Annotated in this window: 48 protein-coding genes, 1 tRNA gene and 1 pseudogene (2 of these 50 cut by a window edge); 22 read left to right on the plus strand and 28 right to left on the minus strand. The window is 36.1% G+C overall.

The genetic code is table 11. The features are described 5' to 3' along the window. From JHT90_RS14335 to tssI, 3 genes and pseudogenes are all read right to left on the minus strand, one after another. On the minus strand, positions 1 to 3,823 hold the 5' portion of the coding sequence (locus JHT90_RS14335) for a DUF1308 domain-containing protein (protein ID WP_201092257.1). Its footprint begins 1,034 nt before the window's first position; only the first 3,823 of its 4,857 coding nucleotides appear in the window; it begins with the start codon at positions 3,821 to 3,823; its stop codon lies off the left edge, out of view. Between the two features lies 1 nt (position 3,824). After that, positions 3,825 to 4,550: a DUF4123 domain-containing protein gene (locus tag JHT90_RS14340; protein WP_201092259.1), complete on the minus strand. Its 726-nt coding sequence runs from the start codon at positions 4,548 to 4,550 to the stop codon at positions 3,825 to 3,827. Next, positions 4,547 to 7,440, minus strand: a pseudogene (tssI, locus tag JHT90_RS14345) (type VI secretion system tip protein TssI/VgrG). Before tssI ends, JHT90_RS14340 begins: the two are co-directional and overlap by 4 nt. A gap of 667 nt (positions 7,441 to 8,107) precedes the next feature. Here tssI and JHT90_RS14355 point away from each other — a divergent pair. Next, the gene (locus JHT90_RS14355) at positions 8,108 to 8,404 is read left to right on the plus strand and encodes a hypothetical protein (RefSeq protein WP_201092263.1); all 297 of its coding nucleotides are present in this window, start codon (positions 8,108 to 8,110) and stop codon (positions 8,402 to 8,404) included. 373 nt (positions 8,405 to 8,777) lie between these two features. On the opposite strand, the gene JHT90_RS14360 is transcribed toward JHT90_RS14355, so the two are convergent. The 7 genes from JHT90_RS14360 to JHT90_RS14390 form a co-directional block, all read right to left on the minus strand. Beyond that, entirely contained in the window at positions 8,778 to 12,434 is a 3,657-nt protein-coding gene (locus tag JHT90_RS14360) for a type I restriction endonuclease subunit R (RefSeq protein ID WP_201092265.1), read from the minus strand. 13 nt (positions 12,435 to 12,447) lie between these two features. Then, the gene (locus JHT90_RS14365; RefSeq protein ID WP_201092267.1) at positions 12,448 to 13,626 is read right to left on the minus strand and encodes a restriction endonuclease subunit S; all 1,179 of its coding nucleotides are present in this window, start codon (positions 13,624 to 13,626) and stop codon (positions 12,448 to 12,450) included. Further along, complete coding sequence (locus tag JHT90_RS14370; RefSeq protein WP_201092269.1) at positions 13,626 to 15,218, minus strand: type I restriction-modification system subunit M; 1,593 nt, start codon at positions 15,216 to 15,218, stop codon at positions 13,626 to 13,628. The genes JHT90_RS14365 and JHT90_RS14370 overlap by 1 nt, the downstream gene beginning before the upstream one ends. An 845-nt stretch (positions 15,219 to 16,063) precedes the next feature. Continuing rightward, positions 16,064 to 16,495 carry a hypothetical protein gene (locus JHT90_RS14375; RefSeq protein ID WP_201092271.1) on the minus strand — a complete coding sequence of 144 codons (432 nt, stop codon included), beginning with the start codon at positions 16,493 to 16,495 and terminating at the stop codon, positions 16,064 to 16,066. 17 nt (positions 16,496 to 16,512) lie between these two features. Continuing rightward, entirely contained in the window at positions 16,513 to 16,725 is a 213-nt protein-coding gene (locus JHT90_RS14380; protein WP_201092273.1) for a helix-turn-helix transcriptional regulator, read from the minus strand. A gap of 124 nt (positions 16,726 to 16,849) precedes the next feature. Further along, the gene (locus JHT90_RS14385; RefSeq protein WP_201092277.1) at positions 16,850 to 17,833 is read right to left on the minus strand and encodes a hypothetical protein; all 984 of its coding nucleotides are present in this window, start codon (positions 17,831 to 17,833) and stop codon (positions 16,850 to 16,852) included. A gap of 238 nt (positions 17,834 to 18,071) precedes the next feature. Further along, positions 18,072 to 18,148, minus strand: a tRNA-Pro gene (locus JHT90_RS14390). Positions 18,149 to 18,422: 274 nt separating this feature from the next. Here JHT90_RS14390 and JHT90_RS14395 point away from each other — a divergent pair. Both JHT90_RS14395 and pyk read left to right on the plus strand, forming a co-directional pair. Then, a complete protein-coding gene (locus tag JHT90_RS14395) occupies positions 18,423 to 19,355 on the plus strand; it encodes a universal stress protein (RefSeq protein ID WP_201092280.1) in 933 nt (310 codons plus the stop codon). 97 nt (positions 19,356 to 19,452) lie between these two features. After that, positions 19,453 to 20,904 carry a pyruvate kinase gene (pyk, locus tag JHT90_RS14400; protein WP_201092281.1) on the plus strand — a complete coding sequence of 484 codons (1,452 nt, stop codon included), beginning with the start codon at positions 19,453 to 19,455 and terminating at the stop codon, positions 20,902 to 20,904. A gap of 89 nt (positions 20,905 to 20,993) precedes the next feature. Here the strand turns inward: pyk and JHT90_RS14405 are convergent, their stop codons facing one another. Then, positions 20,994 to 21,287 carry a hypothetical protein gene (locus tag JHT90_RS14405; RefSeq protein WP_201092283.1) on the minus strand — a complete coding sequence of 98 codons (294 nt, stop codon included), beginning with the start codon at positions 21,285 to 21,287 and terminating at the stop codon, positions 20,994 to 20,996. 70 nt (positions 21,288 to 21,357) lie between these two features. Continuing rightward, positions 21,358 to 22,356 (minus strand): sulfate ABC transporter substrate-binding protein, encoded by a 999-nt coding sequence (locus JHT90_RS14410; protein ID WP_201092285.1) that lies wholly within the window; start codon positions 22,354 to 22,356, stop codon positions 21,358 to 21,360. 197 nt (positions 22,357 to 22,553) lie between these two features. Between JHT90_RS14410 and JHT90_RS14415 the strand changes: the two genes are divergently transcribed. The 10 genes from JHT90_RS14415 to JHT90_RS14460 all read left to right on the plus strand — a co-directional run bounded on the left by JHT90_RS14415 (position 22,554) and on the right by JHT90_RS14460 (position 32,040). Next, positions 22,554 to 23,345, plus strand: a complete 792-nt coding sequence (locus JHT90_RS14415; protein ID WP_201092287.1) for a hypothetical protein — start codon at positions 22,554 to 22,556, stop codon at positions 23,343 to 23,345. A gap of 230 nt (positions 23,346 to 23,575) precedes the next feature. Beyond that, a complete protein-coding gene (locus JHT90_RS14420) occupies positions 23,576 to 25,768 on the plus strand; it encodes a TonB-dependent receptor (RefSeq protein WP_201092294.1) in 2,193 nt (730 codons plus the stop codon). Then, entirely contained in the window at positions 25,768 to 26,544 is a 777-nt protein-coding gene (locus JHT90_RS14425; RefSeq protein WP_201092295.1) for a tetratricopeptide repeat protein, read from the plus strand. The genes JHT90_RS14420 and JHT90_RS14425 overlap by 1 nt, the downstream gene beginning before the upstream one ends. A 10-nt stretch (positions 26,545 to 26,554) precedes the next feature. Continuing rightward, positions 26,555 to 27,235 (plus strand): Fe2+-dependent dioxygenase, encoded by a 681-nt coding sequence (locus JHT90_RS14430; protein WP_201092297.1) that lies wholly within the window; start codon positions 26,555 to 26,557, stop codon positions 27,233 to 27,235. Between the two features lie 117 nt (positions 27,236 to 27,352). Then, complete coding sequence (locus JHT90_RS14435) at positions 27,353 to 27,826, plus strand: peroxiredoxin (RefSeq protein WP_201092299.1); 474 nt, start codon at positions 27,353 to 27,355, stop codon at positions 27,824 to 27,826. 269 nt (positions 27,827 to 28,095) lie between these two features. After that, complete coding sequence (gene ribA, locus JHT90_RS14440) at positions 28,096 to 28,722, plus strand: GTP cyclohydrolase II (protein WP_201092301.1); 627 nt, start codon at positions 28,096 to 28,098, stop codon at positions 28,720 to 28,722. A 17-nt stretch (positions 28,723 to 28,739) separates the two neighbouring features. After that, entirely contained in the window at positions 28,740 to 29,561 is an 822-nt protein-coding gene (locus tag JHT90_RS14445; RefSeq protein WP_201092303.1) for a cobalamin-binding protein, read from the plus strand. A 162-nt stretch (positions 29,562 to 29,723) separates the two neighbouring features. After that, positions 29,724 to 30,629 (plus strand): DUF2388 domain-containing protein, encoded by a 906-nt coding sequence (locus tag JHT90_RS14450; RefSeq protein WP_201092304.1) that lies wholly within the window; start codon positions 29,724 to 29,726, stop codon positions 30,627 to 30,629. A 438-nt stretch (positions 30,630 to 31,067) separates the two neighbouring features. After that, complete coding sequence (locus JHT90_RS14455) at positions 31,068 to 31,475, plus strand: DUF2388 domain-containing protein (protein ID WP_201092305.1); 408 nt, start codon at positions 31,068 to 31,070, stop codon at positions 31,473 to 31,475. 106 nt (positions 31,476 to 31,581) lie between these two features. Then, positions 31,582 to 32,040, plus strand: a complete 459-nt coding sequence (locus JHT90_RS14460; RefSeq protein WP_201092306.1) for an anti-virulence regulator CigR family protein — start codon at positions 31,582 to 31,584, stop codon at positions 32,038 to 32,040. An 18-nt stretch (positions 32,041 to 32,058) separates the two neighbouring features. Here JHT90_RS14460 and JHT90_RS14465 read toward each other — a convergent pair whose 3' ends face one another. From JHT90_RS14465 to mrcB, 4 genes are all read right to left on the minus strand, one after another. Then, positions 32,059 to 32,463, minus strand: a complete 405-nt coding sequence (locus JHT90_RS14465; protein ID WP_201092308.1) for an NUDIX hydrolase — start codon at positions 32,461 to 32,463, stop codon at positions 32,059 to 32,061. Between the two features lie 2 nt (positions 32,464 to 32,465). Continuing rightward, the gene (rep, locus tag JHT90_RS14470; protein ID WP_201092310.1) at positions 32,466 to 34,475 is read right to left on the minus strand and encodes a DNA helicase Rep; all 2,010 of its coding nucleotides are present in this window, start codon (positions 34,473 to 34,475) and stop codon (positions 32,466 to 32,468) included. Positions 34,476 to 34,549: 74 nt separating this feature from the next. Then, positions 34,550 to 35,173 carry a hypothetical protein gene (locus JHT90_RS14475; RefSeq protein WP_236253981.1) on the minus strand — a complete coding sequence of 208 codons (624 nt, stop codon included), beginning with the start codon at positions 35,171 to 35,173 and terminating at the stop codon, positions 34,550 to 34,552. A 32-nt stretch (positions 35,174 to 35,205) separates the two neighbouring features. After that, positions 35,206 to 37,509 carry a penicillin-binding protein 1B gene (mrcB, locus tag JHT90_RS14480; RefSeq protein WP_201092312.1) on the minus strand — a complete coding sequence of 768 codons (2,304 nt, stop codon included), beginning with the start codon at positions 37,507 to 37,509 and terminating at the stop codon, positions 35,206 to 35,208. A gap of 439 nt (positions 37,510 to 37,948) precedes the next feature. On the opposite strand from mrcB, the gene JHT90_RS14485 reads away from it, so the two are divergent. Then, entirely contained in the window at positions 37,949 to 38,887 is a 939-nt protein-coding gene (locus JHT90_RS14485; RefSeq protein WP_201092319.1) for an AlgP family protein, read from the plus strand. 24 nt (positions 38,888 to 38,911) lie between these two features. Then, complete coding sequence (locus JHT90_RS14490) at positions 38,912 to 39,889, plus strand: NADPH:quinone reductase (protein WP_201092320.1); 978 nt, start codon at positions 38,912 to 38,914, stop codon at positions 39,887 to 39,889. A 93-nt stretch (positions 39,890 to 39,982) separates the two neighbouring features. Here JHT90_RS14490 and JHT90_RS14495 read toward each other — a convergent pair whose 3' ends face one another. From JHT90_RS14495 to grpE, 6 genes are all read right to left on the minus strand, one after another. Further along, positions 39,983 to 40,534: an L-threonylcarbamoyladenylate synthase gene (locus tag JHT90_RS14495; protein ID WP_201092324.1), complete on the minus strand. Its 552-nt coding sequence runs from the start codon at positions 40,532 to 40,534 to the stop codon at positions 39,983 to 39,985. Next, positions 40,534 to 41,598: a uroporphyrinogen decarboxylase gene (hemE, locus tag JHT90_RS14500; RefSeq protein WP_201092326.1), complete on the minus strand. Its 1,065-nt coding sequence runs from the start codon at positions 41,596 to 41,598 to the stop codon at positions 40,534 to 40,536. The genes JHT90_RS14495 and hemE overlap by 1 nt, the downstream gene beginning before the upstream one ends. A gap of 30 nt (positions 41,599 to 41,628) precedes the next feature. After that, the gene (gene dapB, locus JHT90_RS14505; protein ID WP_201092327.1) at positions 41,629 to 42,432 is read right to left on the minus strand and encodes a 4-hydroxy-tetrahydrodipicolinate reductase; all 804 of its coding nucleotides are present in this window, start codon (positions 42,430 to 42,432) and stop codon (positions 41,629 to 41,631) included. Between the two features lie 9 nt (positions 42,433 to 42,441). After that, entirely contained in the window at positions 42,442 to 43,566 is a 1,125-nt protein-coding gene (gene dnaJ, locus JHT90_RS14510) for a molecular chaperone DnaJ (RefSeq protein WP_201092329.1), read from the minus strand. Between the two features lie 184 nt (positions 43,567 to 43,750). Continuing rightward, a complete protein-coding gene (gene dnaK / locus JHT90_RS14515) occupies positions 43,751 to 45,676 on the minus strand; it encodes a molecular chaperone DnaK (protein ID WP_201092331.1) in 1,926 nt (641 codons plus the stop codon). Positions 45,677 to 45,798: 122 nt separating this feature from the next. Further along, positions 45,799 to 46,341, minus strand: coding sequence for a nucleotide exchange factor GrpE (gene grpE / locus JHT90_RS14520; protein ID WP_201092334.1), 543 nt, complete (start codon positions 46,339 to 46,341; stop codon positions 45,799 to 45,801). 335 nt (positions 46,342 to 46,676) lie between these two features. On the opposite strand from grpE, the gene JHT90_RS14525 reads away from it, so the two are divergent. The 3 genes from JHT90_RS14525 to eno are packed head-to-tail and all read left to right on the plus strand — an operon-like array spanning position 46,677 to position 50,481. Beyond that, a complete protein-coding gene (locus JHT90_RS14525) occupies positions 46,677 to 48,308 on the plus strand; it encodes a CTP synthase (protein WP_201092336.1) in 1,632 nt (543 codons plus the stop codon). Position 48,309: 1 nt separating this feature from the next. Beyond that, positions 48,310 to 49,155, plus strand: a complete 846-nt coding sequence (kdsA, locus tag JHT90_RS14530) for a 3-deoxy-8-phosphooctulonate synthase (protein ID WP_201092338.1) — start codon at positions 48,310 to 48,312, stop codon at positions 49,153 to 49,155. 36 nt (positions 49,156 to 49,191) lie between these two features. Then, on the plus strand, positions 49,192 to 50,481 hold the full coding sequence (eno, locus tag JHT90_RS14535) for a phosphopyruvate hydratase (RefSeq protein WP_201092340.1): 1,290 nt from the start codon (positions 49,192 to 49,194) through the stop codon (positions 50,479 to 50,481). 45 nt (positions 50,482 to 50,526) lie between these two features. Here the strand turns inward: eno and JHT90_RS14540 are convergent, their stop codons facing one another. Continuing rightward, on the minus strand, positions 50,527 to 51,417 hold the full coding sequence (locus tag JHT90_RS14540; protein WP_201092341.1) for a TraB/GumN family protein: 891 nt from the start codon (positions 51,415 to 51,417) through the stop codon (positions 50,527 to 50,529). 16 nt (positions 51,418 to 51,433) lie between these two features. Then, positions 51,434 to 52,375 carry an ADP-ribosylglycohydrolase family protein gene (locus tag JHT90_RS14545; RefSeq protein ID WP_201092343.1) on the minus strand — a complete coding sequence of 314 codons (942 nt, stop codon included), beginning with the start codon at positions 52,373 to 52,375 and terminating at the stop codon, positions 51,434 to 51,436. 152 nt (positions 52,376 to 52,527) lie between these two features. Here JHT90_RS14545 and JHT90_RS14550 point away from each other — a divergent pair, with 152 nt between their 5' ends. Beyond that, positions 52,528 to 52,974 carry a phosphate-starvation-inducible protein PsiE gene (locus JHT90_RS14550; RefSeq protein ID WP_201092345.1) on the plus strand — a complete coding sequence of 149 codons (447 nt, stop codon included), beginning with the start codon at positions 52,528 to 52,530 and terminating at the stop codon, positions 52,972 to 52,974. Between the two features lie 72 nt (positions 52,975 to 53,046). After that, positions 53,047 to 53,646: a GNAT family N-acetyltransferase gene (locus JHT90_RS14555; protein WP_201092346.1), complete on the plus strand. Its 600-nt coding sequence runs from the start codon at positions 53,047 to 53,049 to the stop codon at positions 53,644 to 53,646. A gap of 54 nt (positions 53,647 to 53,700) precedes the next feature. Here JHT90_RS14555 and JHT90_RS14560 read toward each other — a convergent pair whose 3' ends face one another. Further along, positions 53,701 to 54,561 carry a GRP family sugar transporter gene (locus JHT90_RS14560; RefSeq protein WP_201092347.1) on the minus strand — a complete coding sequence of 287 codons (861 nt, stop codon included), beginning with the start codon at positions 54,559 to 54,561 and terminating at the stop codon, positions 53,701 to 53,703. A 499-nt stretch (positions 54,562 to 55,060) separates the two neighbouring features. Here JHT90_RS14560 and JHT90_RS14565 point away from each other — a divergent pair, with 499 nt between their 5' ends. Beyond that, the gene (locus tag JHT90_RS14565) at positions 55,061 to 55,753 is read left to right on the plus strand and encodes an aspartate/glutamate racemase family protein (RefSeq protein WP_201092348.1); all 693 of its coding nucleotides are present in this window, start codon (positions 55,061 to 55,063) and stop codon (positions 55,751 to 55,753) included. Between the two features lie 94 nt (positions 55,754 to 55,847). Further along, positions 55,848 to 56,399, plus strand: a complete 552-nt coding sequence (locus JHT90_RS14570; RefSeq protein ID WP_201092350.1) for a GDSL-type esterase/lipase family protein — start codon at positions 55,848 to 55,850, stop codon at positions 56,397 to 56,399. Between the two features lie 65 nt (positions 56,400 to 56,464). Here JHT90_RS14570 and JHT90_RS14575 read toward each other — a convergent pair whose 3' ends face one another. The 3 genes in view from JHT90_RS14575 to JHT90_RS14585 are tightly spaced (each overlapping or abutting the next) and all read right to left on the minus strand, a layout consistent with a single transcriptional unit that may run on beyond the window. Further along, positions 56,465 to 57,196: a hypothetical protein gene (locus JHT90_RS14575; RefSeq protein ID WP_201092351.1), complete on the minus strand. Its 732-nt coding sequence runs from the start codon at positions 57,194 to 57,196 to the stop codon at positions 56,465 to 56,467. Beyond that, positions 57,193 to 57,651 carry a DUF1249 domain-containing protein gene (locus JHT90_RS14580; protein ID WP_201092352.1) on the minus strand — a complete coding sequence of 153 codons (459 nt, stop codon included), beginning with the start codon at positions 57,649 to 57,651 and terminating at the stop codon, positions 57,193 to 57,195. The genes JHT90_RS14575 and JHT90_RS14580 overlap by 4 nt, the downstream gene beginning before the upstream one ends. Then, positions 57,642 to 57,671: the 3' end of an NUDIX domain-containing protein gene (locus tag JHT90_RS14585; RefSeq protein WP_201092353.1), read on the minus strand. The gene runs 621 nt beyond the window's last position; 30 of the gene's 651 nt are visible here — the last part of the coding sequence; the start codon falls outside the window, past its right edge; the stop codon is at positions 57,642 to 57,644. The genes JHT90_RS14580 and JHT90_RS14585 overlap by 10 nt, the downstream gene beginning before the upstream one ends.

The following is a 57,671-nucleotide window of genomic DNA, read 5'->3' on the forward strand; positions in this document are numbered from 1 at the left end:
GGTGTTGGCAGTCATATTCGTAGTTAGTGATTAGTTTTTGAGCTTGCCCTCTACGCTCTTGAATTAAATTACCAAAGGCATCATAGGTAAAATGTTTATCGCCTTGCATTAATAAGCGATTACCTTTGATATTAGCTTGTTGTATTTGTCGCTCTTGAGCTAATAGGTTACCTGCTGGATCATGGATTAGGTCTTCGCTAATATCGCCACGTACTTGAATTAGTCTATCTAGTGGGTCGTAGTAGTATTGGCGAATACCTTTGCGACTATCTTCTATAGCGGATAGATTACCATTGACATTATATTGGTATTTACGTTGGTAGAGTGCTTTTGTCTGATGATTAACAAAGTGTGCTTTTAAACGACCTTGTTCATCATAGTCATATTGACTGGTTAGGCTACCTTGTTGTCGCTCTACTTCTTTACCTAAACTATAGTAGTGACTAGTTAATTTTTGGTTGTTAAGTTCTATATGGGCTAGTTGGCCACCACGGTTATATTTGTAGTCAATAATATTACCATCTGGTAGCTTGCATTGGCTTAGTATACCTAATGGGCTATATTGATAGCGAATGGTCGCCCAACCTTGATATTCTGCCGTTAGTTTACCCGTAATATCGTATTCATAGTTAAGTGGCCATTGCTCGTCATCAATACGTGCTAATAGTCCTAAACTGTTGTACCAGTATTCGTATTTTTTACCATCAGGTAAGGTTTTTTGAATTAGTTTACCTTGTGGCGAGCGTAGGTAGGTAGTGGTATAACCTTTACCTTGTTCATCATAATCCGTTTTAGCAATTAGATTACCTGCTACGTCGTATTGGTAGCTAGTTTTTCTACCATCAAAGCCTATTTCTTGGCTAATTAGTCCACTAGGGTAGTAGTCTAAGTGGTAACGCTCACCCTGTTCGTTAATAATATCGGTTAGATTAAGCTCTGTATTGTTGTATTGGTATTGTACGGTGCTTCCATCTGGATTTGTTTTTTTGCTAATAAGGTGTAGATGCTGTGCGTAATCGTAACGAGTAATACGGCCTTGCTCATCAGTTACTTGGGTTACTTTACCATAGGCATTATAGCGATAGCTTTGGCTAGTACCGTTAGGATAGGTAATTTTACTAACACGACCTACAGGGTCGTATTCGTATTGGGTAGTTTGGTTGCGCTCGTCTTGCCAAATAATTTGTCTACCTAAACTATCGTAACGATAACGGCGTATTCCCCCTTGTGGTAACTCTTCTTCTATTAATTGACCTAATCTATTCCATGTAAATTCGTGGCGGCTTCCATCTGGATAGTGGATAGCTTTGATTTTACCTTCTGGAGTGTAACTATATTTTGTAATATTACCCTGTGGGTCTTCTTGTTCAATAATATTGCCTTGTTCGTTATTTTTATAGAACCATTCAGCTTCACCTTGTTTAATTTTGCGGATAAAGCCCCAACTATAAAAATAAAAGGTTGGCTCTGCTTCTGGTGGGTAAATAGCGGATAGTCTATTATATTCATCATATTCGTAGAAGGTTTCAGCACCTAGTGGGTTTCTTTCTGCAATTAGATTACCATTTTCATCATAATCTTTTAGGGTTTCTCCCCCTGCCGCATCTATTTGTTTAATCAGTTTGGCGTTTTCATCATGGGTATAAACGAGTTGGCTACCATCTTTGCGGGTAACGGTTACGGTGCCGTTATCATCCCAATCATAACGAGCTTCCATTTGGTCAAAGTTAGCCCAGTGACGAATACAGCGGACATTTTTACCTGCTCCCTGCCACTCCCAATAGAAAGCCGCACCACCTGCCATGCAGCGTTCTTGGATAACATTTAGTTGATCATAACTATAATGTTCTGATTCATTAGCGGCATTGGTGGCTTTAATTAGTTGTTGCTGCTCATTATATTGGTAACTAACTAATGGTTGAATGGTTTGCCATGACTCTTCTTCGGTGTTGGCTGCAATTTGTTTTTGATAATCGATACCAGTAATATGCAGACCTTGATAGCGAACTAGTAGACCACGCCCTGCGCCATTATGGATACGTTTAATTTTGCCTGTTAGGTCACGATTAATATAAAGTTTATTGCCATAGTTATCACTAATAGCATCTAGTTGGGCACCTGATTTGGTACGAGTAAAATGGTAGAAGCCTTTTTGCTCACCTGCTTGTACTAAAATATATTCGTTAGGTTTATTGCCTAAATAGATAGCCGCATTGGCTAAGTTATTGCTATAAGCTGGGCATTGTTCAGTAGGTAATGGCAAGCTAGTTTGGCGATTTTCGTGATCTGTCCAAATAACTTGCTGTTGTTTAAACTGTAAATTATGAGAAAGGCTATGGCTCCAACCATAGCCTAGCCCTGTATTAATCTCTGCTGCACTGGTTCTATAAAGACGTGTCCAGTTAAAAGGAATTAAACCTTCTAATGTACCATCAGTTAAAGTTAATAGTTCTTCTCCTGTTACCATTGAAACAGGACAGTTATTAGTACAGGTTTTATTGACACCATCTGCTGGTTTGTTATCTGGTGTTTTAGCCACCTCATTATGATTAGGTGTTGGGTTTTTAGTCTCTACACCTATGGAAGTATTATTATCCGCTTTACTAGCGATAACCGCTGCATTATCTACTTCTTTATTGGCATTGGTACCATCGACTTTGCGAGTAGTAGTATCATCCAATATATCAACTTTATTATTATGTACTGGTTTTACATCCGCACCTTTACCAAATACAGCTGGTTTAACATTATCTGCATGGCCACTTAGTCTTTTATTACTAAAAATATCCATAATACGATTAGCAAGATCTCTTAATAATACTGCTCCCCTACTATTGGATGCTTTAGTAAATACTTTAGAACCAAAACGCACTGCTAGGCCAGCACCGCCTGTTAATACTACCCCTACTAGTAAACCGATAATAAATTCTGTTACTAGTGCTGATTTTACTTCTATTAAGTCTTGTGGGGGGAGTAGTTGAAACCAACTAATAATGGCACACACTAAAATAAACATTAGGCCTTTATCTTGTGCTATTACTAATGCTTGTGCTAACCCATCTTTTATTGAGTTATAGACTTTCTCCCAATCAGTATCTACAAAGAATTTTTTTATTTTTTCAGCATATTTTAGAGGATTAGCAATAATATCAAATACCAATTTAATAGCTTTCCACATATCTTCTAATACGCTGATAATACCTCGCCAGACTGCTTTCATATCTTCTTTCATTTGGCCTACAAGGTCCTTGTCTGTATACTCTTTCCACTTCGTGGCAAAGCTATCATTCCACTGACCTTCTAACCATTTCCTTAGATCAGCTATTACTCCTTTGTAAGAGTTATAGAGAGTCTCTACCTGTTGCTCGGTTACATTAGGATAGAATGTGACTCGATAGTTTTTACCACTTTCACAACCTTTGGCAGTAAATTTACCATCATCATCGGTATGACCTGCAAAGATAGGGGCACCTTTAACATCATTGTAGCCATACACCGCACCCTTAACTGCTTCAGTTAATCGCACAGGCGTACCTTTAATGGGAATAAATCTAGCGGTATCAAAACAATGAATAACAACAATACTGGTTTCTTGTAGTGAACATTTGGTGATTACTTCTACAGAGTCATTATCATCTTTGCCTTGAGTAACAACCTTATCACCCACTTGAAATTTTTGATTGGTGGCTACTGCCCAACCCGTCCAAAAACTATCTGACCATTCTTTATAGCTGGCAATGGAGTTACTAAAATCATTAAATATTTTTTTCTCGTCTGGGTGTTGCACTACCTGTGGAACTGATATAAATCCGAACATTGCCATTTTATACATTCTCCTGCGCTAGATATTCTGTAAATTGCTGTGCTAGTTTTTCTAGGTTATAGTTTTCGGTATCTACAAAGTGTCTAGCTTTTGATTTAATTGTATTTTCTGGGTAACTAAAATAAAGTTGTGGATGATTAGTTTTAATAACCATTAATAAGTTGTTTATTAATGCCGTATTATCTTCCTCAACTAATTTATCCAATAGTTGTTGATCCACTTTCCACCAAGGATATGCCTTAGGCTCAGGAAGCTTATTAGGGATATTTATGTCTACTGTTTGTTGATTAATTAAGTAGTGACTAAATACAGGAATAACCTGACCTGCTTGGTCTTTTAAGTGGGTTAAAATTGGATATATATATCTGCCATCCCAATATCTAAAAAATACATCCATGCTATCTGGCATGAGTACTTTGGTTAAGCTTTTAAAGTGTTTCCTGATGGTCTCTGGATCATAAGGGGATGCAGCTAACCAACCCCAATTTTGACTTTTGGTTTCATCAACCCATTCTAAAAAAGGACTATTTCTTTCTATAGGGGCTATATAGGGCATAGCTTCAAACCAACTTGCGTAGGAGGTTTCTTGCCATAACGCTGTTAGGTTGATTTGTTTAGTTTTTGTAAAGTAAGCGGCAACTGGTTTTGCATCGCTAATGCTTCCCAGCATCACATAGATAGTTAGTTCTTCGGGTACAGTAGCTAACCATTGTTGGGTGGAGATCATATTTTATCTCCCTTCTCTGGATTAAAGCCTGTTACAAAATTCGTTGGAGATTTGGGAGTAGTTGTTTTTCTTAATTGCTCTGTTGCTGTTGTAGCATTTTTAGCCAAGTTAGTGGCTTGTTGAGCTGTTCTAGTCGCATTGGCTAATTGCTCATTACCTGCCATAGCTTGACTAGCTGTGTTAGTCAGTGCTTGAATCGTTTGTTGAGGATCAGTGACTAAGCTTTGCAGGGTATTAGTATTCACCTCCATCGCAGAAGTTGCATTGGTTAACGGATTATCATTAAGTAGAGAGGTTGCTTGCCCTGTTATATCAGTAGTTAAACCTGATAACCCATCACTTGTTGGCATAAAACTAGGTATTGAGCTCATTGCCAATGCACTACCAGTACCACCATTAGTAATCCCTGTTGGCACTTTAGTTGATAGTTTACTAATATCTAAAACGCCCTCTGGCGTTATTTTATTGGAGAAATCTGTTACACACCCTCCTCCCATAGCTGCTAGCATACATTCTAAGCAGAAAGGAGCATCACCCGCTAAGGTTTGCTTTTGTTCTATGCTTAATGGTCTAGGTATTGGTGCTGATGTTGCAGCAACAGCTTTTATCCTACTTTCTGGTGGCATTGGTACCGAGGGTGTGCCTTCCATCGGAACACCACCTGTGAACACTGGCATGGTCATCCAAATACCCGCAGGATTAAGCACTATATGCTGTCCACCTGCTTTTAAGGTTAGACTTAAACCACCATCAATAATTGTTTGTAATCCACTTTTGAGATGAATCTCCATACCTGCTTCTGTGGTTTTTATTGTTCCAATCGTTTCATGTTCATTCATTCCTACTATTTTGTAATCATTCATAAGGATTTGAGTTTTGCGATCTAATTGAGTTAAATGATGTTCTTCTGCTTCATTTTTGGTGTAACGGTTTTTAACGATGGTTTCACTATGTTCGTTCTGTACTTGAAGATGGCTATTGTTTTTTACTTCTATGGTGTGGTTGTTTTTAGTGAGTTGATCAAAATCCTTCTGTGCCTGTACAAAGATTTGTTCTTCACCTGCTTTATCTTCTATTCTTAACTCATTAGAACCATTACCACCTTTGCTTGAACTGGTTTTGAATACTGATCTAGTTTTGTTAGCAGGTAGCTCATAAGGTACTTTGTTCACTCCATTATGCACTGCTCCTTTAATGAGTGGTTGGTCTGGATCTCCCTCTAAGAAGTCTACCATCACTTCCATACCTACTCTAGGGATTACTACCGTGCCATAACCATTATGCGCCCAATTGCTAGCTACTCGTATCCAATGGCTTGAGTTTTCGTCCATCGTTCCTTCTCTGTCCCAATGGAATTGAACTTTGATTCGTCCATATTCATCACAGTAGATTTCTTCACCTGGTGCGCCTGTTACAATAGCTGTTTGTGAACCTCTGATTCTGCTTTTGGGATGTCTTCTAGCAGGTCTATAGGTTATTTCTTGTGGAATGGCATTAAAGACGTTGAAGTAGCCTTGTTGTTGGTTTTGTACAGGGAATTCTAACTCTGTATCTATATCGAGGTATTTATGCAGTTGACTTGGTAGTGTAGTACTGGCTGCACTACCTGCCCCTGCAAAGGCTTCTAGTACTTGTGGCTGGTAGCCTTTGTGTCTAATTTGGGTAATTAGCCAAGGTTTTTCCGCATCCATGGTGTCTAGACTAGGATGGTCTTGGATGGTGATGTAGTAGCCACTGTGTAGTTCTGGTATGTCGCTGTAGCCTTCGCCTAGTAGATGGTCTGTTCTTAGGCGTTCTATTTCTATTTTGGCTAGTTGTTCATTTCTAGCTTTGTCCATGCCAGAGCTTGGATAGTCGTAATGTTCTAGATTTGGTTCTGTGGCTTCATTACCCTTTTGACTTTGTTGGCCTTGACTAGTACCTTCAGGGATTTTCATGTTGGTGAAGTTGTAGTCACGCCATGCCGCTGTCTGAGTTCTAGAGGCTAAGGATACGTCAAAGTATTTAAGGGCTTGGCTATCAGCTACCATGCCTGTGTCGTTCATAAATTTTACAGCTTCTGCCACACTTGGGAAGAATGGCATAGCATCGGTAAAGATCATTTTGTGGTTATTTGGCGTATGTTGAAAGTGATAAGCTATCCCTTCTTCTTGACAAAGACGCGACACAAAATGGTAGTCTGTTTCATCATATTGAACACAGAAGTCTCTAGGGGATAGGTTTCTTTGAGTTTGAATTCAAAACCTGATTCTGAGCCTTGTTGCATACCGTGCTCTGAAAGTATGGTGGTGATAATTTCTGGTACTGTTTTGGCAAGGAATTTTCTTTGGTTGACTCGTTTCATTAGGTGGCTAAAACGAGGGGTTATGACGATGGAGAATATAGCATAGTGTTGGCTAATAGGCCCACGCTTAACTGCCTGTACTACACCATGCACTCCATTACCTGATTTGCCTTGTGGGGTAAATCCTAGAAATACTGGTTTGCTAAGGAGTTGGGTGATATCAAAACGAATATGTTTGTTGATTAAGGTTATTTCAAAGGCATAGGGTGTGGAGATGCCTTCTATTCCTGTAAAGGATAATATCTGGAGTTTGTCTAGGGCTGTTTGGGCTGTCTCTTCATTACTATTACTTAATGAAGCTTTTAATTCATTAGCTGCTGCTAATGTGGAAAATGGATCCAGTGATTTAATACCATCTGACAAGCTAGAAAACTTATCACTAATACCTGCTAATGCTTCACTAAGATCTGCTGTATTGTTTGATGATACAGTGCTTTGTGCTAAAGGGGCAGTAGATAAAGCTTGAGGTGAGTTGCTAGTTGATTTTGATGTACTTGATTCATCCCAAAACAATTGGAAATGCGTATCGTTAGATTGATAAAACATATTGCCGACTCCTTTACTACAGCAACAATAAGCTAATTTAATCTTGTTATTTGATAAGTAATTTTAAAAATCTATTATTAAATAAAGCTTAATTTAGTTATAAAATATATTTTTATGAGACATTAGTATAGCTATTATTATTACATTACAGAATAGATAATATATTGTTTTATATAGACAAAAAATTCATAATACATTGATTAAAACTCATAGTTAGTAGCTAATCAATTAATTTTTAAATAATTTTTATTTAATAAAGTAAGAAGCAAATAATTCTCTTTTAAATCATTTCTAACCATCTAGACTTATTTATCATTAAATAATTTTATTATTAGTACTTCTTATCTACACATTTTTGCTTTTTGACACCTTTTCATAGATATAACTTTACATTTAATTTAATAAAAACTTGCTGCGCTGATTAGGTAGTTTTACAATAAAACTGCTATAGCAAAATCTATAGTATGGGCTTGGTCGCCCATCGAACCTAAGACTACAACTAAGTTTTTAGTATGTAGATAGCATGGCTTCGCCTGTATTTTATGGCGGACTGTGTATGGGACACCTTCGGGTGTGCCGATTCCTTAGGTTCTCGGTCGACCAACCTGTACACAGTTCCGCCTCCTTAGTTACGAATGGAGGCTAAAAAGGATACAGGAGCAGATCAATGACTAAACTTACGACCCCACATTGTTTTATTCCCTTAAGCCTGACTTCACAATGTAATAGTGAAAATGTACTCTATTACAATGCTAATGCTTCATTAGATGATATTTATGAATGTGCAACAGGCCGATTACATGCAGTAATTAACTTACTTGAAAATCTCTATGAGTTTGATAAAAGTAATCCAACTACTCTCCATGCTGTCATTTCTGTTTCTACATTGTTATTAAATGATGCTATGACGTTATTAGAAGAGTTAAATCCAATAGCCAGTAAAATTAGAAATAAAAAGGATTAATATTTATTACCATTCCCTACTCTTTTTTAGGGACTGGCAAAATTCAATAGAATACTTATTACTAACAACAAGTTATGTTGAATTATTTTTTGAGTCTAAAAACCTATAGTTAACAAATGTCGGAAAAGCCTATTTTCTCGCGCGTGGGGGTGGTGCTTTTGGTGCTAAAAGTGGTTCTTTAAAACGACGAAAGCCCTATATATCAGACTACAAAACGAATATATAGGACTTTCTATTCCATAATTATATCATCTAAGCTGAATAGGAAGGATAAACTTAGACATGTATATTATAGATCACATAATAAATAATTATCTGATCTATATTATTAAATATCACCTTAAATAAATTAAATATTATGTATCCTTTAGAACTAATCCATTCCTTTAAAAAACACATCAAAGAAATCTGATACTCTTTTACAAATACGATCACTAATAGCCTTTCGCTCAAGTATTTTAGGGGTATAGTCTAAACACGCTTTAATCTCGTGTGTTCGTGGGAAGCGATCAAATAGTTTGTAGTTTTCTATTAGTTGTCTTACTTTTTGTTCATCCAACTGTTCTTCAGTACAAATAGTAATAAGTGCTTTCTCTTGTTCAGTTTGCCAATATTCTTTAAAAGCCTCTGGTATTTGTTCTTCAGTTAAGTAAGGTATTTGTTCTTTAATAAAACGTTCTATCAGTCCACGTTTATCTCTAAAGCTCACTTCACCCGCCAGCATACTGATTATATTGTCTGTTTGCTCTTGGCGTGTTGGTTGATCTTTTGTCTTAGCAATTTTTTGGAGTAACTCAATAATATAGGCTACATTAATAATATCTTTATGAATAAGGACTGTTTCAAAGTCTATCTCAGCTAAGGGACTAGCAGGGGTATCTGGGTCTTCTATGGTTTTCTTAACTTTCTCATAAATATCCAAGTATTTACTGGTATAATCAGCAAAGGTTTGTTCAGATAAACTTAGATCTTCTACTTTAAAATCAGCAAAGCTACTTAATACTTTTTTAAGCCTAAGCATATCTCTAAAAATTTCAACAAAGTTTAGTTCAGCATTTTCATCGGGTAATTTATCAACACTTTCCACCGTAGGCACTAATGCTAATAGTTTAGTTACCAGAGTATTGTATTTTGCTAAGTAATTTTCATAAGAGTCTACTAATACGGTTTCTATGGCATCTTTGTTAGAAAATAAAGTGATAGCATCATCAGTGGCTTTTTTGAGATTTCTAAAGCAGACAATATTACCTTGGGTTTTATTGGCATCTAAAATTCGATTGGTACGTGAAAAAGCTTGAATAAGCCCATGTTGTTTTAGGTTTTTGTCCACATAAAGGGTATTGAGCTGTTTACTATCAAAGCCCGTTAAAAACATATTAACTACTAATAGTAAATCTAGCTCTGTGCTTTTTATGCGTTCTGCAATATCGTTATAGTAGTTAGTAAAGGATTGGGTATCATTGGCTGCAAACTTGGTATTAAAAAGCTGGTTATAATCTGCTATAAAACTATCTAACTTATCTTTGTAGGTTTTGTTGATCTTACCTGTTACTTCCAAAGGTTCTTCATCCAACAAACCATTCACTTGTTCTAGGTTTTTTTCTTCTTCATTTTGGGTATAACTAAAGACAGTGGCAATGGTTAGCGGCTTATATCTTAATCCCTTGGCTTCATATTCTTCTATTAGTAGTTGTTGGCGCTCTTTAAATAGCTCATAGTATTTAATAACACAGTCTATACTAGAAGTTGCAAATAAAGCTGTAAAAGCCCTTTGTTGGGTTTTTTGATCGTGTATCCTTAGAATATAATCCACTATCTTAGTGAGTCGTGCAGGGTTTTCTAATACTTCTTTAGTTTGTTCTATTGGTTGTTCGTCGTTTTCTTCGGTGGGTATATCTAGTTCATTAACGGTATTTTTACGGCTATATTTGCCAATATATTCCACGGCAAAGCGTAGTACATTTTCATCCCTAATAGCATCTACTATCACATATTTATGCAAGCATTCACCAAATAAGTCTTTGGTGGTTTGTTTAATACCTTGGCTGGTGTTGGCATTATCACGAAAGATAGGGGTGCCTGTAAAACCAAACATTTGCGCCCCTTTAAAAAATTCTTTAATTTTTTTATGTGTTAAACCAAATTGGCTACGATGGCATTCATCAAAAATAAAGACGACTTTTTTATCTTGTAAATAGGAGACTTCTTCTAAATAGCGAGGGTGAGTAATGGCATTTCTTAGCTTTTGAATAGTGGTTACTATTAGCTTGGTATTGTTATCTGTTAATTGATTAACTAATTTATGGGTATTATCAGTCATATCCACGCTATTGGGTGAATATTCATTAAATTCTTTGGCAGTTTTATAATCCAGATCACGGCGATCTACTACAAATAATACTTTTTCTACTGTTGGCATGCCTGTAATTACTTGGCTTGCTTTAAAAGAAGTGAGAGTTTTACCTGACCCTGTAGTATGCCAAATATAAGCAAAGTTATTGGTTTCTTTAACCTGTTTAATAATGGCTTCACAAGCATAGTATTGATAAGGTCTTAATATCATTAAACACTTGTCACTTTGATGTAGTACGGTGTAATGGGTAATCATCTTAGATAAGTGACAAGGTTTTAAAAAGGTATCAGCAAAATCAAATAAATTTGAGATATGTTCATTTAGCTCATTTGTCCAAACAAAGGTTTGCTCAAAAGGTTGCTTGGCATTATGGGCGAAGTATTTGGTATTCACTTTATTGCTGATAATAAATAACTGCACAAAACCATATAACCCTGTACCACTCCAAAAATCATGACGACGATAATATTTTTTTATTTGATTAAAGGCTTCTTTAATGGCAATGCCTGCTTTTTTAAGCTCTATCTGCACTAAAGGCAAACCATTAAGTAAAATAGTGACATCAAAACGGGCTTTGCGAGTTGTTGTAGACACTTGATTCGCTATTTGAAATTCATTTAAACACCAATCATGGGTATTTAAAAAAGTTATATAAGTAAGCTCACCTGTATCTCGGTATAGCTCATAGCGCCCCCTAAGAACCTCTGCTCGACTAAAAACTGTATTCTCTTTTTTTAGGTGAGTTAGGATTTGTTGAAATTCATTATCGGTAAAGGGTTTTGCTTCCAGTTTATTATGGATTTCTAATTGCTTACGCAAATTAGCTAACATCTGCTGTTCAGTGCGAATAGGAATATATTCATAGCCACCTTGTTGGAGTTTTTCAATTAGGGCTTGTTCAAGTTCCGCTTCGCTTTGAATGGTCATAACTGGCTCCTTATGTTCTTTCGCTTTTTCTATAATTATATTTGCTTCTAACTTATTGGCTATATCTAGCTCTGATGTATGTATTTTGGTAGTAATTGATTCAAACTCAACAGTATCAGATTCCGCCTGCTTCTCATTCTGATAATCTAATAATTCTTGATAATAAGCATCATAATCATAATCGTATAACGCCTTGCTATATAAAATTTTCGAATTTTCAATAGGATTTTCTTCATCAAGATAATTATTAAACTCTTCATTGTCTTCATATTCAATAAGATCTTTATATTCAAGATCTATAACACAAAAATGCTCTATATAATATGAAGCTATCCCATCTGTAATAGATTTTATTGATTTTGCTAATGCTATTGTGCTTTTAGCTTCTAAAGGGAGCACACGACCATGACAAATAATTCCTCTATCATTTCTAATCTCACCTATAAAATGAATAAGCTGATTTATTCTTTTAACGAAATCTTTTTCAGTTTCATCATTTTTCTCACACAAACTTTGTGTTGCATTATTAAATAAAGTTGGTAGTTTTATAGACGTATCATCTTTATAAGTAGCAGAAAGTCTAAATAAAATATTTTTAGCAATAGCCTCTAACAATGACTTACATGCTTCAATTGCTATATCAGGAGAAGTTTCTATTTTTTCATCAATAATAGAAAAATATTCTTCTAGCTCCAATAACCAATCATGATCATTTAAATGTTCTTTTATAGCTTTACGAGTTAATTCCATAATATTTCTCAAGCTAAATAAATAACTGCTGCAGTAAACCTTTTTTATACGTATTAAGCTGTTCTAACTGGGCTTTAACTAGGTTTATTTTCTCGTCTATGGCTGTTAGAAATTTGGCTATTTTGGTTTGTTCTTTTTCACAAGGTAACAAGATAGATGTATTTAAAAATGAAGTTTTTGATATATTGAATCTTGTACTACCTTGAGCTAGTTTAAGTATTGTTTCTCTAAAAAAACTACTCCTAAATAAATAACAGGCAAAATAGGGGCTAAGGATCTTGAAAGAATTAACTCTAAAACCAAAGCAAAAACTATTTAAATAAACTTTTTCTTGTGGATATGAAAGCAAAACAGAACTATATGCTATTTCATTTGGAGTTTCTGACGAAATAGTGAAAAAAATATCACCAAATTGTACAGAGTTTTGTTCATCATCTACTGTAACTAAAGAGCACAAATCTAAGTTTATTTTATTATTATCAAAAACTTGTTTGTATGTAATATATTTTGAACCTTTACCAAAATCATTTGATGATTTACCTACTAATCCATTAAAAGATTTACCAATATCATTTAATATTTTACTTTCCCACTCAGGAAATTCTCTTCCATTATCATCTTTAAAGCGTAGTTGCTGACTAAAGATTTGTTGCATAATGTTCCTTTTATACTGCTCTAGTAGTTGGCATTGTTTTTCTTGCTGATTAATACGGGTATCTAGGGTGGTTAAAAAAACAGCTATTTTAGTTTGTTCTAATAAACTATGAGGATATGTTACTACCATTTTTGCAATCATATCCTTTCTAACTGAATCAACAGAATTCTTTGCTGATATTCTTATTACTCTATTGTAAAATTTTTCTGAAAAATAATAATATAAATATTTACCTAATATTTTTTTATCAAAGTTATATATACAATAAACTCGCTGGTGAAAATCAAACTTACCATTAATATAATGATAAATTTTTCCTACTCCAACACCATCTCCTGCTGTAAGAATAGCCTCCCCATCAAAAGAATAACTATTTATTTTTTCGATATTTTGAGATCTAACATAAAAAGGATATCTCCCCCTATCATCTTTATCTTGTGTATCTTTATTGCCTGTGGTTATTTTGGCAAGATCTTCTATTTTATTTGACAAAAGAGAACTACCAAACTCTTTGAATCTTAGCTTTGGCACTAACATTAGTTACTACTCCCTACACTAAAAGGTGGTAAGATACCTAGCTCATCACAAAAGCCTGCTAGTTGCAGGTCGGTTTGTTTAGCTTGCTGTTCTACTTCTGACAATTGTTTAGCAATGGTATTAATATCTATAGGGGCTTCTTCTTCAAAGGTATCTACATAGCGCGGGATATTAAGGTTGTAGTCGTTGTCTTTAATTTCTTGCAAGCTCGCCACATAGCTATATTTTGCTTGGTCTTTTCTGGCTTTGTAAGCTTCAATAATCTTATTAATATCTTGTAACCTTAATTTATTTTGGGTTTTTGCTTTTTCAAACTCTTGGCTAGCATCTATAAAAAGAATATTGTCTGCTTGTTTACGGCATTTTTTAACCACTAATACACAGGTGGGAATGCTAGTACCAAAGAAGATATTGGCAGGTAAGCCTATTACCGCATCAATACAGTTAAGTTGTGCTATCAGGTATTGGCGAATATGCCCTTCAGCTGCCCCTCTAAATAGTATACCGTGGGGTAATATTACAGCCATGGTGCCATCTTCTGCTAGCTGGTAGTACATATGTTGTACAAATGCCATATCCGCTTTGGTACGTGGGGCAAGTTTGCCATAGCGACCAAAACGGTTGTCGTTCATATGAAGCGGGTTAGCACTCCAATGAGCAGAAAAGGGCGGATTAGCCACAATAGCTTGGAATTTTTTATCGAGGTGTTGGGGTTTTTCTAAGGTATCTTCTTGCCTAATATCGAAGTTGCTGTAGTGAACATCATGTAAAATCATATTCATACGAGCTAAGTTATAGGTGGTGCGATTAAGTTCTTGGCCATAGATATGGTCAACACTTTTGGCTTCTCTTTTTACCCTCAGTAGTAATGAACCACTACCACAGGTAGGGTCATAAACATTTTTAAGGGTTTTATTATCGAGGGTAACAATTTTAGCTAATAAGGTAGAAACAGCTTGTGGTGTGTAAAATTCACCTGCTTTTTTACCTGCATCACTAGCAAACTGTCCTATTAGGTATTCGTAAGCATCCCCTAGTACATCATTATCTGTATTGGTTAGGTCAAAGTTAATATCATCTAAATGAATAAAGATTTTAGAGACTAGGCTATTTTTATCTTCTACAGTTCTACCTAGTTTAGTAGAGGTAAGGTCTAAATCTTCAAATAGGTTGTCAAAATCATCGGCACTATCACTATTTTGGGTACTTTTTTCGATATTATTTAGAATAATACCTAAATCTTCTAATATAAAGCCTTGATCTTCTGCTTGAGGATCGTCTTTACAACGTTTTGCTAAACGGTGGAATAACTCATTAGGGGCTAAAAAGTAGCCTAGTGTATCCGCTAATTCATGGTGAATGGCTTGTGTATATTCTTTGCCTTGTTGTGTGGTAGTGTCTATATCCACATACTTTATATTATCTCCTGCTAGTAACTCATCAGCCTGATGCTGCATTTTTTCGGATAAATATTTGTAGAAGATAAAGCCTAGAATGTAGTTTCTAAACTCATCCGCATTCATTTTACCTCTAAGGGTATTGGCAATAGCCCATAGTTGTTGTTGGAGTATGCGTAGCTGTTCTTCTGACATAATTAGATCCATAGCAAAGATAAGCAAAAAACCATTATACAACAGTAACTAGTATTATGGTTGGCTATTAAGTGCTAGGTTTGTTATATGGATTTGTAGGTATTAGCATCTGGCTAAGAATAGAGGATTGAATATGATTAAATGCTGGATATATTTATTCAGTTTACTTTTTGAAAACTTTGAAATTCAACATAAAGAATAATTTACTGTTTTTATGGACTGAAAAAATTAATTCTTTTTTTGGACTCCAGAAATTAACTAGAATAAATATAAATAACAATAAGTTATCTCTAATTATTTTTTGACTATAAAAACTCTATTATTAATAAGTAGTTAAAAGCCTATTTTCTCACGCGTAGGGGTGTGCGCTAAGTGTTCACCTTTTTATTTGTATTAATTGGCTAGCAATGCTTTAACAACTAAAAGTGTGCACAATGTGTTCTCTTTTGAGAATATTATTTTCCACGCGTGGAGGTGGTCACTAAACTATCACTATTATTTATGTATACACGCGTAAGGGTGGTTCTTTTATTGGTTCAATGGTTCTTTTTTTAGTAAAGAAGGCATAGGACTAAGCAAAAGAGCTTATTTTTAAAAGATTAGTAAAGTGTATTTATTATATTGTAATAGGCTATCTTTTACTTCTTTTATTAGTTAATAAAAATACTACTACGTGGCAAATATATATAAAGGAGTTCATTTTTTGAACTGATGTTTTGTTTTATGTGTTCAATAATTGAACCTATAAATCCTTTGTAGAAGTAAAAACTGTTTATTATATAGCCAATGTTTTTGTTATCAGGTCAATTTATGTACTTAATCAGTTCAGTAAATGAACCTTCATTTTATTCTTTGTCTTTACCTTCTATAATTTGTTTAATTGTATAGTATGGTTTTATTGTTTGTTCTATTTCGAGTTCTAGTCCATCTATATGATCTATAGCTTCCCATGTAATAGCAAATAGATTACAGCTTACTTCACTATTTAAAAAAAGCCCTTGTCTTGTTTTAATAATAAAGCGTTTGTCTATTAGTTCTTTTAAGCCTTTCACCAGTGTAGCTTTAGATTTTATACCCCATTGTTTGGCCATCGAATGTGAGGCTGATAAATTTCCATTATTGATACCATAATATTGTATTAATATACCTTGTAATATCGCTCTAGACGACAGTTCTAGACTATAGTAATGCTTACTCACAAAAAGACTATAAGGAAGTTTTCCAAATCTTCCTTTAATCTTATATTTATTTTTTAATTTAGTAGCTACTCTGCCCATGACTAGTCTTTTATGTATTAATAACTATTATTGGAATTGCTATTACGTTCTTCTAAACGCTGGTTAATCCACTGTTGAATTTCTTTGTACTCCCATAATGAGGATTTACCAAACTTAGCTTGTATTGGAAAAGTACCTGCTTTGATATAGTTGTACACACTGGCTCTGGATAAGCCTGTTAGGCTCATTACTTCTGCTAAACGAATTAGTCTTTTGTTTTCTGTACACATTGTATTTGCTCCATAACGGTTTAAGAATGTAGTGATAGAGTAAATAGGATGTGATTTTTTAAATAGTCCCTTCCGTTACGAGAAATAAGGTTTTTCGTTACAGAAGGGGGTATTTTTTATGGCTTTACTTTGTTGATTTAGCAGATAATTTTTCTATAATTTGTTTTTTCTGTATATCTGTATTTATTTCATCTTGTTGGCTTTTTCGACCTGTACGTTTGGCATAATCTGGACAAGTAGGTTTTATCCATTTTTTTATGGTTAACCTAGTGGGTACTGATTCGGTATCTTGGTACTTATAAAATAGTATTTCACTGATAAGCTCAACTATATCTCCTGTTCGTAATAGTTGTTGCTTGTTATCAAGTTTCCATATTTTTGTCGCCAATTCTATTATGGCTTGTTGTTTTTGTTTATTTGCTTTGATTGTGGTTTGTAATCCTACCATTCGTTTTTCTATTGTTTGTCGTTGTTTTTGCTGATTGTTCGTCAGTTCTGAACGGTAGATATTGGCATGGATTGAAACGCCATTAGTTAAACAACCCATAGCATTAATCAGTTGTTTAGCGATATCGCTATAATCATAATGGGTCAATGGTGGTGTTTCACTGCCAAGTAGTAAACGTATTGGATCTTTATATTTATTAAACTCAAGTTTTTTTAAGACACGTTGAATAAACTTTAGTGATAGTACAGCATATAAGTGTAAGGGCTTTACTATTTTTTTACTAGAAAGTAGGTAAGTTTGTTGCTCTTTATTAGCATCTAGGTAGTTTACTAGTATGTCTATATGGTTAGTAAACTCTTTTTGAGTAAGAGCTGGGTTAATGCGTTTTAGATCAGTTAGTTTGTATTGTGCATATTTGAAAACTTCTTTAGCTAATAGTTGCCTGATTTCATTAATTTCACCTAATGTAAAATCTTTTAGTAAATATATGGCTATTTCAGCAATACTACCTATACCAAAGCTGTCAATATAATAAAAATAAGGTTTAAAAGGATTGGAATAGTTACTTATATAAGCAGCTGGAATATTTTCTGAGGAATAAGCAATCGATAGTCTATCTATTGAATTGATAGAATTGCTTTTATTAGCTGAAGCTGTCATTAAATATCCCTAATCATTATTAAATAGGTGATTAATTTTAACAGCTATAGTCTTTATTGGATGGTTTATTATATTAAAGTATTAGCTTTCAAATATAATTACATAATGTGTAGCTACAATCTTTTTCAAAGAATTAAATAACATAAGAACAAACGGTCACTATGCGGTCACCAGAAAGATATTTTTTAAGAAAGGGAATTTAAAAGAAAAGAAAATATTAATAACTTATTGATTTAATTGGTCGGGACGGAGTGATTTGAACACTCGACCCCTTGCACCCCATGCAAGTGCGCTACCAAGCTGCGCTACGCCCCGATATAGAAAAAATCTTATTGAAAATAAGGTGGCAAATAATACACTAACTATAATAAAAAGAGTAGCCTTAATAGGTGCTATATTTATAACTAGGTTGATCCATTATATTAATCTTAACATTAAGGTTCGCTTGGACTGGTTATGTTATATGGAGATGGTTTATACTGATATTGCATAAATAGAGGCTTATTGATCTAATAAATACATTCTGCCCACTATTTATGGCATCATAATAATTACAGAGATGAGTTTATTTCCCGCTTTAGGAGGCAGTATGCAACTTAAAAAATTTCTTGTCGTAGTTGACGCTAAACACGGCAGACAACCCGCGTTAAAAAGAGCAGCTTGGCTTGCTAAACAAGCATCTGCCACATTAGATCTTCTGTTAGTTGAATACGATTCGTCTTTTGATGGCTTCCATTTGTTTGGTGGAAATAAAGAAGAAAATGAAGGTAAAGCATCCTTACTAGAAAATAAAAAAGAGTGGCTTGATGTGTTAGCACAACCACTTAGAGATGAAGGTCTTACTGTTACTACAACCGTACGCTGGAACAAACTTCCTTATAAAGAAGTAATATCTTATGCCAATGAGACTAAGCCTGATATTGTGTTTAAGAGTGCTTACTCAGAAAACATGTTAAAACGTTTATTTATTACTAATAATTCATGGCAATTAATTCGTAATTGTACTTATCCATTATGGTTAGTACAGCATGGTGATTGGGAGGGTAATAAATTATGTACCGCTCTGGATCCTTTGCATGTATCAGATAAACCAGCTTATTTAGATAATGAGTTAATTACTATCTCTAAAGAGCTTTCAAATATTCTTAAAATGCCAGCTAATTACTTACATAGTTATGCAGCTATGCCTCGTCCACAACTATTTGGTGGTGAACAATCAAGAGCCTATGACCAGTATTTAAAAGATTTTGTTAAAGAACATACAGATGCTTTTGAGAATTTACTTAGTCACTATCCAGAAGTTTCTAAAGATCAACAATTCTTGTTAGAAGGTTTTGCTGAAGAAGTTATTCCTAACTTTGTAAAAGAAAAACAAGTAGGTCTAATGATTATGGGAGCAGTTGCTCGTGGCAGTTTAGATAACTTGTTGATTGGCCACACAGCGGAGCGTGTACTAGAAGCTATAGAATGTGACTTATTAGTAGTGCATCCACAAGTAAATGGCGGTAAAACGGAAATATAATATTCACTCTCTGAACGAAGTAAATATTAGTATTAAGAATTGTGGTTTATAATATAACAAACTCTATTATAAACCACTTTTTTTTGAGAAGGATTTTATGACTAACCGTCGCACTAAAATTGTTGCTACACTAGGCCCTGCCAGCACCTCTCCTGAAATGTTAGAACAACTTATATTAGCTGGAATTGATGTAGCACGTCTTAATTTCTCACATGGCACACCAGAAGAACACAAAGCCAGAGCAGCTTTAGTACGTAGCTTAGCCAAGAAACATAATCGCTTTGTAGGATTATTAGGTGACTTACAAGGCCCTAAAATTCGTATTGCTAAATTTACAGACAAAAAAATTGAGTTAAAAGAAGGTGATACTTTCCGTTTTTCAGTAACCCATCCAAGAGATGCAGGCACTAAAGAAGTGGTAGGTATCGATTACCCCGATTTAGTAAAAGACTGCAAAAAAGGCGATGAGCTTTTATTAGATGATGGCCGTGTCGTAATGCAAGTTGAGCAAGTCACTAAAGATGAATTAATTTGTAAAGTGTTAATTGGTGGCCCTTTATCAGATAATAAAGGAATTAATCGTCGTGGTGGCGGATTAACCGCACCTGCACTGACTGAAAAAGACAAAGCAGATATTAAACTAGCGGCTGAAATGGAGTTGGAATATATTGCCGTCTCATTCCCACGAGATGCCTCTGATATGGCTTATGCTCGCCAATTAAAAGAAGAAGCAGGTAGTTCTGCATGGTTAATTGCCAAAATAGAACGTGCTGAAGCAGTAGTCGATGATGAAGCTTTAGATGGCCTAATTCTAGCCAGTGATGGTGTAATGGTAGCACGTGGTGATCTTGGTGTTGAAATTGGTGACGCGGAATTAGTAGGTATCCAAAAGAAAATTATTCAGCATGCACGCCATAACAATAAAATTGTTATCACTGCTACGCAAATGATGGAATCGATGATTAACAGCCCAATGCCTACTCGTGCAGAAGTATCCGATGTGGCGAATGCTGTATTAGACTATACAGATGCTGTGATGCTATCTGCTGAAAGTGCAGCAGGTAAATACCCACTGGAAGCTGTGAAAGCAATGGCAAGAATTTGTATAGGCGCAGAAAAAAGTCCAATTGCAAGAAAATCAAATCATCGTTTAGGCGAAACCTTTAATCGTTGGGATGAAAGTATTGCCCTTGCAGCTATTTATACAGCGAATCACTTCCCTGGTGTTAAAGCAATTATTAGTTTAACAGATAGTGGTTATACACCATTAATTATGTCACGTATTCGTTCATCTATCCCTATTTTTGCCCTTTCACCAAAAGCAGAAACGCAAGGTAGAACCACTTTAATTAGAGGAGTACAACCTATTCCTTTCGATCCAGCAGCCTTGCCAGAAGATAAAGTAAGTCAAGCCGCTGTTGATGAGTTAGTAAAACGTGGCGCTGTACAAGATGGTGATTGGGTTATTTTAACAAGAGGTGACAGTTACACACGCCGTGATGGAACCAATACCATGAAAATTTATCGTGTAGGTGATTTAATCGTCTAATTTCTATTGCTTAGTTATAGCCCTACTAAAGGGCTATAACACTTAAACTACCATCTTAATCTACTGTTCTTATTGCATTTTTCACAAATTTAACGATTAAAGTATGTAGTTAACATCGTCATTGTAACCATTAACATCAACAATAAAATGACAGCAATAATGGCACATAAAACAGTTAATGCTTTTTGGGTGCTTACATCCTGACTATCAATAAAGGGCGATACTTTAGATAAACCGAAACCACCTATAAGCGCTAATACAGCAGCCACACTATATAATGCCATTGGCGAAGTAAGATTAACGCTAAAGCCAATAGTCATACCTAGAATAAACCCAATAGCACCACCAATAACCGCCAATGAAATAGCAAATATATTTCTCATTTTAATCCCATATGCAAATAAGCTAGGTTTAACCTAGCTTATTGTAAATGTAAAACTCAAGAAATAAATATTATTGAGAGTAAATTTGATCAAATATAGCTCCATCAGCAAAATGTTTTTTCTGAATTTCGTCCCAGTTGCCAAAATTTTTCTCTATAGATAAAAATTCTACTTTAGGAAAACGATCAGAAAACTCAGCCAAGATAGCTTCATTTCTAGGACGTAAATAATTCTTAGCCGCTATACGCTGCCCTTCATCAGACCATAAATAGTTTAGATAAGCTTCAGCTTGCGCCTTGGTTTTTTTCTTTTCAACCACTTTTTCTACAACGGCTACTGGCAGTTCGGCCTCTGCAGAAACACTTGGATATACTACTTCAAAACCACCTTTACCAAATTCTTTAGCAATCATTTCTGCTTCATTTTCAAAGGTAATTAATACATCACCCTGCTGATTTTGCATAAAGGTTGAGGTAGCCGCACGCCCACCTGTATCTAAAACTAACACATGCTTAAATAAGTCTTTCACAAAATCCTTTGCTTTTGCTTCATCGCCACCTTGTTTAAGAATATAACTCCAAGCAGAAAGATAAGTATAACGACCATTACCTGATGTTTTAGGATTTGGAACAATTACCTCTACGCCATCCTTAACTAAATCTGGCCAATCTTTAATATTTTTAGGATTACCCTTACGAACAATAAATACCGTTGCAGAGGTAAAAGGTGCACTATTATTAGGTAATAGCGTTTGCCAATTAGCAGGTACTAAATTGCCATAGGTAACAAGTGCATTAATATCGGTTGCCATATTCATGGTCACCACATCAGCTTTTAAACCATCAATGACAGCACGTGCTTGTTTACTGGAACCACCATGAGACATTTGGATTTTTACACGATCATCCTTATGCTGTTCATTCCAATATTTCTCAAAAGCAGGGTTATAATCTTTATAAAAATCACGCATTACATCGTAGGAGACATTTAACAGCAGCTTATCCGCCATGACATGTCCACTAAACAACGTACTTAATAACACCAGTGAAGCCAGTAAAATTCGTTTCATAAACTACCTTATTAATATGTTTAACTTACAAATAAATCTATATATTAAAAAATTTGTTAACCTCAGCTTAACACTTTTTCTATACTCCACAAAATTAACAGTTAGTGCAATTTGTTATTACTAAATAACTTGCTGAAATATAGAAAGTACATAGGATTTCAACTATCCTTAATAGAACAAAACTTTGGATGTATCAAGTGAAACGCTATCTTGGTTATTTATTGATAATTAATTTGCTTATAACCTGCTGCCTTTTCTTTTATAGAAATGCTTTACCCTCGCCTAGCGCACTTAATCCACTATTAAAAAAAGAACCTTTACAAACTATCACTTCTAAACAACCCTTTTATGTAAATACTAAAGAGTTTCGTTTTTATATAGCTCCACTTTATGAATATACCTTACATGGTCTTGTAGTAAGTAAATACAATGCTAGAAAAAAGTTTATGGCACGCATAGACAAAGACTTAAATGTATCTGATCTCTGTGTTATTTGGGGAGATAATGCATTCCGAGGCGATTATCAGAAAATATCTTTTTGGAGCGGTGAGTTTACATGCTTTGCTAGGTACGTTGAGGATAAAACTTCTTATACTGAAACCCTAGATGAAGCAAAAAAACTGGCTAGACAATTTTTCTTCTTTAATAACGAACAGTTTTCTAATAATCATTTACTGACTGATAACCCTCAATTAGCTAAGCAATTAAGAAATGTACATATTGGAGATCAAATTTCCTTTTCTGGATACCTCGCTAACTATGGCACATCTCCTAACCAAATCTATCGTTATACAAGCACTGTTCGCACAGACACTGGCAATAGAGCCAGTGAATCAGTCTATGTTACTTCTTTTGTGATATTACGAAAAAATCATTATCGACAAATGTTTAACTTATCTTTAATGAGTCTTTTCTGTATATCGATAATTTGGCTCGCTTATCAATTAACTCCTTTTACGACTAAAAATAACCCTGAACAAGATGATTAGTAGTTATTTCTATACAAAGTGTATATCTTCAAATTAACAAGCAAAAATAAAAGTAATTAAATTTCAATATCTTAAATAAAAATTGTATAAATTTATTGCATATCTAAATAAGAATCATTATATTTAGCATTTACAGATTAAGTGACTAATCAACTGATTTAACCTTAATAAATATGTTTCATATTGCTATAACAGTTTAGAAATAACTAACATTAGAGCCCTTTCACACTATGAAAAAACATACAAAAACATCACTGAGCCTTGCTATGGCTTCAGCTAGTTTACCTTTGGTAACTTACGCAGATACTGCAGATAAAGCAATAGAACTTGATACTCTGACTATTGAAGGTCAACAAGAAACGCCTTATCAAACCAAAAAATTATCTTCTCCAAAATATACTCAACCATTACGAGATACCCCACAAAGTATTACGGTTGTACCTAAAGCAGTAATTGAACAACGTAATGCGATGTCTTTAGAAGATGCATTATCAAACGTACCAGGCGTTACTTTTAACTCAGGTGAAGGTAATGGTGGTGTAGGTGATAGCATCAATATTCGTGGTTTCAATAGCGGTACTTATGGTGGCTCCAACGTTTACATTGATGGTATTCGTGACTCTGCCTTCTACACTCGCTCAGATATGTTTAATATTGAACAAGTAGAAGTAATCAAAGGCTCTAGTTCTGCTGCTTGGGGGGCAGGTGTAATAGGTGGTGCTATTAACTTAGCTAATAAAACGCCAAAACTAGATGACTTTGCAACTATTGGTGGTGGTGTAGGCACAGCAGACTACAAACGTTTAACCTTTGATGGCAATAAAGTTATTGATGCCGATTCAGGTACAGCTGCTCGTCTAAATATGGTTTGGCATAATTCTGGAGTTGATGGTCGTGATTGGTTTGAAAGAGAACGCTGGGGTATTGCACCCTCTATATCTTTTGGATTAAACACCAATACTCGTAATACCTTCTCCTATGAACATTTAACTGATAAAGGTAATTATGATTATGGTATTCCCACAACTCGATCTGGCAAAAGAGCTAGTAAAGTAGATGGTGTTAAATGGGATGGCTACTTTGGTTATCGTAATTTAGACAGAGAAGATATGCGCACAGATCGCGTCACATGGAAATTTGAACATGATTTCAATGATTCGGTAAGCTTCAATAACCAAGCTGTATGGTCACAATTGCAACGTACTTATACTGTTACAACACCCAGTGGTGCCAATGCCTCACTAAGACGTCTGCAAGGTGTTACACGTTATACTGATACTCAAACACTTAGTAACCAATCCAATATTATTTGGAAATTTGATACAGCAGGTATAAAGCATACGTTTGTAGCAGGTATGGAGCTTACTAAAGAATATCTAGATTATAAGTCAGGGGGTCTACGTTACGGTTCTTCGATGGTGACTAATACCCCTATTGATCCTGCTAATCCGCCATCAAAGTATGCAGGTAATAAAGAAATTGCCTATACCAGTAAACTTGAAGCAGACGCCACTACCAAAGCCTTCTATGTAATGGATACACTTAAATTGGGTGATCACTGGCAATTAGATTTATCTGCTCGTCAAGATCACTACAAAGCTAGAATTACTGACACGAAGAGCCGTACTAATACTGGTGGCGTATTATCTACTTGGACAGATGGTGAAAATGACAGCTCTAATGAGAAATTATTTAGCTATCGTACTGCTTTAATCTTTAAGCCTGTTGAATACGGTAGTATCTATGCAAGTTTTAGTACTGCACAGCAGCCCCAGTCTATACGTATCGTTACATCAGGTAGTTTAGGAGATGATTTATCTCCAACAAAAGGCAAAACTTATGAAATAGGCACTAAATGGGACTTATTTAATGAGCGCCTTTCTTTAACAGCGGCTGTCTTTAGAACTAAACTAGATGCCTCAGATTTTGATGACACTGTCGTGCCAACCCAAACCTACAGTTATAAACAAAAAACTGACGGTATTGAATTAGGGGTAGCAGGTAATATTACTGATCGCTGGTCTGTATTTGCTGGCTATGCCTATATGGATAGTGAGGTAGAAGGCCAAGAAGGTTGGGATGATGGTATTACACTACCTAATACACCACGCAACTCAGCCAGCTTATGGACAACTTATGAGTTCCCTTATGATATCAGTTTCAGCTATGGTGTTCGCTATGTTGGGGAAAGAAGTATTCCTGGTGGCCGTGGTACAACCATGACCAATGCTTCTAAAACAGTTGTACCAAGCTATACAGTGCATGATGCTGCTATTCAATGGCAAGCGAATAAAAACCTTAACTTAAGGTTAAATATTAACAATATCTTCAACAAACATTACTGGCGCCAATACAATGGCCGTGGCTTTGGTTTACCTGGCCCAGGACAAGGCGCACAGCTAACCGCTGAATATCGTTTCTAATGACCGTTAGTAACCTTATACAATTTTCCGCAGAAACGCCACACCAAGCAGCTAGCTTGGTGTTGGCCATTGCAAAAACAGGCAATGCCAAAGCACAAGCGCAATTAGCGCAAATGCTACTGGATGGAAACGGTATTAAAAAAGATCGTGGGTTAGCATTACAGTGGTTTACCATTGCCGCTAAAAATGGCTACTTACAGGCTATTAATATGCTTGGCCGTTGTTATGAAAACGGTTGGGGTTGCACTATAAATTATACAAAGGCCGCACAATACTATCAGCTAGCTGCTGAAAAAGGGCTTAACTGGGGAATGTATAATTTTGCTAACCTACTTATCAAAGGTAAAGGCGTAACTAAGGATCTGACCAAAGCGTTTGATTTATATTATCAAGCGGCACAAACAGGACATGCTAAATCCATGAATTTAGTAGGTCGATTCTTTGAAGAAGGTTGGTTAGTAGCAGCTGATTTAGACAAAGCCATCAACTGGTATAGACGCTCTGCTTCTGCTGGAGACTTCCGAGGCCAATGCAGTTATGCATCTGTACTAACAGCCCAAGGTAAAGTGGATGAAGCCGTTATCTGGTTAAGACACTCTATGCAAACAGCTACCCACGGTTTTTTACAAAAAATGGCTAGAGCCTTATGGCAATCACCTCACAAACCTTTACAAGAAATAGCGATAGAAATGTTTGCCCACTGTGCTGAACAAGGTGATCTAACAGATCAACAAGCCTATCTAGATATTCTTCAACAGCAATCTATTCAGTCTTAGGAAAACGTATATGCTACTACATATCCCTAATATCTTTTCTAAACAAGAAGTTAGTTATATCCGTTCACGTTTAGAACAGGCCAATTGGCAAAATGGTCAATTAACTGCAGGACATATAGCCATTAACTGCAAGGATAATGAACAACTTGATGAAGAAGATCCATTTGCCATTGAATTAGGTGATGAAATTATTAAACGTCTAGGTAATAATCCACTTTTTATTTCTGCCGCTTTACCCCATAAAGTTTTTCCACCCATGTTTAATCGCTATAGCGGTGGCGGTACCTATGGATTTCATATTGATAATGCTATTCGCAAGCCTAAAACCAGTCCTCTGCGTGTAAGAACTGATGTGTCTTCTACCTTGTTTTTTAGTGAACCTGAAGAATATGAAGGGGGCGAATTAGTCATTCAAGATACCTATGGTGAACAACGCGTTAGATTACCTGCTGGTGACCTTGTACTTTATCCTTCTACCAGCCTTCATCAAGTCACCCCTGTGACTCAAGGGACTCGCTATGCTTCCTTCCTTTGGACACAAAGCATGATACGCTCTGATGAACAGCGTCGTTTACTATTTGATATGGATATGGCTATCCAAGAACTAACTAAAGATATAGCTAATCATCCTGCAATAATTAAACTGAGTGGCAATTATCATAATCTGTTACGTCAATGGGCAGAAGTCTAAAATCAACGCTTTCTAAACTTCTTGTAAAATAACAAGCCATTAATAGCCTAAACATTTTAGGCTATTTGCATTATTATAAATTATCTTAGTCTCTATAAATAAAATTAAGGTAATGAAATGACTGCCCCACAATTAAATAAAGCCATTAATGATTTCACAGTATCTGTAACAGGTTCCCCTACTACAATTAAACTTTCTGATTTGAAAGGAAAGAATATTGTTATCTATTTCTACCCAAAAGATAACACGCCAGGTTGTACCACGGAGGGACAAAATTTCCGCGATCTTTATCAACAATTTCAACAAGCCAATACAATTATTTTTGGTGTATCACGTGAAAGTATAAAATCCCATGAAAATTTTAAAGCTAAACAAGAATTTCCTTTTGAACTTATCAGTGATCCAGAAGAGCAACTTTGTAAGTTATTTGATGTGATTAAACTAAAAAAACTATATGGTAAAGAATATATGGGTATTGATCGCAGTACCTTTTTAATTGATAAAGAAGGTATCCTTCGTCAAGAATGGCGCAAAGTTAAAGTAGAAGGACATGCTGAAGAAGTATTAAAAGCAGCGCAAGCGCTTAACTAAGTTATATAAAACTAGTTCATGCTGAGTGGAAAATTTATTCTATCCACTCAGCTATAAGCATTGAAAACAAAACGTTGATTTATCATTTTAAAAAACAATAATATTATTTTAACGTGATAGCTTTATCTTCAAATAATAGTTGTTACACAGTAAATAATAGTAAAATCATAGATTAATAAACAAAATAAAACTTTTTTTAAATTATCCTTACTATCCAGTATATAATATTAAATTACTGTCAGTATTTTTACTAACTTAGGAGCCTATTGGTGTCTGTCGTTTTTGTTGCATCCTCACTACTACCTACTCCTTTTGCAGTGTTCACCATGCATGGTTTCTTAGATGAAGAAACAGGTATTGAACATGTTGCACTAACCCTTGGTGATGTCGCCAATGGAGAAGCTGTGTTAGGACGGATGCACTCTGAATGTTTAACAGGTGATGCCTTATTTAGCTTACGTTGCGACTGTGGCTTCCAACTAGAAGCAGCAATGAAAGCTATTGCTAAAGAAGGTCGCGGCATACTACTTTATCTACGACAAGAAGGACGTGGTATCGGCCTATTAAATAAGATTCGTGCCTATTCATTACAAGATAAAGGTGCTGATACAGTCGAAGCCAATGAGCAACTGGGTTTTCCTGCAGATATGCGGCAATACGATATGTGTTTACCCATGCTTAATCATTTAGGTATAAACGCCATCCAATTAATGACCAATAATCCTAAAAAGATAGCTGCATTAAAAGCACTAGGGATTAATGTAGTTGAACGTAAGCCTATTGAATTTGGTAAAAATCGTTATAACCAAAACTACTTAGCCACTAAAGCTGGCAAGATGGGGCATTTATTTGGTCTGCAACATCAACAAGAAAAATCTGAAGATAACACTCGTTAATGGGTATTACCTCATTTATGTACCGACTAATAAAACTCATTACTATCCTGTTTATAGTAAGTCATTGTTCTATTAGCTCTGCTAATTCACAAAAACTACGGGTTATTAGCTTAACCCCCTCTTTAACCGATATCGTTATTGAATTAGATGGTGCAGACTTATTAGTAGGTATATCAGAATATGATAAACAACGCTTACCGATATTAGAAAAAGCCCAGCCTGTTGGTAGCTTAGAAGGCTATTCCATAGAGAAAATAATTAGCTTAAAACCAGATGTTATTTTAATTTGGCCTACTAGTATAAAACCATCACAACAACAACAGCTAACTTCTTTAGGCTATAAAATAGTTGAAACCAATCCCCATACACTTGATGAACTTGCTTTACAACTAGCTTCACTAGGTAAACAAATTGGTAGGGAAAGGCAAGGTAAAGAGCTATCTCAAAAAATGCAGCATGAACTGTCTTTTTTACGACAACGCTATTACCAGAAAACGCCTTTAAAAGTATTTTACCAACTATGGGATAAGCCTATTTATACCATAGGTAAAAATCAAATTATTGGCGATGCTCTTAAAGTTTGTGGCGCTGAAAATATTTTTGATAATGTTGATTTACCTGCCCCTCAGGTAAATATAGAAAGTGTGTTAGCCAAAAACCCACAGGCAATTATTGCTTCGCAACAATCATTACTCAATGCTTGGCTCGCTTGGCCACAATTAGCTGCGGTAAAAAATCATAAACTATATATTTTTGATAACGATCGTATTGCTCGTCCCAGTTTTGCTATGTTAGAAGCTACTAAACAATTATGTTTATTATTAAACCAAGATAAATAAAATAATCCTAATTAAAAATAATATTAGCTCACAATATTCTAGTTAATGTAAATTTCATTTAATTATGTAAAGAATAAGTAAACAATTAGCAAAGTAACACGACTAAAAAAACTCTTTCGTATATATCTATAAAAGGAACATAGTTATATAAGGAAGAAAAAAATGAAAACTAAAACTCAATTAATCAGTATTCTTATTCTACTATTAAGCTATCCTTGCTTTGTAATGGCTAGGGAAACTGCTAATAAAACCAGCAGCCATAATAAATCTTCTGCCATAAAACCAAGTGGTAATAATCGTAATCCGCCGAGTAATAATAGACCTCCTGTTTCTAAACCTGAAAGTAATAAACCGCCAACTAATAACCAAAGACCTCAAGCTCCTAAACCAGAAGCAAATAAACCACCTACCAGTAATAGTAGGCCGCCTATTAGTAAACCTGAAAGTAGTAAACCTCCGACTAACAATAATAGACCCGAAGGTAGTAAACCACCTACTAATAACAGTAGACCTCCCATTTCCAAGCCTGAAGGTAATAAGCCTCCCACTCATAACAGTAGGCCTCCTATTTCCAAGCCTGGTGGTAATAAACCACCTACTAATAACCATAGACCCCCTATTTCTAAACCTGAGGGCAATAAACCACCTCTCAATAACTCAAAACCACCTAAGCCTCAACAAAATAACTCTACTACCATAAATGAATACTATGATTACGATATAGAGAATAACTACTATGGTTATTATGACAATCCATCAACTGCAACTAGGTCTAATAAAAAAACAGATAAAAATGAATTAGATCCAGGAACTGCGTTACTAATAGGGACTAGCAGCTTTCCTACCTTAACAACCATGACGCTCTATAAAGTGTTTACAGAGCAAGGAGAAAACTCAAAACAAGTTGCATTACTTAGGGCACAACAAGATGCTATGTTATTTATAGCTTCTGATGGTGAACATAAAGGCGTTTATTTAGAAAATATTCTTAGTCAATTACGAGAACAGCAACAATTTAAAACACATACAGAATTAGAGTTAGCACAAGCTATTTTAGTACTAGAATAATAGCCATTAACTATTAAGGTGAATAAGGTAAACTTACTCACTTTAATAGTAATTAACAACTAGCACATCGAATAAACCACACCTCAATATTTAAATAAACAATTTCAATAAGCTCATTATTTTTTGGAATAGACCAAAGGTTTATTAAATAAAAAACCTAAGCCATTATTTGTAATAACTTAGTATGTAATTGACTAAATAAATTATTACTGTACAACCGCTATAAAAAATTTTACTCGCATCCACTTATTAAACAGTAAAAATATTATTACTCGCCATTCATTAAATTCTACTCAACCCGCTATTTGTACCATCACATGATCAATTACTGGTTAATTAATTTATAAGCAATGTAAAGGCTTCGTAAAATAACAGTAAATTAAAACATTTGTTTCAATAAATTAATTATCATATGACAAAAGGTGTTGGGAGACGATAATGAAAAATATACTTTTAATCACTTTAATGCTTATACTTACTAGTGCCTATGATGTTAATGCCAAAGATTATAATCGCAGACCTCCGTCTGATCACCATCATAGACCACATGATAAAAATAACCATGACAATAATTCTTCAAGTGGTGGTGGTGAGGCTGCCGCTATTATACTGGTAGCCACATCTATTACATTAACTAGTTATACTATTTATCAACTACTTACAGAAGAAAAAGAAGATAATAAACTAGTTTATAGTCAAGCCAAAGAAGATGCAGCCTTTTTTATTGCCACAGAAGGACAACAAACGGGAGTTTATTTAGAAAGTGCTTTTAAACAACTACGTACTAAACCAACTTTCGCAATGACTTCTGATATGGAACTAGCTAAAGCTATCTTATCAATTTAAGAGGATATACGTTTATTTAAGAAAAATATGCTTTCAATTTGCTAATATTTTTTTAAATAAAATTATAGTATTTTTATACTAAATAAACTTTATGTAGAAACTTATTATGAAAAACTCTCATATACTTATTGCTTTCTTCACTGGCATGACACTTATCGCATCTAGCTCTATGGTTTTAGCTAATCAAGAGAATGGTAAAGGCAACAAATCAAATGCTCACAAGGTACATGGTCATAAAAAAAACTCTCAAGTAAATGATCGCAGTGTAATTAATATTGATATGGATTCACCGCAAATCTCTATTGATACAGGAAAAATTCGCATAACTATTGGTGACAATAGAGAATATTGGGGAGATACAAACGCTTTACCCCCTGGTATTCAAAAACGACTAGCACAAGGAAAACCCCTTCCTCCAGGAATAGCTAAAAAACTAGATAACCGTTTAGTAGCAAAACTACCCCACTACGAAGGTTATGAGTGGATGCGGGCAGGCAAAGATCTACTATTAGTCGTAGCTGCTACAGGTATTATCTATGATGTTCTACATGATGTATTTGATTAACTTGAAATTTGTGTATTGCTATGACTTTTTCCACAATGGCAATACATAAGTATGCATTAAAGGCGCCATATTAATATCAGCAATATCATCATAAGTTATCCAACGCGCCTCTGCTATTTCCGCAGTTGCTTGTAACTCAGGGCTATAAGGTAGATCTATCCTAAACAGCTCTGCCTTAACTGTATGATCGGGTTCGTTGGCGGCGGGTGCTACAAAACTTCCTACTATTTCAGGTAAACTGGCAGGAATGACTAATTGTAATTCTTCCTGTATTTCTCTTATAAGCGTTTCAATAGGTTGCTCACCTTGTTCTATTTTACCACCTGGCTGCATAAAAATTTCTGAACCATATTTACGTACTACTAATAAACGATTTAGGGGATCTATAATACAAGCAGCAGCAATATAAATTATTTTACTCATTACTATTTCTTCTTTAATAATTCACGAATATTAGACAATGCGGCATTGCCTGTTTCTGCTTTTTGCTCAATAGGTGTGTTTTCTAATCCTTCATAGCGTAACTCTTGCTGTGGTAATTCCGTTAAAAAACGACTGGGTAAACAATCAATAATCTCACCGTATTGTCTGCGTTTAGAAGCATAAGTAAGGGTTAAATATTGCTTAGCTCGCGTGATACCTACATAGGCTAAACGCCGTTCTTCTTCGATATTATCTGTTTCAATACTTGAGCGATGAGGCAATAACTCTTCTTCCATACCCATTAAAAAAACCAGCGGAAACTCTAACCCTTTAGAAGCATGCAATGTCATTAATTGCACAGCGTCATGCTGTTCTTCTTCTGCTTGACGATCTAGCATATCGCGCAACACTAATCGCGAAATAGCCTCCTCAATTGTCATCTCACCATCTTCATCTCGCTCGATAGTATCTTTTAATGCCTCTATCAAAAACCAAACATTCCCCATCCGAGCTTCAGCAACTTTATCATTTGAAGCATTTTGTCTTAGCCAACTTTCATAATCAATATCGATTACCATACTACGCAGTGCCATGATAGGATCACCCTGACTACATTGTTGGCGAATACTATCCATCCACTGCGTAAAACGCTGCAAGCGTTCAACAAAACGTTGATCTAAAGTATCTAATAAAGCACGATCACTGGCGGCAGCATATAAAGAAACATGCTGTCTATTGGCATAATTACTTAACTTTTCCAAGGTAACTGAGCCAATCTCTCGACGTGGCACATTAATTACACGTAAGAATGCATTATCATCATCAGGATTAACCAGTAAGCGTAAGTAAGACATAATATCCCTCACTTCTTGCCGAGCAAAAAAACTGGTTCCTCCTGTAATCACATAAGGGACTTTATGGTGCTGTAATTTCAACTCGATTAATCGTGACTGATAATTACCACGGTACAGAATTGCAAATTGCCCATAGGAGCGTTGTGTTTTTAAAGCAATTGCCTGTATCTCTGTTGCTACTCGTTCCGCTTCTGCTTCTTCATTACGACAACGTATTACTCTGATTAAATCACCATCCCCTTTATCACTCCATAATTTTTTTTCAAACACATGAGGATTATTGGTAATCAAGTGATTAGCACATCTTAAAATACGACTAGTGGAGCGGTAATTTTGTTCTAACATAATCACTTTTAAAGAAGGAAAATCCTGCTTTAACTGCATTAGATTTTCAGGCTTGGCACCACGCCACGCATAAATGGATTGGTCATCATCCCCTACTACTGTAAACTGCGCACGATCAGCCACTAATAATTTAATTAATAAATATTGGCTAGCATTGGTATCTTGATATTCATCTACTAATAAATAACGAACTTTATTGCGCCAGCGTTCTAACAGCTCCTTGTTATTTTGAAAAAGCTTAACAGGCAATAAAATAAGGTCATCAAAATCTACTGCATTATAAGCTTTTAACAAACGCTGATAATGCATATAAAGATGCGCTAACATTTGCTCTTGTGGATTACGTGCTTGCTCTAACGCTTGTTCCGGTAAGATTAAATTATTCTTCCAACGACTGATTTTACTGACCGCTTCATCAACCCCATCATCACCTGCATACTCTTTCAACATCAACTCTTTTAATAATGATTTAACATCCGTATCATCAAAAATAGAAAAGCCTGCTTTATAGCCTAATATTTGATACTCTTTGCGAATAATATTTAAACCTAAATTATGAAAGGTAGAAACAGTAAGACCTCGCCCCTCTCCCTTGCGAAGCAAGCTAGCTACTCGCTCTTTCATTTCCCTTGCTGCTTTATTAGTAAAAGTCACCGCAACAATATGATGTGCTTTAATTCCACACTGTTGAATAAGATAAGCTATTTTTCTAGTAATAACACTGGTCTTGCCCGAACCTGCACCAGCCAATACTAATAAAGGCCCACTTATAAAGTGAACGGCTTCCCGTTGGCGTGGATTAAGTGATGACATAATAACCAGAAATGAAGATAAAATGATTAAAGAGAAAATAAGGGGTATTGTTTACCCCTTATGATAGATACTATTTAAACACGTGCTCTTTTTTGTTGGCGAGCTTGATCAGCGCCTGCTTGATCACCTTGTTTCTCGCGTGCTTGGGCAACCACTTCCCAAAGATTCGAACGCAACTCAGATTGATCAGCAGAAGTATAAGACAATGCTCTTCTTGCTAATTGCTCAGCTACTTCTGCATCACCTTGTTTTAATCGAATCACTGCTAAGGTATAAAGTACTCGTGGTTCGCTGGGAGCAATACGTTGCGCACGTTCCGCACTAGCAGCCGCTTCATTAAGGTTGCCCGCTTCTTGTTGTTGCCCTGCTGTAGTTAATAAAGCTAACACAGCACCATCTAAAGGGGCACTTGCAGCAGTATTATTATCTAAAGGAATCCCTGTTGGAACACTATTAGTAGCTTGTTGTGCTATTGGCTGAATAGGCTCATCAACTGCCTGTGGAACGGCTTGAGCAATTGCCTCTTCAGATGTTTCAGTAGTAGTTGGTGTAGTATTTCTCTCAAGAGGATTAGGCTTATTTGACAAAGGTGAACTTGCATCCACTACAGGAATAGAATGAGGTTGGTTAATACCACACCCAACCAAAACAGCCATTACACCTAATACCAACCATAATTTTTTCTGTTTAACTGTCATTTTTTAATCCTAAACATTCATAACCTAATATATTAATTTATCCAACCACGTATCCAATCAGTCGTAGAACCATCCGACTTAGTACATGATAATTCAGGTGCTGGTTCAGTCCCTTTCAAATATGGCATTTGTACTGCATTAGGACACCCCTCTCCAGTACCTGCTCCTGTATTAGCATCTACCCAAGCATAAACTACATTCTGTGGTATAGGTATTCTAAGTGAGGTAGGACGAGCTTCTTTCATAAAACTGCTCCATACCTGTAATGCACCTGTAGCCCCTGTTAAAGAAGTATTTGAGTTATCATCTTTACCGAGCCATACAGTTGCCAAAATATCTTGTCCAAAACCAGTAAACCAACTGTCTTTAGACGAATTAGTGGTACCTGTTTTACCTGCTAAATTGATAGCAGCAGGTATTTGATTATAAGCAGAGCGTCCAGTTCCCTCGCGCATATTACGTTGCATAGCGTATTGTAATAAATACATTACACCTGTATCAAAACGTTGTTGTGTTTCAAATGGATAACGCCCTAACGGCTCACCCTTTGCATCCAACACATTGCGAATAGAACGAATAGGTGTATTATAACCACCACTCGCAATGGTTTGATACATACCCGCCACATCCATTGGTGTCATTGAAGCTGAACCTAACAATATAGCTGGATAGGCTTGATAATCTGCAGCAACCCCCAAACGCTTAATTGTTTTCAATACATTTGCAACACCCACATCCATTCCTATTTTTACAGTAGAAACATTATAAGAGTGCGCTAATGCTTGATAAAAGAATACATTACCATGATAACTGCGATCAAAATTCTGTGGTGTCCATTCCTTACCACCAGCTAATGGCACAGAATAAGGTTCATCTTGTACAACTGTAGTTAATGTATACTTTTTACTTTCTAATGCTGTTAAATAAACCGCGGGTTTTATTTGTGAACCAATTGATCGAATGGCATCAATCGCTCTATTAAACCCTACATAATTACGATCACGGCTACCAATTAGCCCTAACAATTCACCCGTTGAAGGATTGGTAATCACCATCGCCGCTTCTAAATTAGCAGCACGTGTACCTAAACGTTTTAAAGTAGCATCGAGCGAACGTTCCGCTTTAATTTGAATAATTGGATCCAAACTTGTGAAAATACGTAAACCTTCACCTGTTAAATCCTCTTCGTTGTAATCTTCTCTTAATTGCCGTTTAACCAAATCAATAAACGCAGGGAAAGAACTGATACCTAGTCGCCCTTGTGGAATTACTCCAAGCGGCGCTGCTTTAGCTTGTTGTGCTTCTGTCGCAGAAATAATATTTTGCTCTGCCAAAACATCTAATACAACATTACGACGCTCTGTTGCTAACTTTGGATTACGTCTAGGATTATAAACAGAAGGGCCTTTAACCATTCCTATTAATAATGCGTACTGAGGTAATTTTAATTCATTTATTGGCTGTCCAAAAAAATACTGACTGGCTAAACCAAAACCGTGAATAGAACGTTGTCCATCTTGACCTAAAAAGACTTCATTTAAATAAGCTTCTAAAATTTCTTTTTTATCGTAGTGCACTTCTAACAACATAGCCATTATGGCTTCATTAACTTTACGTTTTAAGGTACGCTCATTGGTTAAATAAAAATTCTTTACTAATTGTTGAGTCAGCGTACTACCACCTTGGGTTAATTTTCCTCTAACGACATTCGTATACACAGCTCGACCAATACCTATCATCGAAACGCCATGATGTTTATAAAAACGTTTATCTTCTACAGCAACTAATGCTTCAACTAATTTCGGTGAAACTTGATCTAATTTAACTAAAATTCTATCTTCATTATGAGCAGGATAAACGCCACCAATTAACATAGGTTCTAATCTAATCAACGGCACTACATTATTATTTTTATCGGTGATCTGACTAACATTATTGCCATTAAAAAAAACATTCACTAACTTTGAAGGTTCTGCCCCTTCATAAAATTGAAAGCCGCGAATATAAACCGTAACTTGATTAGCATTAACCTTGATTTGTCCAATATTGGGATCACTATCAGTGGTTCGATAACCTAATGCATTTAACTCAGTGAGAAAATCTTCCTTAGAAAGTTTTTGGCCTTTAAATAATTCTAATGGACGTGCATATACCTTAGCAGGAATTGTCCAACGTTTACCCGAAAACTTATCTTGCACAACTGAATCAAGATAAATAATATAAGGCGACACAATAACAATAGCCACTAAACTTAGCTTAAATATCCAACTAAAAAAAACTAGCCAGCGACTACGTTTCTTAGTATTTTTAGATAACTTTTTTCTCACTTTCTTCATGCAAGTTATTATACTGATTTATCTAATGAACAGATAACTTTTTAACATCAAGAAAATGACTCAAATTATTATAGTGATAAATTGCGAGTAAAAGATTTATAAAAAATAAGAAGGGGGGCTTCAGCCTGCCTAAACCAAAACCCCCAAATCGAAGATAAACACAATAATACAAGTACTATGCCAATTTATAGAAGCAGCGCTTTAATTCAATAAAATCAAATAATTATATTATGGCGAACTATTGCTAATCACTTTATCTATCTACTGAATTGCTACAATACGCCCCAATCCAATGCCTCAAAGAAACATAGCGCTCATAAATAGGGCTTTGTTTCTTGTTGAAAAAAGTTACATAAATTACATAAAATTACGCTATCATATATTGTAAAAGTTGGTAATATTGAGCTATACCAACTTATTGACACGGGAGCAACGTAAAATGCCATCATCAAAAAAACCAGTAAGAACCCCTCTGCATTTACTTCATGATTTAACGGACTCATTAGTTAACCACCTACAAAAGGCTTGTGTACAAGCGCAGCAAGAATCAGAAAAGACATTAACTAAGCTAGAAAAACAGCGTGTTAAAATACAAGACAAATTACTAAAGGCTCAAGAAAAGCTTAAAAAAGTAACAGAATCAGGTAAGTCAAAAGCTAAAGGCAAAGCTAAAAAATCCTTAGCCGAGTTAGAAGCTATTCACAGTAAACTACAAGTTCAACAAAAAAACCTTTTAGACTATGCTAACACTTTAAAAAGAGATTCCGCTAAAAGCTTAGATCTAGCTCAAGGTGTTTCTAAAGTAAAAGAACGTGTTCTTGCTTTATTGCAAAAACCTGCAACAACAGCAACAAAAACTACTCCCGCTAATAAACCAGTAGCTAGAAAAACAACCACTCGCAGAACAACGACTACAGCAAAAGCCACTACAGCTACCGCTGCCAAAAAACCAACTACCCGTAAAACTACAGCAACTGCTAGTAAAGCTAAAACTACTAAACCTACAGCAACTAAACGCCCAGTAGCAGCGTCTAAAGCAACACCTGCACGTTCTACCACAACAGTAAGAACAGCAAAAGCTACTCCTGCTAGAACTACTGCAACAAAAGCAACAGCCAAAAAAGTTACTGCTAGCAAAACAACTACTGCTGCTAAAAAACCAACGGTAGCCAAAACAACAGTTGCTAAAGCTAAAACCACTACCACTGCTAAAAAACCAGCAGCTAAACCAGTACCAAAAAAACCGACTGCAGTTAACAAACCAACTGTAGCTAAAGCGACAACTGCCACTACCAAAAAACCAGTTGCCGTTAAAAAACCAGTAGCTCGAAAAGCACCTGTTGCTAAAAAACCAACAACAACAGGTAACGCTTCTTAACCGATAAAATTAACTGAGGTTATTATGGCAAAACGTATTCAAATATCTCAACATGGTGATGTAGATGTACTTGAATACGTTGATTTCGAACCAAGTGTAGCTAAAGCTAATGAAGTACAAATACGTAATCATGCCATAGGCCTAAATTTTATTGATACTTACTACCGCTCTGGTTTGTACAGTCCACCATCGCTCCCATCTGGATTAGGTACAGAAGGAGCGGGAGAAGTTATTGCGATAGGTGACTCGGTTACTCACTTCAAAGTAGGTGATCGGGTTGCTTACTGTACTGGGCCATTAGGTGCCTACAGCGAAATCCACACACTTACAGAATCCCACGTACTTCATTTACCCAATGATATTTCTTTTGAACAAGCTGCAGCCTGTTTGTTAAAAGGACTAACCGTTCAATATCTACTATGCCAAACCTATCCTGTAAAACAAGGTGATATTATTTTATTCCATGCAGCAGCTGGTGGGGTGGGTAGTATTGCATGTCAGTGGGCAAAAGCCATTGGCGCTAAACTAATCGGAACTGCAGGTTCTACAGCAAAAATAGAGCGAGCCAAAGAATTAGGTGCATGGCAAGTTATAAACTACCATGAAGAAGATGTCGTACAGCGTGTTAAACAACTTACTAATAATGCTAAGTGTCCTGTTGTTTATGACAGCGTTGGCAAAGATATGTGGGAAACATCGCTAGATTGTTTAGCACCACGCGGGCTAATGGTAAGTTTTGGTAATTCATCAGGTGCTGTAACAGGTGTTAATTTAGGAATTCTTAATCAAAAAGGTGGGCTCTATGTCACCCGTCCTTCACTGGCTTGGTATGCGAATAGTCATGAAAAACTACAAGCTATGGCTAATGAATTATTTGATTTAATTAGCAGTAAAAAAATAATAATAGATATTAATCAACGTTTTCCTTTGGCGGATGCAGCTAAAGCACAACAACAATTAACAGCCAGAAAAACTACAGGCTCTACCATATTATTAGTATAAAGCTTGTTTGTCTTTATTATCTAACTTAACCAAAATCCATTTTTATTAATTGGTGTTTACGTTAATAATAATTTTTCTACTAGCAACTACTAATTAACGAATAATCTTGCCAGTCATTAAATCGGTTATTTGGCTCGACTTTCTTTCCTTGCCAAGCTCACCATTTAACACAGCATCTAACTGGCCATGAAAATACTTTTCGACCATCAGTCTATTTTGAGCACTAGGTTGGCCTGCTAAGTTAGCAGAAGTAGAAACAAGAGGTCCTGTTAAATCACATAATGCTTTAACAAGAGGATGATTGGTTACCCGTAAAGCAACCGTTGCATGAACACCTGTTATCCAAGCAGGCACTCTATTTTGATGAGGAACTAACCAAGTAAAAGGGCCAGGCCAACTCTGTTGTAATTTAGCTAATTGCTGTTTAGGCAAATCATGTAAAATAAAATCAAACTGCTCAATCGTGCTAGCGATTAAGATTAATCCTTTTTCAACAGGACGTGCTTTAAGTTCTAATATTCTTAATGTTGCTTGCTCATCCCAAGGATTACATCCTAAACCCCAGACACCTTCTGTAGGGTAAGCAATTACCCCACCTTGTTTAATTAGATGAGCAACTTGTTCAATCTGCCAACTACTTGCCATTATTTGTGATAACGAACCGAAAGATCATGTACAGCATTAATAAAAGCGGCTGCATTATCAGGATTTACTTCTGGGGTAATGCCATGACCTAAATTAAACACATGTCCAGAACCATTACCATAACCCGCTAAGATACGTTCCACTTCTTCACAAATAGCTGAAGTATTTGCATAAAGTACGGAAGGATCCATATTACCTTGTAAAGCAACCTTATAACCCACTCGCGCTCTAGCTTGCTTAATATCACAAGTCCAATCCAAACCTAAAGCATTAGCTCCTGTATCAGCCATTGCTTCTAACCACTGGCCACCATTTTTAGTAAATAAAATAACAGGGACCTGTCTACCTTCATGCTCTTTAATAAGACCTTCTACGATTTGTTGCATGTAAGACAGTGAAAACTCTAGATAAGCATTAGATGCTAAATTACCACCCCATGTGTCAAATATTTGAACTGCTTGTGCACCTGCTAAGATTTGACCATTTAAATAGTTGATAACTGAGCGTGTTAATTTGGCTAATAAGGCATGTACTACTTCTGGCGTATCATAAGCCATTGCTTTGACTTTACGAAAATCTTTGCTGGAGCCACCCTCAACCATATAAGTGGCTAACGTCCAAGGACTACCAGCAAAACCAATTAATGGTACACGGCCATTTAATTCTTTACGAATAGTACGTACGGCTTGCATTACATAACCTAAATCTTGCTCTGTATCAGGGATAGGTAATGCATTTACATCTGCCATATTACTAATAACTTTTTTGAAGCGCGGGCCTTCTCCTGTTTCAAAATACAAACCTAATCCCATCGCATCAGGAATTGTTAAAATATCTGAAAACAAAATAGCGGCATCTAGGGGAAAACGCTCTAAAGGCTGTAAGGTTACTTCACAAGCTAGCTCTGCATTCTTGCATAAGCTCATAAAGTCGCCCGCTTTATCACGGGTAGCGCGGTATTCTGGTAGGTAACGACCTGCTTGGCGCATCATCCATACGGGTGTTACATCAACGGGCTGTTTTAATAATGCTCGTAGAAAGCGATCATTTTTTAACTCTATCATGGGTACACCTACCAGTTAGCACAAGAAATATTAGCGTAACCCTAACACATCTTGCATATCGTATAAACCATTTGCTTGATCTTGTAACCATAATGCTGAACGCAAAGCACCATTGGCATAAATCATTCGATTAGAAGCTTTATGGGTAATCTCGACACGTTCCCCTTCTGCTGCGAAAAGTACGGTATGGTCTCCAACTACGTCCCCTGCACGCACTGTAGAAAAGCCAATAGTTTCACGTTCACGGGCACCTGTAAAACCTTCTCTACCATAAACAGCAACATCTTTTAAATTACGCCCTAAGGCGTTAGCTACAACCTCACCCATCCGCAATGCAGTACCAGAAGGTGCATCCACTTTATTACGGTGATGTGCTTCTAATACTTCGATATCTACTTCATCACCTAATACTTTGGCTGCCATATCGAGCAATTTAAAACATAGGTTAATGCCAATACTATAGTTAGCAGAAAATACGATCGGGATTTGTTTAGCCGCTTCTGTTATTTGTTGCTTCTGCTCATCAGAAAAACCTGTAGTACCAATAATAATAGCTTTGTTAGCCTGTACACAAAGTTGGATATTTTTCATGGTTGCAGTTGGCTGAGTAAAGTCAATTAATACATCAAAATTATTCAACTGATTTTCTAAAGAGCAATCAACCGCCACACCAATTTTGCCAACGCCTACTAATTCACCAGCATCCACACCCAGTAAACTGCTAGTAGGTTCAACAATAGCCGCGCCAAGGGTAGTTTTTTCATTATTACAAACAGCTGCTACTAAGTTTTTCCCCATACGCCCAGCGGCGCCTATCACTGCTATACGTAACATAGATATATCCTAAGATTTAAAGCTTTCAAAAAAGTTTTTAACACTTTCAAACCAACCCGTAGCTTGTGGACACTGATGGGCTGCTCCATCCATAGTCTCACGTAGCCTCTCTAACAGTTCGCGTTGTTCTTTATCTAGCTTAACAGGTGTTTCAATGATTATTCTGCACAGTAGATCGCCTACAGAACCACCTCTAACAGGTTTTATACCTTTACCACGTAAGCGGAATATTTTTCCTGTTTGAGTACCTTCTGGGATTTTTAACTTAACACGGCCATCTAAGGTAGGAACTTCAAGCTCAGCACCTAAGGCAGCATCGGGGAAACTAATAGGTACTTCGCAGTAAAGATCACGTCCATCACGTTGGAATATTCTGTGCTCTTTAACATTAACCACCACATATAAGTCGCCCGCAGGGCCACCCATCGTGCCAGCTTCACCCTCACCTGTTAAGCGAATTTTATCGCCCGTATCAACCCCAGCAGGTACTTTAACTGCTAAGGTCTTAGTTTCTTGAACTCGACCCTCACCATGACAAACATTACAAGGATCTTTAATGGTTTTGCCACTGCCCTGACAATCTGGACAGGTTTGCTGCACAGAGAAAAACCCTGCCTGCATTCTTACTTGTCCATGACCAGCACAGGTTTTACAAACCTCTGGTGATGAGCCTGCTTTAGCACCGCTACCATGACAGGTATTACAGTTTACGTATGTAGGTACTTTAATAGTAACTTCTTTACCTTGTACAGCTTCTTCTAACGAAAGGTCTAAGGTATAGCGTAGATCATGACCACGCTGCGCACCGCCTCTGCCACGACGACCACCACCATCGCCAAAGATATCGCCAAACATATCAAAAATATCTGAGAAGCCCGCACCACCATGGAAGCCACCACCCATTTGTGGGTCTACGCCAGCATGTCCATACTGATCGTAGGCAGCACGTTTTTGACTATCAGACAATACTTCGTAGGCTTCGTTGGCTTCCTTAAACTTTTCTTCTGCTTCTTTATTGTCAGGATTACGATCAGGGTGGTACTTCATGGCTACCCTTCGGTATGCCTTTTTTAATTCAACTTCTGTAACTGTCCTTTCCACCCCAAGAACTTCATAGTAATCGCGCTTTGCCATAACCTCTATACCTGATAACTCTGCTGTCGCTAATAAATAAAAGTGCCACAGCTTAGATGATTTTTTACTAAAAAGAAATGAATAACTATTTTCTTTATTAAGAAAATATCCCCTTTACAAAGACACAAACGCGGGAGAGTTAACTTCCCGCGTTTGCTATTTCAACATAAAGACCAACCCTAGGTTATTTGTCTTTATTATCTTTTACTTCTTCAAACTCAGCATCTAATACATCATCGCCTTGCTTACTTTGTTCAGCGCCTGCGCCAGCATCCTGAGCTTGTCCTTGAGCTTGATCTGCATAAGCTCGTTGGGTGATTGGCATCATTAAGTCGTTTAATAGCTTAACTTTAGCTTCAATCTCATCTTTATTATCTGCTTTAACTGCTTCTTCAACATCAGCAATTGCTTTTTCTAAAGATGTTTTTTCATCAGCTGTTACCTTTTCACCTAAATCAGTAATCATCTTACGTGCAGCATGAGCTGTTTGATCACCTAAGTTACGTGCAGATACTAACTCTTCAAACTTACGATCTTCTTCAGCATTCGCTTCCGCATCACGTACCATTTTTTCAATCTCTTCATCAGAAAGACCAGAGTTAGCCTTAATCACGATAGATTGTTGTTTACCAGTAGCCTTATCTTTTGCTGAAACATTTAAGATACCGTTTGCATCAATATCAAACGTTACTTCAATTTGTGGTACACCACGTGGAGCTGGTGGAATATCAGCCAGATCAAACTTACCTAAAGTCTTGTTTTGTGCTGCTTGCTTACGCTCACCTTGTAACACATGGATAGTTACTGCATTTTGGTTATCATCTGCGGTTGAAAACACTTGCGATTTCTTAGTAGGAATCGTGGTGTTTTTATCAATTAGCGGAGTCATTACGCCACCCATAGTTTCAATACCTAAGGTTAATGGTGTAACGTCCAATAACAATACATCTTTTACATCACCTGCTAATACCGCACCTTGAATAGCAGCACCCATTGCTACTGCTTCATCAGGATTGACATCACGACGTGGCTCTTTATTAAAGAACTCAGTTACCTTTTGTTGTACTAAAGGCATACGAGTTTGACCACCTACTAAAATCACCTCATCAATTTTGCTTGCATCAAGACCTGCGTCTTTTAAAGCAATCTTACATGGCTCAATAGTACGGGCTACTAAATCTTCAACCAATGCTTCTAATTTTGCACGGGTTACTTTTACATTCAAGTGCTTAGGACCTGTTTGGTCAGCAGTTATATAAGGTAAGTTAACATCGGTTTGTTGGCTAGAAGAAAGTTCAATCTTAGCTTTTTCAGCCGCTTCTTTTAAACGCTGCATTGCTAGTGGATCACCTTTAAGATCCATGCCATTTTCTTTCTTAAACTCATCTGCTAAATAATCGATTAAACGGATATCAAAGTCTTCACCACCTAAGAAGGTATCACCATTAGTTGCTAATACTTCAAATTGGTGTTCGCCATCTACTTCAGCGATTTCAATAACAGAAACGTCAAAAGTACCACCACCTAAGTCATAAACGATAATAGTATGGTCACCTTTTGATTTATCCATACCATAAGCAAGTGCCGCCGCTGTTGGCTCGTTGATAATACGCTTAACATCTAAACCAGCAATTTTACCAGCATCTTTTGTTGCTTGACGTTGGCTATCATTAAAATAAGCAGGTACAGTGATCACAGCTTCAGTTACAGGCTCGCCTAAATAATCTTCAGCTGTTTTTTTCATTTTCTTTAAAACTTCTGCTGAAATTTGAGGAGGCGCCATTTTCTGACCATTTACCTCAACCCAAGCATCACCATTGTCTGCTTTAACGATTTTATAAGGCACTAATTTAATATCTTTTTGTACCACATCTTCATCAAACTTACGGCCAATTAAACGTTTTACCGCAAATAAAGTATTATGAGGATTAGTTACTGCCTGACGTTTAGCAGATTGACCTACTAAGATTTCACCATCATTTGTATAAGCAATAATAGAAGGCGTAGTACGCGCACCCTCTGCGTTCTCAATAACCTTTGATGTACCATTTTCTAATACAGACACACAGGAATTCGTTGTTCCTAAGTCAATACCAATAATTTTACCCATTTATACTTCTCCTGAAACTTTGATTTAACGCCAATTTCGTTTCAATTAATCAGCGTTCAAAACTGAACTTGTTAGATAGATAAGGGCTTTTTATAAAATTTCAAGCCCTTTAGTTACTTTTTTTAGGGTGCTTTACTTACCACTACCATTGCAGGGCGTAATAACCTTCCATTTAACAGATAACCTTTTTGAAATACTTTTAGCACAGTATTTGGCTCTACATTTGCACTTGGCTCCATAGCCATTGCTTGCTGAGTCTCAGGATTAAACGGTTCACCCTCAGGGTTAACTTCCTCAATTTGAAATTGCTTTAAGGTATCTTTAAACACTTTAAGCGTTAACTCCATACCTTCACGAATAGCTACTACTGACTCATGATCGCCTGTTGAAACTTCAATACCACGCTCCAAACTATCCAATACAGGTAACAATGCTAAAGAAAATTTTTCCAAAGCGAATTTGTGCGCTTTCTCAACATCCTGCTCAGCACGGCGACGCATATTTTGCATTTCTGCTACAGCGCGCAGTGCCTGATCTTTAGCTTCTGCTAATTGCTCTTCTAACTCAGCAATACGATTACTTACTGCATCGTCCTGTGACATGTGTTGTTCTTGTCCGTTTTCTTGCTCTGGTAATTCAGACTCTTGCTTTTGCTCATCAGTCATTAGTTTCTCCTTCTAAAACTTGTAGATACTTAACATAAACTAAGCCTCTTATTTGTACTCTATATGGGGTAACTTTTATAATTTTCAAGAGGCCTTACTGGTATTTTTACTTTTTGACACACAGCTATTATTTTCAATAAAAATTTTAAACTTCTACAAGATCAATGGACGCCTAAACAACATTAGGGTAGACTATTATCCCGTCTTTAATTTAAAGCGATATGAATAAAAAATTTCATATTAATTTTTGTATGCTATTGAAATACATTAATTTTTAGCTTTTTCATTGCTATTTTGGGTTAACTAAATTACCCATATTAATGCTGGGAATTCTCATGACGCGTTATATCTTCGTCACAGGCGGTGTTGTTTCTTCATTAGGTAAAGGTATCGCCTCTGCTTCTTTAGCAGCTATTTTAGAGGCACGCGGCCTCAAAGTTACTCTTCTCAAACTTGATCCATATATTAACGTCGATCCTGGCACAATGAGCCCTTTCCAACATGGGGAAGTGTTTGTTACAGATGATGGCGCTGAAACGGACCTCGATCTTGGTCATTACGAACGTTTTGTACGTACAACCATGACTCAAAATAATAACTTTACGACAGGTCGTGTTTATGCCGATGTATTGCGTAAAGAGCGTCGTGGTGATTATTTAGGTGCCACTATTCAAGTTATCCCTCATATTACGGATGAAATTAAACACCGTATTATTAAAGGTGCAGGTGATGCTGATATCGCCATGGTGGAAATTGGCGGTACAGTAGGTGATATTGAATCACAACCTTTTTTAGAAGCTATTCGTCAGTTACGTGTAGAAGTGGGTGCTAAACGTGCCATGTTAATGCACCTTACCCTAGTACCTTATATAGCTACCGCAGGCGAAACTAAAACTAAGCCCACTCAGCACTCGGTAAAAGAATTACGCTCTATCGGTTTACAACCAGATATTTTAATTTGTCGCTCAGATCACCCAATAGATTTAGCTTCACGTCGTAAAATTGCTCTATTTACCAACGTAGAAGAACGTGCTGTTATTTCTTTAGAAGATGCTAATACTATTTATCGCATTCCTTCTATGCTTCATGCACAAGGTTTAGACGACTTCGTGGCGGAACGCTTTGATTTAGACTGTAATACTGCTGATCTATCAGAATGGGATCGTGTCGTTGATGCTAAACTAAATCCAGAAAAAGAAGTTACTATTGCCATGGTAGGCAAATATATGGAGTTACTGGATGCTTATAAATCATTAATTGAAGCATTAACTCATTCAGGTATTGAAAACCGTACCAAAGTAAATCTACGTTATATTGATTCAGAAGATATTGAAGAAAAAGGCACCGAGTTATTAGCTGATGTAGATGCTATCTTAGTACCTGGTGGCTTTGGTTTACGTGGTGTAGAAGGAAAAATTAGCACCGTACAATATGCCCGTGAAAATAAAATACCTTACCTAGGCATTTGTTTAGGTATGCAAGTAGCTGTTATTGAGTTTGCACGCCATATCGTTGGTATGGAAAAAGCCAACTCTACCGAATTTGATAAAAATACCCCTTATCCTGTAGTTGGGTTAATCACCGAATGGCAAGACGCAACAGGTGCTACAGAAATACGCAATGAAGCCTCTGATCTAGGCGGAACCATGCGTTTAGGCGCACAGAATTGCAAATTAGAGAGCCCTTCACAAGTTCACAATTGTTATCAAAAAGATATTATTAGAGAACGCCACCGCCATCGTTATGAGGTTAATAACAACCTTCTTCCGCAATTGATTAAAGCTGGGCTAAAAGTAACAGGTCGTTCAGAAGATGGGGCATTGGTGGAAGTTGTTGAAGCCCCTGATCATCCTTGGTTTGTAGCTTGCCAGTTCCATCCAGAGTTTACCTCTACCCCACGGGATGGACATCCATTATTTAGTGGTTTTGTGAAAGCTGCCATCAAACAACATGAGTTAAAAGGTTAATATGAACCAGAAAACAATTCGTGTAAAAAATATAGAGATTGCCAATAACAAGCCTTTTGTGCTTTTTGGTGGTATGAATGTGCTTGAATCTCGCGATTTAGCTTTACAGATTTGCGAACATTATAAAAAAGTCACTGATAAATTAGGTATTCCTTACGTTTTTAAAGCGAGCTTCGATAAGGCCAATCGCTCCTCTATTAATTCATTTAGAGGCCCAGGTTTAGATGAAGGCTTAAAAATCTTTGAAGAAGTAAAAAAAGCCTTTGATGTACCTGTTATTACTGATGTTCATGAGCCTTATCAAGCGGCACCTGTTGCAGAAGTATGTGAAATTATCCAACTACCTGCTTTTCTTTCTCGACAAACTGATTTAGTAATAGAGATGGCAAAAACAGGGGCAGTTATTAATATCAAAAAAGCCCAGTTTTTAGCGCCTCATGAAATGAAGCATATTCTTAACAAATGTGTAGAAGCAGGCAACGATCAATTAATTCTATGTGAACGTGGTAGCTGTTTTGGTTATAACAACTTAGTGGTTGATATGCTTGGCTTTGGCATAATGAAGCAATTTGAATATCCTGTATTTTTTGATGTAACCCATGCTTTACAAATGCCAGGTGGCCGCGCTGACTCTGCAGGTGGCCGTCGAGCACAAGTGACTGATTTAGCCAAAGCAGGGCTTAGCCAAGGTCTTGCTGGTTTATTCTTAGAGGCACATCCTGATCCTGACCATGCTAAATGTGATGGACCCTGTGCATTACCTCTGGACAAGTTGGAGCCTTTCCTAAGCCAACTTAAACAACTGGATGATTTAATTAAATCATTCCCTCCTGTACAAACTGCTTAATGGCCTACAAGGCTGTATATTGGAGTAACAATAACAATGGCAAAAATTGTTGATATTAAAGGTCGTGAAGTTTTAGATTCTCGTGGTAACCCAACGGTTGAAGCAGACGTTATCCTTGACAATGGTATTTTAGGCCGCGCCTGCTCACCATCTGGAGCCTCTACTGGCTCACGTGAAGCACTAGAACTGCGTGATGGTGATAAAGCTCGTTATTTAGGTAAAGGCGTACTAAAAGCAGTGGCTAATATTAATGGTCCTATCCGCGATGCTTTACTAGGGAAAGATCCTGTAGCCCAAGCAGACCTTGATCAAATCATGATTGATTTAGATGGCACGGACAATAAAGAAAATTTAGGTGCCAACGCAATCTTAGCAGTCTCCTTAGCTAATGCCAAAGCTGCCGCTCAAACACAAGGCATTCCTCTGTATGAGCATATCTCCAATCTAAATGGTACACCTAGACAATACAGTATGCCTGTGCCAATGATGAACATCATTAATGGTGGCGAACATGCTGATAATAATGTGGATATTCAAGAATTTATGATTCAGCCAGTAGGTGCCCCAACTTTTGCAGAAGCATTACGGATGGGTACTGAAATATTCCACCATTTAAAAGCTATTTTAAAAGAGCGTAAATTAAGTACTGCCGTAGGCGATGAAGGTGGTTTTGCACCTGATTTTTCATCTAACGAAGCTGCATTATCAGCTATCGTTGCTGCTGTAGCGAAAGCAGGTTATAAACTAGGTGATGATGTTACGCTAGCTTTAGATTGTGCTTCTAGTGAATTTTATAAAGAAGGCAAATATGTTTTAGCAGGCGAAGGAAAATCTTTTACCTCTGCTGAATTTGCTGACTATTTAGATAACTTAACCAATATGTACCCTATTATCTCTATTGAAGATGGTATGGATGAATCTGATTGGGACGGTTGGAAAGTATTAACAGATAAAATTGGTAAGAAAACTCAACTAGTAGGTGATGATCTTTTTGTAACCAATACCAAAATTTTACAAGAAGGGATTGAAAAAGGAATTGCCAACTCCATCCTTATCAAATTCAACCAAATTGGCTCATTAACTGAAACGTTAGCTGCTATTAAAATGGCTAAAAAAGCAGGTTATACAGCGGTTATCTCTCACCGTAGTGGTGAAACGGAAGATGCTACTATTGCTGATTTAGCCGTAGGTACTGCAGCAGGTCAAATTAAAACGGGTTCTCTTTGCCGTAGCGATCGTATAGCTAAATATAATCAACTACTTCGTATTGAAGAAAAATTAGGTGATAAAGCACCTTATAATGGTCGTAAAGAATTTACTAAATAAATTTTCTTATTTAATGCAGGCGCAATGCCTGCATTAAGCTAATTATTATTCTTGATATTTACTAATCTGATAGCCTTTTTCTTGTAATAAACTCAGCAATCCTTTTTCTCCTATCAAACCAACAACGTTAATATAAACTAATGTTTTTTCTTTCTTTCTACTAAGTTCATCTATGCTTATAGCATAAATAACTTTTTTCTGATCTATCACCTCTTTCACTTTACTTAATTTGCTAAAACCACTTTTCTTATCCCATTCATTTATTTGGTCTAAATCACCTTTATAAACTGTTTCGTTATATTCATCAGCTGTAGGATTTTCATTTTTATTATCGCTCAAACAAGCTTTAATATACTGATTAGTATCTGTTCTATCAACTGCTATGAAAAGTTCTCTGTCCTCAAAAAGCTCACTTAACGAGAGAATAATCTTATCTTTTTGTTTAGCTTCATTATACAAAGCTTCTTGTATTCTAAAACTATAACCTAACTCTCCTGACTCTATAATATTTAAAAGAACACATACAGACATAGGTGACAAAGTTTTTAAAACATTTTCAGTAAATAAGGCATTTTTATCTTGATAAGTCAATAACTGCTGCCAAATATCTGCTGACACTTTATCTTTCAAAGACTCTGTCTCAGGTAGTATCATTAGATTAGCTACGAACCAGTTATTAATATCCGCGATAAGCCCATCTGGTACAGTTTGAAAAACTACCTGTTCAGCTTCGTTAAGTATTTTTTGATAAGGAGCTGGTAATGGCCATTGTGCAGGCTTAATAAAAGTAGTAATCGCAACAATAGTAATTTGTTGTTCACCTTTTTTAGCTACCCAAATGCCATGTTCTGCATTTACTAAAGTAGCGAAACAACTTAACAATAATATAAAGCTGAGACTTATTCTGTGCTTTTTAATTAATAATTTCTCTATCATAAAACTCCATTCCCTCTTATTTGATAGTAGTGATTAATTGTTCTAATAGCGGTTGATACAACTCTTGTCCCCTTAATTCATCTATCCAATTTTGAGGAATACTACTAATACTATCTCGCAACCCAATAATTCCACCCACAATACAAGCTGTTGTATCGGTATCATTCCCCAAAGAAATGGCGTAACGAACCGCTTTTTGATAAGAGGGAATAGCTAATACAACTTTAACTGCTCGCAATGAGTCAACCACATAACCACTACCCGTTGCAGGAATATCATCATCAGGACAGATATGAAACTCCAACTCCTGAAGGGCTTCTTCATTATCTTCATAAAACACACGTAAAAAATCCACTGCTTTCTGCCAAGAATTATCATCGTCATTTAAAACATAGCGAGCCACTAAACAATATAAAGCACAGCATAACTGTGAACGCAAATGACCATGAGTAACTAATGATTGTTGTTGAGCATCTCTAACTAGCTGCTCATCCGTGCCTTTATGCCATAAAGCAAGAGGTAATACTCGCATTAACGCACCATTACCATTACTAAACTCATCACTAGCCCCTGCTAAATTTGGTACAACTCCTTGCTTTAGTCTACAAATAGCCTGTCCAGTTGCAATACCTACATCATAGACTAAATTATCAACAGCCATATATCCATGTTCATACCAATTAATTAATCGATTAGCAAAATCCCTTAAATCCAATTGCCCACAATGAAGTAACGAAGCCAATAAACATAATGCCTGTGCACCATCATCTGACCATGTAGCAGGCAATATTTCTTGATGCGCACGATTAAATCCTATTGGTGGAGAATAATTTATCTTATCCAATGAGGGTATTTCATCTGGGGAGTGAAACTCATAAGGTACTCCTAAAGCATCACCAATTAATAAGCCCAATAAACCACCTGTTATTCTATCCCGATAAGAAACTTGACCATCCATAATTAACACCCTAACTATCCCATCTCTTATTGATTCCAAGATTCTAATTTATCTGTCATAAAACTGTCATCATTAATTGCTATATTAAGATAAATTGAATGGTATAAATATTGCTGTTTATTTATAAAATAATACGTTGTAAGTGATTAGAAATGTCAAAAAACAAAATTGATCAATTTAGAGAAAAATTTAATAACAATGCTGATTCTTTAGGTAATCTCTTCGTTGAAGTTTTTCATTATCTTGCGCTATTTGCTGTAGGCGCCATTATTGCTTGGGCTGCATTACAAGAATTTTTAGGGATATTTGCCAATAAAAAACCCCTAATTGATGGTATTTTAATGCTGTTTATTTACCTTGAATTAGGTGCCATGGTGGGTATTTATTTTAAGACAAAAAGAATGCCTGTCCGCTTTCTTATCTATGTTTCTATTACTGCATTAACCCGTTTATTGATTTCTCATATATCCCATAATCATCAACCTAACTGGGGAATTATTCAAGTCTGTGGCGCTATTTTATTATTGGCAATTGCGGTGCTAATTGTGCGAATTGCTTCTTCTCGTTTCCATGTAAAAGAAGAAGATGAAAGCAGATAATAATAACATTGATTACTTATACTTCATTTAGTAAGCTTAGTTTATCTACTTAAATATGTTAATTCTGTCATTATGTTAAACATTGGCTACCATAATCTTGCTGCTGGTACTATTGCTGCAGTAGTAACAACGTTAGAAATGAAATCCCCACCACCCTTGCGTACTGAACAAAATATCTCAGAGTGGAAGTTAGAACATTGGCTACAACCTGATTTAAAGAGTTACCAAGCGCTATATCGTCGTATAGGTGAGGAATGGTTATGGAGCTCAAGACTGCTTATGGCAGATGCTACTCTCTCAGAAATTATCAACGACCCTAAGGTAGAAGTATATGTCCTAATTACACCTAGCGGTACAGGACTTTTAGAATTAGACTTCCGCATCAACAATGAATGTGAACTAGCATTCTTTGGTATTTCCTCAGAGCTTATAGGAACAGGGGCTGGAAGATGGTTGATGAGTCGCGCATTAGAACTTGCTTGGTCACGCCCAATAAATCGCTTTTGGGTTCACACTTGTACCCTAGATCATCCCAATGCATTAAGTTTCTATCAACGTTCAGGCTTTATCCCTATCTCTCGCCAAATTGAAGTAATGGCTGACCCACGTTTGACAGGAGTGCTGCCCAAAACGGCAGCACCTCAAATACCCTGTCTTACTAATAAATCATAAATATATTAAAAAGCTTTTAGCTACGGTAATAATACTAACAAATAAGTATATAACTTATTTCATCATACCAATCATAATACCGCCAGCGACTATTAACGCTAAGCCCATAATTGTTGCTACTAACTCTCTACCATGCTTATGTTCATGTAATAAAAAGATACCACCTAAAGTTGAGATAACAACACTCATCTGCGATAAAGTGAACCCTGTAGCAACACCATTTCTACTAGCAGAAATAAGATAAGCAATAGCTGCAATAGCAAAAGCGAAACCCGTTAGCAAATTTTTCCATGTAGTCTTTTCAGTAATTACTGTCTTCAAATCTTTGATTGATAAAATACATGCCATTAATACCATACCCAATGCCTGTGGTAAAAAGCCAGACCATCCTTCAATATCAAATACACGTGGTAACACTGCGTAGCCCAAATAACCAATGGTAGATACTAATAAGATAATAAGACCAGACACCATATTTTTACTGCTTTCTTCGTCTTTATCCTTTTTATAAGCAGTTAAAAAGATACCAATAATAATAATTAAAATAGCGCTAGCACCTATTATTTTTACAGTGGTGCCTGCCCATTCTTTGAAAAAAATTACTCCAAATAATGAAGCAGAAACTATTTGTAAGCCAGTAGAAATTGGCATCGCTTTAGAAACGCCAATTTTCGTAAAAGCAGAGTATTGGTAAAATTGACCAAAAGACCAAGCTAAACCTGATAGAAAACCACCAATTAACACACTTTGTGCCATAGAAGGTTGTACTACTACATATACCCCTATCGCAACTATAAGTGCTCCTATGGTTGTACCAAGAATTTGATTGGTTGGTTTACCACCCATTTTACTTACTATGAGCGGAACGAGCCCCCAAAATACAGCAGGTATAAGTGCAATCAATATATTATTCATCTATTCACCTTTAATAATGAATTGACCATTTCTATTGGAAAAATGATAAAAAGTTGTATTACTTACTACCAATAATGTAATGATTTTCATATATAAAGATCGTGCAAATGCTAACTGTGCGGTTACACTAACTACTACATCTGATTCAATTACATACTGCATTGGAATCGTCTTTTTAAACGGGACTATCTTACTAATATCTCTTTATAAGAAGAGTATCAGTGATTGTCAGTAATCTACCTTTAAAATTTCTATCTATAACTAACCATAAATTAATAAAATTTAATGATTTATAAAGTATAATGCAGTCAGTAAAAAAAGACTCCTTATCTGGCCAAAAGTCTTATAAAATTCAATAAGATAATACAGTCAAAATAATTTTTATAATTAACTAAACGTCTAATAAAATTAATTTTTCAAATAACTTTTTTACAAAAATTAATTAAAAACATTTATTATCTTTTCATCATTCTTTCAGACGCGATTAAAAGATAAATTTATGAAAACCATAGGCTTAATAGGTGGTATGAGTTGGGAAAGTACTACAAATTACTATCGACTTATTAATACATTAGTTAAACAACAATTAGGCGGCCTGCATTCAGCTAAAATCGCTTTATACAGTGTAGACTTTGCTGAAATTGAACTATTACAACAACAAGGTAATTGGCAACAAGCAGCTCAATACCTAACAGAAGTAGCACTTAACATTGAAAAAGCAGGCGCTGATTTTCTAGTTATTTGTACTAATACTATGCATATTGTGGCAGAACAAATTCAGCAGAATATAAAGATACCACTTATTCATATTGCTGATGCAACAGGCGAAGCGCTAATAGCAAAAAATATAAAAACGGTTGGATTATTAGGTACTGCTTTTACTATGGAAAAAGATTTCTATAAAGGACGTTTAGCAGATAAATATGGCCTAACGGTTATTACGCCAAATGAGCATGAACGCCAACAAGTACACCAAATTATTTTTCATGAACTTTGTGTAGGGAGTATTAAGCCTGAATCCAAACAAACTTATTTAACTATTATTGATAAATTAGTTAAAGAAGGGGCTGAAGCTATTATTTTAGGCTGTACCGAAATTGGCATGTTAATAAAACAACAAGACACTCAAATACCTTTATTCGATACAACCTCTATTCATGCTGAAAAAGCGGTTAAATTGGCTTTAAGCTAGCTGTTTGAAAATCTTCTATTGTTGTTCGAACAAAAAGAAAATAACCGATCCCTTCAATAAATTGTAAGCTCCAAATAACAATCAGGAGATTACAATGACTAAAACTATTTTATGTTTAGGAGATTCTTTAACTAAAGGTTATGGCAGTACAGAAACAAAATTTACATACCCAAGCCATTTAAAAGAAGTTCTAAAGAGCTTTGGTAGTTATAACATTATTAATGCAGGTGTTATAGGTGATACCTCTATCGGCGCACTAAATCGTATTGATGGACTACTCAGAACATATCAACCCTATCTTGTTATTACCTGTATCGGTACTAATGATATGTTACTTAACACTAACCCTGCTGTAACGAAATCCAATATTATCTCTATTTGTAATAAGGTTTCGCAATTTGGTGCAAGAAACTTATTATTAGGAGTACCCAATTGGTTTAATGGTGTACCTATTACTGTAGCTGTTGATCACCCTATGTATGCTGAAATTGGCCAACAATTAGGTATCTATGTACAAACAGGTGGTCTAGCACTATATGAGTCTGATTCCATGTGGCGTTTTGATAATGTTCATCTTAATAATTTTGGCTATATGGGTTGGTCTTATTATGTAGGGCAAGCAATGAATTATGGTGGCTTATTGTAAAGCCATATAACACTCTTTAATACCTCAATAGAGAGTGTTATAAATTATCCGTCAACAAACTATATTTAATTATTATTTAGCGCTTTCCAACCTAACAGCAATAAAGGTAAATCTTTACTACTTACATATTGCTCTGCCCCCAACCCCATCGCTGTTTGTAATAATACGCTACAGGCTTTACTCCACTCAGTAGCTAGATATACCTCATCGCCATAGCCTGCTAGCTTAATAAAGGCTGCATCACCTACCAACTCTTTTGCTTTTTTATGCACTAAATCATTGATTGTTAAAAAACCATTATAAATAGGGGATGCATTTTCACCTTCACCAATGGCTAATGTTCCTGAATGATCTGCATCTTGGTGCATGGTTGAATTACTGGTTTTACTTAACCATGTATTCCATACATTGCCATAAGCTTCTGTACTGATTGGATTTGCTAAGGCTGCTAATTGGTTTATTTGTGGTAGTGTAATCTGACAGATATTATCCAATAACTGACAAACTTTTTCGCCCTTAGGGCCAAACAACAATGAGCATGGGAGTTGTTTTAAGGGTCTAATAGTAGTTGCAGCTATATAATCACTGTCTTCATTTAATTGGCTACTCTCTAAACCCTCTATTATTTCAACAAACCATAAATCAACAGGCCATTGTTTAACATAAATTGTAGCCACATCATAATGAACAATCCATGGTGTAATTTGATTAGTTACTGTTTGCCCTATATGCTGTTGCTTAAGTGCGCCCTGCTCATCACTTGCAGTAAAGACAAAACCATAAATCAGATTATTCATTTATTTAATTCTATATTAACCACTTCATAACCAGAGGATAAACAACGAATTAACCACTCCTCTAAAAACTGATTAAGTTGTCTTTTTTCATCAGGCTGATGCATTGCTTTATTGGGATAAGCATACACCCCTCTGAAACTACGGGTATTTTGAGCAAAGGTGACTTCTGCTAATTGTGCATCATGATAACAACGAATATACAGCTGAGGAGCAACCATCCAATCTAACAAGCTATCTTGTTTTAATAGGATATAAGAAGTATAAGGACTATTTTCAAGCACTGTAAAGGTTAAATGTGTGGCTATTTTTTGATCTGCTGTAAAAGCAATACAACGGCTATATCCTGTTTCGCGCATGTTCGGCAGCAACCGCATTAAAGCTGCATAATTACGCTCATAAATAGCTTGAAGCGCTGAAAGATCAACAGCATAATGTTCTTTCTGAGTTACAACCATTGTTTACGAACCTTACTTCT

The sequence above is a fragment of the Entomomonas asaccharolytica genome (assembly GCF_016653615.1).
GTDB classification, from domain to species: Bacteria; Pseudomonadota; Gammaproteobacteria; order Pseudomonadales; family Pseudomonadaceae; genus Entomomonas; species Entomomonas asaccharolytica.

Coding starts and splice junctions, on each gene's coding strand:
- JHT90_RS14340 (WP_201092259.1), bottom strand. CDS start 4,550: ATGATCTCCACCCAACAATGGTTAGCTACTGTACCCGAAGAACTAACT.
- JHT90_RS14355 (WP_201092263.1), top strand. CDS start 8,108: ATGACTAAACTTACGACCCCACATTGTTTTATTCCCTTAAGCCTGACT.
- JHT90_RS14360 (WP_201092265.1), bottom strand. CDS start 12,434: ATGGAATTAACTCGTAAAGCTATAAAAGAACATTTAAATGATCATGAT.
- JHT90_RS14365 (WP_201092267.1), bottom strand. CDS start 13,626: ATGTTAGTGCCAAAGCTAAGATTCAAAGAGTTTGGTAGTTCTCTTTTG.
- JHT90_RS14370 (WP_201092269.1), bottom strand. CDS start 15,218: ATGTCAGAAGAACAGCTACGCATACTCCAACAACAACTATGGGCTATT.
- JHT90_RS14375 (WP_201092271.1), bottom strand. CDS start 16,495: ATGGGCAGAGTAGCTACTAAATTAAAAAATAAATATAAGATTAAAGGA.
- JHT90_RS14380 (WP_201092273.1), bottom strand. CDS start 16,725: ATGTGTACAGAAAACAAAAGACTAATTCGTTTAGCAGAAGTAATGAGC.
- JHT90_RS14385 (WP_201092277.1), bottom strand. CDS start 17,833: ATGACAGCTTCAGCTAATAAAAGCAATTCTATCAATTCAATAGATAGA.
- JHT90_RS14395 (WP_201092280.1), top strand. CDS start 18,423: ATGCAACTTAAAAAATTTCTTGTCGTAGTTGACGCTAAACACGGCAGA.
- pyk (WP_201092281.1), top strand. CDS start 19,453: ATGACTAACCGTCGCACTAAAATTGTTGCTACACTAGGCCCTGCCAGC.
- JHT90_RS14405 (WP_201092283.1), bottom strand. CDS start 21,287: ATGAGAAATATATTTGCTATTTCATTGGCGGTTATTGGTGGTGCTATT.
- JHT90_RS14410 (WP_201092285.1), bottom strand. CDS start 22,356: ATGAAACGAATTTTACTGGCTTCACTGGTGTTATTAAGTACGTTGTTT.
- JHT90_RS14420 (WP_201092294.1), top strand. CDS start 23,576: ATGAAAAAACATACAAAAACATCACTGAGCCTTGCTATGGCTTCAGCT.
- JHT90_RS14425 (WP_201092295.1), top strand. CDS start 25,768: ATGACCGTTAGTAACCTTATACAATTTTCCGCAGAAACGCCACACCAA.
- JHT90_RS14430 (WP_201092297.1), top strand. CDS start 26,555: ATGCTACTACATATCCCTAATATCTTTTCTAAACAAGAAGTTAGTTAT.
- JHT90_RS14435 (WP_201092299.1), top strand. CDS start 27,353: ATGACTGCCCCACAATTAAATAAAGCCATTAATGATTTCACAGTATCT.
- JHT90_RS14445 (WP_201092303.1), top strand. CDS start 28,740: ATGTACCGACTAATAAAACTCATTACTATCCTGTTTATAGTAAGTCAT.
- JHT90_RS14450 (WP_201092304.1), top strand. CDS start 29,724: ATGAAAACTAAAACTCAATTAATCAGTATTCTTATTCTACTATTAAGC.
- JHT90_RS14455 (WP_201092305.1), top strand. CDS start 31,068: ATGAAAAATATACTTTTAATCACTTTAATGCTTATACTTACTAGTGCC.
- JHT90_RS14460 (WP_201092306.1), top strand. CDS start 31,582: ATGAAAAACTCTCATATACTTATTGCTTTCTTCACTGGCATGACACTT.
- JHT90_RS14465 (WP_201092308.1), bottom strand. CDS start 32,463: ATGAGTAAAATAATTTATATTGCTGCTGCTTGTATTATAGATCCCCTA.
- rep (WP_201092310.1), bottom strand. CDS start 34,475: ATGTCATCACTTAATCCACGCCAACGGGAAGCCGTTCACTTTATAAGT.
- JHT90_RS14475 (WP_236253981.1), bottom strand. CDS start 35,173: ATGACAGTTAAACAGAAAAAATTATGGTTGGTATTAGGTGTAATGGCT.
- mrcB (WP_201092312.1), bottom strand. CDS start 37,509: ATGAAGAAAGTGAGAAAAAAGTTATCTAAAAATACTAAGAAACGTAGT.
- JHT90_RS14485 (WP_201092319.1), top strand. CDS start 37,949: ATGCCATCATCAAAAAAACCAGTAAGAACCCCTCTGCATTTACTTCAT.
- JHT90_RS14490 (WP_201092320.1), top strand. CDS start 38,912: ATGGCAAAACGTATTCAAATATCTCAACATGGTGATGTAGATGTACTT.
- JHT90_RS14495 (WP_201092324.1), bottom strand. CDS start 40,534: ATGGCAAGTAGTTGGCAGATTGAACAAGTTGCTCATCTAATTAAACAA.
- hemE (WP_201092326.1), bottom strand. CDS start 41,598: ATGATAGAGTTAAAAAATGATCGCTTTCTACGAGCATTATTAAAACAG.
- dapB (WP_201092327.1), bottom strand. CDS start 42,432: ATGTTACGTATAGCAGTGATAGGCGCCGCTGGGCGTATGGGGAAAAAC.
- dnaJ (WP_201092329.1), bottom strand. CDS start 43,566: ATGGCAAAGCGCGATTACTATGAAGTTCTTGGGGTGGAAAGGACAGTT.
- dnaK (WP_201092331.1), bottom strand. CDS start 45,676: ATGGGTAAAATTATTGGTATTGACTTAGGAACAACGAATTCCTGTGTG.
- grpE (WP_201092334.1), bottom strand. CDS start 46,341: ATGACTGATGAGCAAAAGCAAGAGTCTGAATTACCAGAGCAAGAAAAC.
- JHT90_RS14525 (WP_201092336.1), top strand. CDS start 46,677: ATGACGCGTTATATCTTCGTCACAGGCGGTGTTGTTTCTTCATTAGGT.
- kdsA (WP_201092338.1), top strand. CDS start 48,310: ATGAACCAGAAAACAATTCGTGTAAAAAATATAGAGATTGCCAATAAC.
- eno (WP_201092340.1), top strand. CDS start 49,192: ATGGCAAAAATTGTTGATATTAAAGGTCGTGAAGTTTTAGATTCTCGT.
- JHT90_RS14540 (WP_201092341.1), bottom strand. CDS start 51,417: ATGATAGAGAAATTATTAATTAAAAAGCACAGAATAAGTCTCAGCTTT.
- JHT90_RS14545 (WP_201092343.1), bottom strand. CDS start 52,375: ATGGATGGTCAAGTTTCTTATCGGGATAGAATAACAGGTGGTTTATTG.
- JHT90_RS14550 (WP_201092345.1), top strand. CDS start 52,528: ATGTCAAAAAACAAAATTGATCAATTTAGAGAAAAATTTAATAACAAT.
- JHT90_RS14555 (WP_201092346.1), top strand. CDS start 53,047: ATGTTAAACATTGGCTACCATAATCTTGCTGCTGGTACTATTGCTGCA.
- JHT90_RS14560 (WP_201092347.1), bottom strand. CDS start 54,561: ATGAATAATATATTGATTGCACTTATACCTGCTGTATTTTGGGGGCTC.
- JHT90_RS14565 (WP_201092348.1), top strand. CDS start 55,061: ATGAAAACCATAGGCTTAATAGGTGGTATGAGTTGGGAAAGTACTACA.
- JHT90_RS14570 (WP_201092350.1), top strand. CDS start 55,848: ATGACTAAAACTATTTTATGTTTAGGAGATTCTTTAACTAAAGGTTAT.
- JHT90_RS14575 (WP_201092351.1), bottom strand. CDS start 57,196: ATGAATAATCTGATTTATGGTTTTGTCTTTACTGCAAGTGATGAGCAG.
- JHT90_RS14580 (WP_201092352.1), bottom strand. CDS start 57,651: ATGGTTGTAACTCAGAAAGAACATTATGCTGTTGATCTTTCAGCGCTT.